Here is a 57,097-nt window from a genome sequence, read left to right on the forward strand (position 1 = left end):
TTTTTTTTTTTTTTCCCCCCGCCTCCGCCCGGGGGGGGCCCCCCGGCCGCGCCCCGCCCCGCCGCCGGGGGGCCGGGCCGCCCGGGGGGGGGCGGAGGGGTGCGGTGACGGGCGCGCGGGCCCGCGGCGGGTGCGGTCAGACCCGCACGCCGAACATGTACGGCATGTTGCTCATCGGCTCGTAGCGCACGACGGTGCCGCTGCGCGGGGCGTGCAGCACCTGGCCGTTGCCGGCGTAGAAACCGACGTGGTGCAGGTCGGAGTAGAAGAACACCAGGTCGCCGACCTGGAGGTCGCTCTGCGAGTTGATCCGGGTGCCGATCTGCGTCTGGGCCTGCGAGGTGCGCGGGATGGTCTGGTTCGCCTGGGCGTAGGCCCAGGAGGTGAGACCGGAGCAGTCGAAGGAGTTGGGGCCGTTCGTCCCGTAGATGTACGGCTTGCCGAGCTTGCTCTGCGCCGCGGCGTACGCGGAGGCGGTGCGACCCGAGGTCGGCTTGCCCGAGCCGGGGGTGCCGGTGTCCGTGTTGGTCGCGGTGCTGCCGGACTTGCCGCTGCTGGAGGACTTCCCGGAGTCCTTCTTCGCCTCGTCCTGCTGGGCCTTGAGGGCGGTGCGCTCGCTGTTGCGGCTGGCGCGCTGCTCCGCCTCCTCCAGGGCCTTCTTCTCGGCTGCGGTCAGGGAGTTGAGGAGCTTCTGGGCCTCGTTGAGCTTGGCCTGCACCTCGCTCTTCTTGTCCCCGAGTTCGGTACGGGTGTCGGCGAGGTCCTTGAGCTTGTCGCCGGCTTCCTGCCGCTGCTGGGACAGGGAGCGCTGCTTCTCCTGGATGGTGCGCAGCGCTTCGACCTGCTGACCGCTGAGCTGGTCCAGCGTGGACGCCTTGTCGAGGTAGCTGTCCGGGTCGGCGGAGAGGAGGAGTTGCAACGAGGGGTCTATGCCGCCGCTGCGGTACTGGGCGCTGGCGAGCGAGCCGAGGTCGGAACGGAGTTCGTTGACCTCGTCCTGACCGCGGGCCACCTTGTCCTGGAGGGTGCCGATCTCCCCCTCCAGCTTCTCCTGCTTCTCCTTGGCCCCGTTGTACTTCTCGGTGGCCTGGGCCGCCTCTTCGTAGAGCTTGTCGACCTTGGACTTGACCTCGTCCTTGGTGGGCTTCTCGCTCGGCGCGGCCTGGGCGGACTGGGCGGTGAGCGCGACGGCCGCGGCGGCGGTCACGGTGAGCACGGTCACACGGGCGCGGCTCGGCTGCTTCGGTCGACGGTGGGACGCCACGGAGGCGAGCTCCTTCTTCCCTCAGCCGCCTACCGAGAACGCCGGCGGGCGGTGCTCCTCCACCGTCGCTCCCATTGAGCGATCACCCGAGCGGAGGTTCGACGCCCGACCTTAGTGACCCTCTTGTGATCAGTTCAAATCCTCACCGGAAAAATCTCGATCGTGACCGGCAATCTTTACCAACAACTCACCCGTAGTGATGTCGGATTGACACCATGTCGCACACAAGTCGCCGCAATGCGATCATCTGCCGCGGACGACACAAAGAGCACAGAGCCCGTAGAGGGGACAGAGGGGACGGGTGAGGTGGCGGGAACGGGTGACATGCCGGACCTCGGGGGTTTCAGCCCCGTGACAACCGCTTCAGGAGCATCACGGAGGCCACCGGACGCGCCCCCGCCTTGGCGACCCCGTCGGCCACCTCCCGGTCCGTGGAGGCCACGATCACCGGTCGGCCGGGCGGTTCGGCGCGCACGAGCTGGCGGATGAGTTCGTCGGCGGTCACCCCGGGCTTGGAGAACAGCACCCGCACCCCGCGCGGCGGGGCGAGCAGCACCGGTGCGACGAGTTCGGCGCCGTCGAACACGCAGGTGATCTCGGCGCCGGTCTGGGCGGCGAGCACCGAGAGTTGGCCGAGCAGCCGCAACCGCTGCTTCTCCAAGGGCATCTGCGGATAGCCGGTCTTGGTGACGTTGTAACCGTCGACCACGAGATGGGCCTGCGGGAGGTCCAACAGCTGGTCGAGGATCGCGGGATCGTGTTCGGACAGGGCGCGCGCCGCGATGTCCTTGGGGGTCATCCGACCCGGCTCGACGGCGTCGACGGTCTCGGCGGGGCGCACCGACACGGGCGGCAGGGCGAGTTCGCGGCGCAGCCCCCGGGCGGAGTCGAGGAGGGTGTCGAGGAGCAGGCGCAGCCGCATGTCCTCGACGCTGCGGCCCTCCCGGGCGGCCCGGCGGCTGGCCTCCAGGGCCGCCTCGGCCTCGCCCAGCCGGGACTTCAGGCGCCGGGTCTCGCTCTCCGCGGCGGACAGCTGGACCTGCCCTTCGGAACGGACCGCCTCCAGTTCCCCGTGCACCTTGCGCAGCTCGGCCTGGCCCCGTTTGACGTCGCTCAGGGCGCCGCGCAGCTTGCGTTGCACGGCGTCGGCCTCCCGGCGGGCGGTGTCCAGTTCGGTGCGCAACCGCTCGGTCTCGGCCCGCGTCTGCTGCCGTGCCTCGGCGAGCTCCGTGCGCAGCCGGTCGAGTTCGGCGCGGGCCTCCTCGTCGGCCCGCTCGGCGTCGGCGCGCTGGGCCTCCTCACCGGCGGCGGCGACCAGCTTGACCCATCCGGTGGGGCGCAGCACGTACGCGGCGGCGGCCACGTCCAGCGGGTCGGCGGCGGGTGGCGGGGCCCCCGAGTCGAGGGCCCCGGCCAACTCGGGCTGGGCCTGCCGCAGGGACTCCGCGATGCGCTGCCGGAACAGGGCGTCGCCCTCCACGGCCGCCGCCATCGCGTTGCCCGCGAACTTGGCGCGGCGGCTGGGGGTGAAGCGGGCGTACTGGCGCAGCGCGCTCGGCAGCTCGGACGGAGTGAGCCCCCCGAAGCCGTCCGAGACGATCTGGACGACCCGGCGGCGCACCCCCTCGGGCAGCGGGTGGTCGAGCACCTCGGCGGTGCCGTCGTCCGGCACCCCGCCTCCGCTCTCCGTCATCCGTCCACCCCACTAGCTGTGCGGGGCCGGCTCCGTCAGGAGTCGGCGCCCGGCCTGTCCACGAGTTCCACGTTGTCCAGTGCGTTGCACCATCGGCAGCGCACCGACTCGATGGTCTCACTGACGACCTCGCGCTCCTCCACCTTCGACTCACCGGCCAGGTCGAGGTGGACGTACTCGACCACCTTGGACGAGCGGGTCACGTCGAAGCGGGTGAGGTTGCCGCAGAGCGTGCAGCGCCACCGCGTGGTGTCGGTCGGCAGGGGAACCGTCATCGTGAGCGTCACTTTCCGTCGGGTGCCGGCGCCCGCGGCGGCGCGCCCCGTCCAGCTCCGTGGTGCGCCCGTCGCCGGGGCGTGTGTCGCCGTAACCCTACGACCTGGAGCGCCGCCCCCGCTCGGCCCCCGGCCACGGCGGGGCAACCGTACGGTTTCGGTCCCGTTCCGTCATGATCTGCTCATGATCGGCTCCCGGGGTGACAGGCGGGTCGCGCCGGGGCGGCGGTGGGCGCGTGCGACGGCGACGCCGGTGACGTACGCACTGATCGCGGCCTGTGCGGTGGCCTTCGTCTGTTCCCCGGCGGCCGGACTCACCGCGGGCCACGGCACCGGGGACGCCCTGGTCGCCGCCCAGCGGGCCCTGTACGCCCGCTGGGGGGTGATCCCCGCCGATCTGCTCGCCGGGGAGCCCGGGGCCCTGCTGACGCCCGTCACGGCCCTGTTCGTGCACGGCGGCTGGCTGCACCTGCTCGGCAACATGCTGTTCCTCCAGGTCTTCGGAGTGATGGCCGAAAAGCGCCTGGGTCCGTTGCGGTACCTCGCGCTGTACGTGGGGTGCGGCGCCCTCGCGCTGTGCGGGTACGCGGTGGCGCACGCCGACTCGGCTCAGACCCTGGTCGGGGCGTCGGGGGCGATCTCGGCGGTCCTCGGGGCCTTCCTCTGTCTCTTCCCCGGGGCGCGGGTCACCAGTCTGTTCCCGTTCCTGTTCTTCCTGCCGCTGCGCTTTCCGGCCTGGGTGGTGCTGCCGTTCTGGGTGAGCCTCCAGTGGCTGGCGGCGAGCCAGCGGGGCGAGGGCCCCGGGGTGGCGTACCTGGCGCACCTGATCGGCTTCGCGCTCGGTCTGCTGGCCGGCTGGGTGGCCCGCGGTCGGCCCGCCCCGCGCCCCTGCGACGACCAGGGGAGGCCCGGTCGGGCGCGGGCTACAGTGAAGCCACCAGCCGCGGCCACCGAGGGAGACAGCAAGCCGTGATCACCGCGATCGTGCTCATCAAGACCAGCGTGGACCGCATCCCCGAGATCGCCGAGGCCATCGCCGCCCTGGACAGCGTCAGCGAGGTGTTCTCGGTGACCGGGACGTACGACCTGATCGCGATGGTCCGGGTCCGGGCGCACGAGGAACTGGCCGAGATCATCCCCGGCCGGATCAGCAAGATCCCCGGGGTCGAGGGCACCGACACCCACGTGGCGTTCCGCACCTACTCGCAGCACGACCTCGAAGCCGCGTTCGCCATCGGACTGGACTCCTGACACCGGCCCCGCCCGCGTCGCACCGCCTCCCCCGCCCGGCACCCCTTTACTCCTGTGGGGGCCCGTGCGCCCCGAAGATGAAGAAGTCCTCATCTCCGGCTCATCCAGCGGTTCGGTTCGGTTCGTCACGATCTCCTCATGGTTTTCACTCACCGCATAGCGGCCCTCGCCGCGGTCGTCGCGATCCCGCTGGGCATCGCGGTGACGAGCTATGCCCTCACCGACACCCCGGACGACCGGAAGGTGCCGACCAAGGTGGAGCTGGAGAGCAGCTCCCCCAGCGGGTCGCCGGGCGCCCCGCAGACCCCGGGTTCCCCTCGTCCCGAGCCCAGCGACGAGACCGTCTCACCGCCGCCCGTGGGCGAGGCCCCCACCGGCACCAAGCCCAGCACCGGCCCGAGCGCCGTTCCGAGCACCAGCGCCTCGACGAGCCCCTCGGCGAGCGCATCGACCAGTTCCTCCCCGAGCGGTGACGACGATGACGGCCCCGGACAGGACGACGACGGCCCGGGCGGCGACGACAACGGTGACGACGGCTGACCCGGTGCGCCGCTGGGTGTCCGCCCGACTGCGCATCATGCTCTGGCTGCTGCTGGTGATGGCGGTGGCGCTCGGCGCCGTCGCCTTCGCGACCCGTTCGGTCCTGCTGCGGGACGCCGACCACCGCATCCACGGACTGCTCGTCCAGGAGACCGAGGAGTTCGCGAACCTGGCCCAACAGGGCGTCGACCCCCGTACGGGCAAGCGCTTCGCCGATCCGGAAGCGCTGCTGCGGCTGTTCCTGGAGCGGCAGTACGCCGACCCCGACGAGGAGCTGCTGGGGCTGGTCGGGCGCACCGGAAAGCCTCCCGTCGCCAAGTTCCAGCCCCGGGAGATCCGGGTCAAGAACCCCCTGGCCCAGGACCGCGAGGCGCGGACCATGATCTTCGAGTCGAAGGACTCCATGGGGACCCTGCGCCGCTCGGGGGGCGAACTGCGCTGGGCGAAGGTGACCATCGAGTCGCACCCCGGACACCCCCCGGCGGCGTTCGTCGTCGCGTTCCACCCCGCGGGCGAGCAGGCCAAGGCCAATGACGTGTTCACCATGCTCATCGCCATCTCCGGGGTGGCGCTGATGATGACCACGGGCATCGGTTGGGCGGTCGCCGGACGCATCCTGCGACCGGTGCGGCTGGTCCGCACGACCGCCGCCCAGCTCACCGAGCAGGACCTGACCCGACGCATCCCGGTGCAGGGCCGCGACGACGTCGCCGCGCTCGCCGAGACGTTCAACGCCATGCTCGACCGCTTGGAACGGGCGTTCGCCGCACAGCGCGAATTCGTCGACGACGCCGGTCACGAACTGCGGACCCCGATCACCATCGTCCGGGGCCATCTGGAGCTGATGGGCGACGATCCCGTCGAGCGGGAGGAGACCGTCCGCATCGTCCTGGAGGAGTTGGAGCGGATGAGCAGGATCGTGGAGGACCTGCTCCTGCTCGCCAAGGCCGAGCGGCCCGACTTCGTCGCACCCGGACCGGTCCAGCTCGGCGAACTGACCGCCGACGTGTTCGTGAAGGCCCGCGCCCTCGGGGAGCGGGAGTGGACCCTCGGTTCGGTCGCCGACGCCGAGGTCCGCCTCGACGCCCAGCGGATCACCCAGGCCATGGTCCAACTCGCCCAGAACGCCGTGCAGCACACCGTCGCCGGGCAGCGGGTCACCCTCGGGTCCCGCATCGAGGGCGACCGGGTGGAGCTGTACGTCGCGGACACCGGTCCCGGGGTCCAGCCGCAGGACGCACAGGTGATCTTCGAGCGGTTCCGGCGGGGCACCGCCCGGCGCGGCGCCCGGGGCACCGGCGCCGGACTCGGCCTCTCCATCGTCAAGGCCATCGCCGAGGGGCACGGCGGACGGGTCGAACTGCGGCCCACCGAAGGCGGCGGCGCCACCTTCGCCCTGGTCTTCGGGGACCCCGGCGTCCCCGACGGCGACACGATCCTCCTGCCCACACTGGACGAGCCCACCGAGGAAGCGGCACCGTGAACCGAATACTCATCGTGGAGGACGAGGAGCGCATCGCCTCCTTCGTGGAGAAGGGCCTGCGCGCCAACGGCTTCACCACCACCGCCGTCACCGACGGCGAGTCGGCCTACGACTACGCCGTCACCGGCGGTTTCGACCTGATCGTCCTCGACATCGGACTGCCCGGCAAGGACGGCTTCACCGTCCTGCGGCAGCTGCGCGAGGCCCGCGTCTCGGTCCCGGTGATCGTGCTCACCGCACGGGACTCGGTGCGGGACACCGTCGCCGGACTCGAAGGCGGCGCCGACGACTGGATGACCAAGCCGTTCCGCTTCGAGGAACTGCTCGCCCGGGTGCGGCTGCGGCTGCGCACCGCGGCCCGGGCGCCCGAGGTCACCGTGCTGCGCAACGGGGAACTGACGCTCGACCTGCGCACCCGCCGGGCCCGCTCCGGTGACCGCACGGTCGACCTGACCGCCCGTGAGTTCGTCCTGCTCGAACTGTTCCTGCGCCACCCCGGCCAGGTGCTGTCGCGCGAGCAGATCCTGTCCCACGTCTGGGGCTACGACTTCGACCCGGGTTCGAACATCGTCGACGTGTACGTCCGCGCCCTGCGCAAGAAGCTGGGCGCGGACCGGGTGGAGACCGTACGGGGCATGGGGTACCGACTGCCCGAGTGAGCCACCGGCCCGCGCCGGAACACCAGCGCGCGGGGTCACCGACCACGCGCCCGCGTGCCCCGGTGGCCCCGCGCGGGCGTGTCCGCGGCCACCGCTCCGGCGGACCCGGGCCGCGTGAAGTTCCTTTCATCAACGGCTCATGGAGCGCTCACCGCCGGAGTGAAAGCTCTTTCATGTGACTGTGAACCTCCGGCAAATGGCGACCCTGTGCGTGGCCCTGAGCATCTGTGCGCTGCTCGCGGTCCCCGGCAACTTCCCGGGGCTGAGCGGCGACGCGCGGATCACCCTCGCCATCTTCGCCCTGGCCACCTGCGCCTGGATCGGCACCCCGATCGACGACACGTACATCGCCCTGGGTGCCGGGCTCGCCCTCACCGCGACCGGCGTGATCAGCAGCGACACCCTGTTCGGCACCCTCGGCGACGACACCGTGTGGCTGCTGATCTGCGCGTTCGTGCTCGCCGCCGCCGTCGCCAGGACCGGGCTCGCCGGACGGGCCGCGGCCTTCCTGGTGAGCGGCGCGCGCACGGTCCGCCAGTTGGTGCACCTGACGACGGCCGCACTGGTGGTGACCGCGTTCGCGGTGCCCGCGACCTCCGGGCGGGCCGCCCTGGCGATGCCGGTGTTCCTCGCCCTGGCGAAGGTCCTCGCGGACCGCACCCGACTGGTCGTGATGCTGGCGCTGCTGTTCCCGACGGTGATCCTGCTGTCGGCGGTGGCCACCCTGATCGGTGCGGGCGCCCACCTGATCACCGTGTCCGTGCTGTGGGACGCGGTGGGCGAGCGGATCGGCTTCACCGAGTGGCTGCTGATCGGGCTGCCGCTGGCCGTGGTGTCCTCCCATCTTGCGGCGGAGGTGGTGCTGTTCACCACCACCAAGCGGGAGGACCGCAAGGGCCCCGTCCACATCACCGTCGAACAGATCCAGGAGCACAGCGACCACCCGGTCACCGGCCCCTGGGAGGCCGCCGAGACCCGCTGCGCCCTGCTGCTGGCCACGGTGATCGCCCTCTGGTGCAGCGAGCCGCTGCACCGGGTGCCGCCCGCGGTGGTCGCCCTGATCGGTGCGGTGGTCGCCGCCTCCCCCGCGCTCGGCACGGTACGGCTCAAGGACGCCCTGAAGACGGTGCCCTGGTCCATGTTGCTGTTCATGGCGGCGACGATGGCGATGGGCCTCGCCCTGTCCGACTCGGGGGCGGCGCAGTGGCTGGTCGGCGGAATACCGCTGGACCTGCCGCCGTGGCTGTTCCTCGGGGTCGTCGTGGCGGTGTCCACGGCCGCGCACCTGCTCCTCCAGTCCCGTTCGGCCCGCTCCTCGGTCCTGGTGCCGCTGGTCGTCGCGGCGGCGGCCGGCGCCGGAGTGAACCCGGTGGCCGCCGCGCTCGCCTCCACCGCCGCGGCGGGCTTCTGCCACACGCTCCCCGCGTCGGCGAAGCCGGTCACCCTCTACGCCGAGATACCCGGCATCCCGACCTACACCCCGGGCCATCTGCTCCGGATGTCCGCCGTCCTCGCCCCGCTGACCGCCGTGCTGGTGCTGCTGTTCGCCGTGCTCGTCTGGCCGCTGCTGGGCATCCCCCTGACCTGACGCACCGTCAACCCGAGGTGACCGGCACGGTCGTGACCCTCGGTCCGGCCGCGCCACCACCCCGCGGGCCCGTTCGCCCGCCCACCCTCATCCGTCACAGGAGTCCACCATGCTGACCCGATTCGCCATCGCCCCCAGTGGCTTCAAGGAGTCCCTGTCCGCCGAGTCCGCCGCCGAGGCCATCGCGGAGGGCGTGCGCAGGGTCGTCCCCGACGCCGAGATCGACCTGATACCGCTGGTCGACGGCGGCGAGGGCACCGCCCAGGCGCTCGCCGCGGCCTCCGGCGGCCGACTGGTCCCGCTGCGGGCCACCGGGCCCACCGGGGAACGGATCGGCACCCACTTCGCGCTGCTCGGGGACAGCGAGGGCACCGCCGTGGTGGAGATGGCCGCCGTCGCCGGACTCTCCCTCGTCCCCCGCGACCTGCGGGACCCGGGCGCGACCACCACCTACGGCGTCGGGGAGTTGATCCGGGCCGCCCTCGACACCGGGGCCCGCCGCATCCTCGTCGGCTGCGGCGACTCGGGCACCTCGGACGGCGGCGCCGGCGCCCTCCAGGCCCTCGGCGCCCGGCTCCTCGACGCGGACGGCCGGGAACTCCCGTACGGCGGCAGCGCCCTGACCCGGCTGGACCGCATCGACACCGGCGGACTCGACCCGCGCCTCGCCGAGGTGGAGATGCGCGTCGCCTGCAACCCCTACAACGTGCTGTGCGGGGAGCGCGGGGTGGCCCGGGTCTTCGGACCGCAGAAGGGCGCCACCCCCGAGCAGGTCGAACACCTGGCCGCCGCCCTGGAGCACTGGGCCGCCGTCCTCACCCGTGACCTCAAGGTGCGCACCGACCTGTGCCACGGCGTCGGCACCGGCGCCTCCGGCGGGTTGGGCGCCGGACTCGCCGCGCTCGGCGCCCGGTTGCTGCCCCGCTTCGACGTGCTGCTGGACCGCCTCGGGCTGGACGAGCGCCTGGCCCGGGCCGATCTGGTGGTCACCGCCGAGGGCGCCCTGGACCACCAGACCCCGCGCGGCAAGGTGCCCGCCGAGGTCGCCCGACGGGCCAAGCTGCACGGCCGCCCGGTGCTCGCGCTGGCCGGCACCCTCGGTGAGGGCGCCCACCAGGTGCGCTCCATCGGGGTGGACGCCTACGGGTCGATCCTGCCCGCGCCGGTCTCCCTGACCGAAGCGCTGGGCCGCGGCGGCGAGTTCCTGACCGACGCGACCGAGCGCGCGCTACGGATGATCCAGCTCGGCACCCGGATGACCGAGCACCCGCGTCAGGCGGCGGTGGTGGGGTCCGGCACGCAGCGGCCGTCCTCGGTGCGGTAGCGCCAGCGCGCACCGTCGGTGACCAACTCCCGTACGGCCCGCACGAACCGCTCCACGTGCTCGTCGGGGGTGCCCGCCCCGAAGCTGACCCGGACGGCGTTCAGCGAACGCTCGCCGGGCGCGGCCTCGGGGGCACCGCACTCCCCCGGGTCCTGCGGGTCGGTGCCGAGCAGGGTGCGCACCAGCGGGTGGGCGCAGAACAGCCCGTCGCGCACCCCGATGCCGTACTCGGCGGACAGCGCGGCGGCGAAGTGGGAACTGTTCCACCCGTCCACCACGAACGAGATCACCCCGACCCTGGGCGCGTCGTCCCCGAACAGGGACAGCACCCGTACCGCGGGCACCTCGGCGAGCCCGGCGCGCACCAGGTCGATCAACCGCTCCTCACGGGCGACCAGTCGGTCGAAGCCCGCCTCGGTGAGCGCCTTGCAGGCGGAGGCGATGGCGTAGGCGCCGATCACGTTGGGCGAGCCGGCCTCGTGCCGGGCCGCGCTGTCGTGCCACTCGACGTCCACTCCCCCGTCGGCGCGCCGCGACACCTTCCGCGAGGCACCGCCGCCGGCGAGGTACGGCTCGGCCACCCGCAGCCAGTCGGCGCGCCCGGCGAGCACGCCGGCGCCGAAGGGCGCGTACAGCTTGTGCCCGGAGAAGGCGACCCAGTCGACGTCGAGGTCGGCGACGTCCACCGGGTGGTGCGGGGCGAGCTGGGCCGCGTCGAGGACGATCCGGGCGCCGTGGGCGTGGGCGGCGGCGGCGAGTTCGCGCACCGGCCACAGCTCGCCCGTGACGTTGGACGCACCGGTCACGCACACCAGGGCGGGACCGTACGGGTCGCGGTCGGCGAGGGCCCGCTCCAGCGTGTCGACGGCCTCGCCGGGGGTGCGGGGCGCGTCGAGGTAGGTGACCCGTGCGTCGCGCCAGGGCAGCAGGGACGCGTGGTGCTCGGTCTCGAAGACGAAGACCTCGCAGTCGGCGGGCAGCGCGGCGGCCAGCAGGTTGAGGGAGTCGGTGGTGGAGCGGGTGAACACCACCTCGTCGCCGTCCCGGCAGCCGAGGAACTCGGCGACGGTGCGGCGGGCGTTCTCGAAGAGGTCGGTGGAGAGCTGGGAGAGGTAGCCGGCGCCGCGGTGGACGCTGCCGTAGTAGGGCGCGTAGGCGGCCACGTCGTCCCACACCCGCTGGAGCGCGGGGGCACTCGCGGCGTAGTCGAGCGCGGCGTAGTCCACCTCCCCGCCGGTGACCAGGGGCACGGTCACGTCACGGCCGAGGACGGGCAGCGGGCTCTCGGCGAGGGAGCCGGCGGCGCCCGGAACACAGGCGGGGTCGGCGTCGGCGTGAGTGGTCGTGGTGGTGCGTGCGGACATGACGAACTCCCGGATGAGGCAGATGCGGTGGACCACGCATGAGCACCGCGGAAGGCGCGGCGGGGCACGGCTCGGCACCGGTGCGACGCTTCGAGGCGACGACGGGGACCAGCCGGAAACACGGCGTGGGTGAAGGAAAGGAACACACCGGACAGGGCGTGCGCGGAGGTGGGGCGCTGCGCCCTATCGCATTCGCTTGCTCACGAGACCGCTCCCTCGACGACCAGGACCCCTGGAGACGCGAGGGGTCCGCGCTTGCCGTAGACCTCGCTGCCTACGACCTGGTCTTCACCCGGGGCACCCCGCCACGGACGGAGGGTTGCCGGACAGCAGGCCGGGGCCGATGCGCTGTCACTCATGACCTGCGCAGAATCATGCCAGACGACCGGCGGAACGCACCAGCCCGTTCCGCATCCCGGACGCCACGGAACGCGACCGGCCGCCCCGCGGCGAGCGGAGCGGCCGGAGCGCGCAGGGCGGAACGCACAGGGCGGAACGGGTCAGGCGTTGCTGGCGGCGACCCAGCGGTCCAGGACCCGGTGGGCCGCTCCCGAGTCGATCGACTCGGCGGCCCGCGCCATCCCCGCGCGCAGCTGGTCGGCCAACGGGGCGTCGCCCGGCGCCAGCGCCACCAGCGCCGCCGCCGAGTTCAGCAGGACCGCGTCCCGGACCGGACCGGTCTCCCCGGCCAGCAGCCGGCGGGCGACATCGGCGTTGTAGGAGGAGTCGGCGCCGCGCAGCGCTTCCACCGGGACGAGGTCGATGCCCACGTCACGGGGGTCGAAGGGCTGCTCGGCGACGGCTCCGCCGCGCACCACCCACACCCGTGAAGTGGCAGTGGTGGTGAGTTCGTCGAGGCCGTCGTCCCCGCGGAACACCAGGGCGGACGAGCCCCGCTCGGCGAGCACCCCGGCGACCACCGGGGCCATCCGCGCGTCCGCGACCCCGGTGGCCTGCGCCGCGACCCGGGCCGGGTTGGTGAGCGGGCCGAGGAAGTTGAAGACGGTGCGGATGCCGAGTTCCTTGCGGGCGGCGCCCACGTGCCGCAGCGCGGGGTGGAACTTCACCGCGAAGCAGAAGGTGATGCCGGCCTCCTCGGCGACCTCGGCCACCCGCTGCGGCGTCAGCTCCAGATTGACGCCCAGCTTCTCCAGCACGTCGGAGGCACCGCTCGCGGAGGACGCGGCGCGGTTGCCGTGCTTGACGACCTTCGCGCCGGTCCCGGCGACGACGATCGCGGACATGGTGGAGATGTTGACGGTGCGCGCCCCGTCCCCGCCGGTGCCGACGATGTCGACGCTCGGCCCGGGCACCTCGATGGTCCTGGCGTGCTCGTACATGGCGCGGACCAGGCCGGTGATCTCCTCGACGGTCTCGCCCTTGGCGCGCAGGGCGACGGCGAAGCCCGCGATCTGCGCGTCGGTGGCCTCCCCGCGCATGATCCGGTCCATCGCCCAGGCCGTGGCGTCGGCTCCCTGGTCCTCGCCCGACAGCAACGCGTTCAGGACCTGCGGCCAGGAACGGACCGCCGTGGTGTCGCCTCCAGCGGGGGTCACAGCGCTCATGGGTCGCTCCTGGGTTGCGGGCCGTACGGAATCGGGCCCGTACGGCTGACGGTGGCGGACGCGCTGCCGCGCCCGTGGACGGGACCGGCCGGACCGGCGCCCTTCGCGCTCCACCCTATCCAGCTCCGGGGAGCGCGAAGAGCCCCGTCCGGGCAGTGGACGGGGCTCTTCGGGTGGCGACCGCCGGGACCCCCGCGCGGGGTCCCGGCCGGGGGATCAGTGGTGGCCGTGGCCGTCCGTGATCTCCTTGTACTCCTCGGCGGTGGGCTTGGCGATCTGGCCCTGGTCGCCGTAGTAGCCCTTCGAGAGACGGGCGCGCGCCTTCTCGAGGCGGGACACCTTGCGCTCGACGCCGTTCTCGTCGACCAGCGGGCCGATCTCCACCGGCTGGTACTGCTCGTGCTGGGTGAGCGTGTGCAGCGCCTCCTGGTTGAGCGGCTCGTGGATCTCGATGAACTCGCCGTGCGGCAGGCGCTTGATGATGCCGGACTCGCGTCCGTGCAGCACCTTGTCCCGGTCCCGGCGCTGGAGGCCGAGGCAGATCCGCTTGGTGATGATGAAGGCGAGGACCGGGGCCACGAAGAACCCGATGCGCACGAACCAGGTGATCGCGTTGATCGACAGGTGGAAGTGCGTGGCGACGAGGTCGTTGCCACCGCCGATCAGCATGATCACGTACCAGGTGATCCAGGCGACACCCACACCCGTACGCGTGGGGGCGTTGCGCGGACGGTCCAGCAGGTGGTGTTCGCGCTTGTCCCCGGTGATCCAGGACTCGATGAACGGGTACACCGCGATCGAGACCAGCACCAACGGGAAGACGATCATCAGCGGGATGAACACGCCCAGCACGAGGGTGTGTCCGGCGAAGTTGATCTCCCAGCCAGGCATCACCCGGATCAGGCCCTCGGAGAAGCCCATGTACCAGTCGGGCTGCGCGCCGGTGGACACCATGTCCGGCCGGTAGGGGCCGATCGACCAGATGGGGTTCAGGGTGACCATCGCGGAGATGACCGCGATGACGCCGAAGACCAGGAAGAAGAAGCCTCCCGCCTTGGCCATGTAGACCGGCATCAGCGGCATGCCGACGACGTTCTTCTGGGTGCGGCCGGGGCCGGGGAACTGGGTGTGCTTGTGGTACACGACGAGGATCAGGTGGGCCACGATCAGACCCACCATGATGCCGGGGATCAGCAGGACGTGGGCCGAGTAGAAGCGCGCCACGAAGTCGTGCCCTGGGAACTCCCCGCCGAACAGGAAGAACGCGAGGTACGTGCCGACGATCGGCACGGACAGGACCGCGCCCTGCATGAAGCGGACACCGGTGCCGGACAGCAGGTCGTCCGGGAGCGAGTAGCCGGTGAAGCCGGCGAACATCCCGAGGACGAACAGCGAGAAGCCGAAGACCCAGTTGACCTCACGCGGCTTGCGGAACGCGCCGGTGAAGAACACGCGCATCATGTGCGCGAACATGCCGGCCAGGAAGATCAGCGCGGCCCAGTGGTGGATCTGCCGGATCAGCAGACCACCGCGGACCTCGAACGAGATCTTCATGGTCGAGTTGAACGCCTCGGAGACCAGCTGGCCCTGGAGCGGCACGTACGGGCCGTGGTACTCCACCTCGTTCATCGACGGGTGGAAGAACAGCGTCAGGTAGACACCCGTGACGATGATGATGACGAAGGCGTAGAGGCAGACCTCCCCCAGCATGAAGGACCAGTGGTCCGGGAAGATCTTGCGCATGTTGGCCTTGGCCAGGGAGTAGATCCCCAGCCGGCCGTCCGCCCAGTCGGCGACCCGCTCACCCGCGGGCGCTTTGTCCCGGCGGGTGGTCTCGCGGTCGTTGGTCGTCGTGGTACTCATCCGCGCTCCCAGAAGGCCGGACCGACAGGCTCGTCGAAGTCGCCGAGCGCCTCAAGGTAACCCTCCGAGTTCACGCCGATCCGCAGCTGCGGAAGCGCGTGGCCGGCCGGGCCGAAGATGACCCGGGCACCGTCGGAGAGGTCGAAGGTGGACTGGTGGCACGGGCAGAGCGCGTGGTGCGTCTGCTGCTCGTACAGGCTGATCGGGCAGCCGACGTGGGTGCAGACCTTGGAGTAGGCGACGATCCCGTCGTGGGACCAGGCCAGCTCCTGCTTGTCCTTGATGTCACCGGGCTGGAGCCGGACGATCATCACGGCGGCCTTGGTGATCTCGGTGAGGAAGCCGTGGTCGTGCTCTTCGAGGCCCTCGGGCTTGACGAACGTCAGCGAACCGACGATGACGTCCTCGGGACGCAGCGGCTCGTTGGTGTTCATGTTGACGAGGAGCTTGCCCTTGGCCCACAGGGTGTGCCGCAGCTTGGTGCCGGGCGCGGGGCCGAGGCCGCCGAGCAGGACGACGCCCGAGAGCGGGAACAGCGCCAGGGCACCGAACATCGTGTTGCGGATCAGCTTGCGGCGACCGAGCGCGGACTCCTCCGCCCCCTGTCGGAAGTCCGCCATCACCTTCGCCTTGACCTCGGGCGAGGCGGCGATGGGGTGACGCTCGTCGACGTGCTCCACGTCGGACATCAGGGTGCGGGCCCAGTGGACCGCGCCCGCGCCGATCAGGAACAGCGAGACGCCGAGGGTCCACCCGAGGGTGAAGTTCAGCGCGTTGATGTGCCCGATCGGCCAGACGTAGATCGACTTGTCGACCGGGATCATCACGTAGGCGACGATGAACGCGACCGTGCCGAGCATCGACAGCACGAACATCAGGGCGACGGTGCGCTCGGACCGCTTGGCGGCCCGCTCGTCGATGTCCTGGATGCGGTGCTCGTGCGGGGGCAGACCCGGGTCCGCGAACGGATTCTCCGTGTCGGCCAGGGCTACGGCGCCGTGGGCGTGGTCCTGCGCTGCGGGCAGGTTCTCTTCTGGAATGTCTTGGCTACTCATGACTTCTTGGCCTTTGCGGTCCGAGCGGCGACCCAGATGGCAGTGACGATCAGCGCGCCGAGACCGAAGATCCAGGCGAACAGACCCTCACTGACCGGCCCGAGGCCGCCGAGGTTCAGACCACCGTTGTGGACGGTCTTGTCACCGTTGACCGCGTTGACGTACGCGATGATGTCCCGCTTGTCCTTCTCCGGCATCGTCGTGTCGGGGAAGGAGGGCATGTTCTGCGGACCGGTCTGCATCGCCTCGTAGAGGTGCTTCGGGCTGACGCCGTCCAGGCCGGGCGCGTACTTGCCCTTGGTCAGGGCACCGCCCTGGCCGGTGAAGTTGTGGCACTGCGCGCAGTTGTTGCGGAACAGCTCGCCACCGTTGGCGATGTCCGCGCCCTCGGGGCTGTACTGCTTCTTGGTCGGGATGCTGGGACCGGCACCCATCGCGCCGATGTAGGCCGCGAGCTGGTCGATCTCGGCCTGCGTGTAGACCTTCTTCTTCTTCGGGGCCTGGGCACCCTGGGCCATCATGGGCATCCGGCCGGTACCGACCTGGAAGTCGACGGCGGCTGCGCCGACGCCCACCAGCGGCGGGCCGTCGGAACCGCCCTGACCGCCGGTGCCGTGGCAGCTCGCGCAGCCGACGGCGTACAGCTTCTTGCCCTCTTCGATGGCGAGGGACTGGGCGGTCTCGGCCTGCGCCTTGTCCGCCGGCGCGAACACGGCGTACAGCCCCCCGGTGGCCGCCAGCGCGAGGAGTAGGACGACGACAGCCGCCAGCGGGTGGCGTCGTCGTGCGGAGAGCTTTTTCACGGATTACCCCGGTGTCAGGATCTTCTGCGTCGATGCTTCGGGTGGTCGGGATGCGGCCCCGGTGGGGCGCCGCCCGATTACTTGATCAAGTAGATCGTGGCGAAGAGGCCGATCCACACGACATCGACGAAGTGCCAGTAGTAGGACACGACGATCGCGGCGGTCGCCTGCTCGTGAGTGAACCTTCTGGCCGCGTAGGTGCGCCCCAGGACCAGGAGGAAGGCGATCAGTCCGCCCGCCACGTGCAGTCCGTGGAAGCCGGTCGTCAGGTAGAACACCGAGCCGTACGGGTCGGAGGACAGCGAGAGGCCGTACTCCTTCACCAGCTCCACGTACTCGAAGACCTGACCACCGATGAAGATCGCACCCATGATGAAGGTCACGATGAACCACATCCGGAGCTTCTTCACGTCACCCCGCTCGGCGGCGAAGACGCCGAGCTGGCAGGTGAAGGAGGAGAGCACCAGGATCGTGGTGTTCGTCGCCGAGAACGGCAGGTTCAGGGCTGCTGCCTGTTCCTTCCAGAACTCGGGGCCGGTCACCGATCGCAGGGTGAAGTACATCGCGAAGAGGGCCGCGAAGAACATCAGCTCGGAACTCAACCAAATGATGGTTCCGACGCTGGTGAGGTTCGGTCGATTGACCGACGGGTGCGCGGGCCCGGTTTCTACTGTCGTTGCTGTCGCCACGACCGACATTATGTCGGTCGCTTATCTCGCCCTCACTCCGGGGGGTGCCGTTCGGTGTGTCCGCACGCCGTGCGCTGCCCGGATGGCCCATCGCGACGGTGTCCGAACCGGTGTTGACGAGGTGTCCGAGGGAGTAGCATCCGCCCCAACGGTTCCCGTCCCAGGCATCCCACAGCCCCGGGCCAGGCAGGCTCCGGAGCCCCCAAGCACTCGGAGGAACAATGCAGCCGACCGCCACGGTGCTGGTCTACAGCGACGACGCGAACACACGGGAGCAGGTGCGGCTGGCTACGGGGCGCCGGCCGGCCACGGACGTGCCGCCGGTCGAGTTCGTCGAGTGCGCCACGTTGCCCGCGTTGCTCAAGGAACTGGACCGGGGCGGGATCGACGCGTGCGTCCTGGACGGCGAGGCGGTTCCCGCGGGCGGCATGGGCGTGTGCCGCCAGATCAAGGACGAGGTCTTCCGCTGCCCGCCGGTGCTGTTGCTGATCGGGCGCCCCCAGGACGCCTGGCTGGCCACCTGGAGCCGGGCCGAGGCCGCGGTGACCCACCCGGTGGAACCGGTGGAGTTCGCGCGGGCACTGGCGGAACTGCTGCGCAGTCGGCTGGCCGTGCAGGCCTGACGCGTACGGGTGGGGGTTGACCCCGATCTTTCGGGTGCCGGACGCCCGGTGGTGTGCGCACCGCCCGGGCGTGTCGTGCGGGCCCGGGCGGCAACAGGGGCCGGCCGGGCCGGTCAGGTCCCCGGGCGCAGTCGGGCCTGTTGGGCGGCCGGCGGGGTGCGGGGGGCTCCGGTGCCGTGGACGGCACTGCCCTCCTGCCACTCCTTCCAGTCCAGGTTCCAGTCCCCGTACCCGTTGCCGAAGGGGTCCATCTCCTCGCCGTAGCTGTTGATGACCTTGACGAGGTCGCCCGGCCGGACGGTCTCGTAGAACCAGGCGGCGTTGCCGGTGCTCATCCCCGTGCAGCCGTGACTGACGTTGGCGGCCCCGTGCGAGCCCAGAGACCAGGGCGCCGCGTGCACGTACTCGCCGCTCCAGGTGACCCGAGTGGCGTAGTACACGGGCAGGTCGTACGACTCCGAGGTGCCCGCGGCGATGCCGATGCTGGTGCCCCGCATCCGGACGAAGTACTCCTTGCCGAGCACCACCTTGATGCCGTTGCGGGTCGAGAAGCCGGGCTTGCCGGTGGTGACGGGGATCGAGTTGATCTCCTCGCCGTTGCGGTAGACCGTCATGTAGTGCGAGGAGGCGTCGGTGACCGCGACGATCCTGTCGCCCGTGGTGAGCTTCAACGGGGCGCTCTCGCCGCCCCAGAGGCGCTCGCCGACCTTGATGCCGTCCAGGGTGCTGCGCGCCGTGATCGTGGCGTTGACGGGCCAGTACTCCTTGGGCCGGTAGTGCAGGACCTCGTCGTTGAGCCAGTGCCAGGCGCCCTCGACCGCGGGCTGCGACTCGACCCTGAGGCCCCGTTCGACGGCGGCCCGGGCCTTCTTGTCCTCGATCGGCTCGCTCAGCTCGGCGATGATGGGTTGGCCGACCCCGTACTTGCCCTCGTCGGGGCCGAACGTCACCTTCAGTTCGCGTTTCTTGGCGGGGACGCCCGTGTCGAAGGTGACGACCTTCCGGCCCGGCGAGCCGTCCGCCTTCTCGGTGCTGACCCGGGCCGTGTAGTGGGCGCCTGCGGCCAGCGGGACGGTGGTGTGCCAACGAGTGCCGTCGGCGGAGAGTTTGCCCGCCACGTAGCGCCCCGCGGCGTCGGTGGCCGTCACATCGGTGATGCGGCCCCCCGCGCCCTGCTTGGCCGTGATCTCCAGGGGGCGGTCGGGGTCGAGCTTGGCGCGGCCCGACGCGGTGCCCAGGACCACCTGGCTCGCCGCGTCGTACGGCGCGGCTGACAGCGGATGGTCGGTGGTACCACCACAGGCGGTGGCACCCGCGACGAGGGTGACCACCAGCATCGTGCAGCTCAAGACCGTGCGCGTTCGCGGTGAGTGGCTCATGGCCCGAGCCTAAGAACGTCCGGCGCGCCGGGCACGGCGAGTGGGCCGTACGGGGGGTGCGGGGGTGCGGGCCGGGGTGTCGGGCGCCAACGCAAGGGCCCGGACCTCCGAGGGGAGTGTCCGGGCCCGTACGGGTGCTCAGCGGGTGCTACTGGTTCTGGTTCTCTCCGTGGTAGTACTCGAAGACCCAGCCCCACAGACCGATCAGGATGATCGGCAGCGAGAAGTACAGCAGCCACCAGCCGAAGATGACGCCGCAGAAGGCGAACGCGCCACCGACGGCGAGGGCGAGCGGCTGCCAGCTGTGCGGGCTGAAGAAGCCCACCTCACCGGCGTCGTCCGCGACGTCCGCGTCCTTGTTGTCCTGCGCGCCCACGTCGACCCGCTTGGCCGTGAAGGCCAAGTAGTAGCCGACCATGATGCACAGGCCGAAGGCGAGGAAGAGCGCCGTGGTGCCGGCCGGCTCCTTCGACCACACGCCGTAGACGATCGCCATGACGAGTACGAAGACGCTCAACCAGATGAACATCTTGCCCTGGATCTTCACTTGCCGGCCTCCTTGCTGCCAGCCAGCGCCTCACCGGAACCGGGGCCGAGGTGCCCGCCCGCGTTCTCCAGCTGGTCGAGCGCGGCGATCTCCGGGTAGTGCAGGTCGAACGCCGGCGATTCGGAGCGAATGCGCGGCAGGGTGACGAAGTTGTGCCGGGGCGGCGGGCAGGACGTGGCCCACTCCAGGGAGCGGCCGTAGCCCCACGGGTCGTCCACCTCGACCTTCTTGCCGTACTTGGCGGTCTTCCAGACGTTGTAGAAGAACGGCAGGACCGACAGGCCGAGCACGAAGGAGCTGATCGTGGAGATGGTGTTCAGCGCGGTGAAGCCGTCGGCCGCCAGGTAGTCGGCGTACCGGCGCGGCATGCCCTCGGCACCCAGCCAGTGCTGGACCAGGAACGTGCCGTGGAAGCCGATGAACAGCGTCCAGAAGGTGATCTTGCCGAGGCGCTCGTCCAGCATCTTGCCGGTGAACTTCGGCCACCAGAAGTGGAAGCCGGCGAACATCGCGAAGACCACGGTGCCGAAGATGACGTAGTGGAAGTGCGCCACCACGAAGTACGAGTCGGAGACGTGGAAGTCGAGCGGCGGCGAGGCCAGGATGACACCGGTCAGACCACCGAAGGTGAAGGTGATCAGGAAGCCGATCGCCCAGAGCATCGGTGTCTCGAAGGACAGCGAGCCCTTCCACATCGTTCCGATCCAGTTGAAGAACTTCACGCCGGTCGGAACGGCGATGAGGAACGTCATGAAGGAGAAGAACGGGAGGAGCACGCCACCGGTGACGTACATGTGGTGCGCCCACACCGTGACCGAAAGGCCCGCGATGGCGATCGTCGCGCCGATCAGACCGGAGTAACCGAACATCGGCTTGCGGCTGAACACCGGCAGGATCTCGGAAATGATGCCGAAGAACGGCAGGGCGATGATGTACACCTCTGGGTGGCCGAAGAACCAGAAGAGGTGCTGCCAGAGCAACGCTCCGCCGTTGGCCGGATCGAAGATCATCGAGCCGAACTTCCGGTCGGCCTCCAGCGCGAAGAGCGCGGCGGCCAGCACCGGGAAGGCGAGCAGGACCAGCACACCGGTCAGCAGCACGTTCCAGGTGAAGATCGGCATGCGGAACATCGTCATGCCGGGTGCGCGCATGCAGATGATGGTGGTGATGAAGTTGACCGAGCCGAGGATCGTACCGAAGCCGGAGAACGCCAGACCCATGATCCACATGTCCGCGCCGACGCCCGGCGAGCGGACCGCGTCGGACAGCGGCGAGTAGGCGAACCAACCGAAGTCGGCGGCGCCGTTCGGGGTCAGGAAGCCCGCGACCGCGATGAGCGAGCCGAACAGGTAGAGCCAGTAGGCGAACATGTTCAGCCGCGGGAACGCGACGTCGGGGGCACCGATCTGGAGCGGCATGATCCAGTTCGCGAAGCCCGCGAACAGCGGCGTCGCGAACATCAGCAGCATGATCGTGCCGTGCATCGTGAACGCCTGGTTGAACTGCTCGTTCGACATGATCTGCGTGCCCGGGCGAGCCAGCTCGGCACGCATGAACAGCGCCATGACGCCGCCGACGCAGAAGAAGACGAACGAGGTGATCAGGTACAACGTACCGATCGTCTTGTGGTCGGTGGTGGTGAGCCACTTGACCACGACGTTGCCGGGCTGCTTCCGACGGACCGGCAGCTCGTTCTCGTACGAGTCGTCAGCCGCCTCTGCGCCCTGAGGAGGATCGTTGAGGATGCTCACAGCTGGTTCGTCTCCCGGTTCTTCTCATGGCTCGTCTGCTCAATGCCGGCCGGGACGTAACCGGTCTGCCCCTTGTCCGCCAGCTCCTTCAAGTGCTGCTGGTAGCGCTCGGGGGAGACGACCTTGACGTTGAAGAGCATGCGGGAGTGGTCCGTACCGCACAGCTCGGCGCACTTGCCCAGGAAGGTCCCCTCCTTGCTCGGGGTCACCTCGAAGGCGTTGGTGTGGCCCGGGATGACGTCCTGCTTCATCAGGAACGGCACCACCCAGAAGGAGTGGATGACGTCACGCGAGGTGAGGACGAAGCGGACCTTCTCGCCCTTGGGTAGGACGAGCGTGGGACCGGGGTTGCCGGTCTGGGGGTTACGGGTGCCGGGAACGCCGACGTCGTACACGCCGCCCGCGTTGTCCGGGAAGTCTTCACTGAAGCGGTTCGGAATCCCCGCCAGGTTCTTGTCCGTCTTCGCGTCGCCCGTGGAGCCGGGCACCTTCTCGACGTAGTTGAAGGCCCAGCTCCACTGGAAGCCGACCACGTTCACGACGTGGGCGGGCTTGTCCTCCAGTGCCAGGAGCTTCGACTCGTCGCGCGCGGTGAAGTAGAAGAACACCGAGACGATGAGGATCGGAACCACGGTGTACAGCGCCTCTAGCGGCATGTTGTACCGGGTCTGGGGGGGAACTTCGACCTTGGTGCGGCTGCGCCGGTGGAAGAAGACACTCCACAGGATCAAGCCCCACACCAGCACGCCGACGGTGAGCGCGGCGGCCCACGAACCCTGCCACAAGGAGAGGATGCGGGGCGCCTCCTCGGTGGTCGGGGTGGGCATACCCAGGCGGGGGAAGTCCTTGTATGTGCAACCGGTGGCGGTCGCCAGGACCAGGCCCGCAGTCAGTGCCTGCAGCAGCTTCCGCCGCATCGGGCGCCGCGGCGAGCGGTCGGAGCCGTTGGGACTCACGTAGCGCCTTCCCGAGAGTCTCGCCCGCGCGGTTGGCTGCGGCCTTCTCGCTGGTCGGTCGCCGCCCTGCGTCGGGCAGGGGTTTGGATGTTTATGCGGACCAAACCCTACTGGACGCTATTTGGGGTCGCGCGGGGAGGGTGCCCAACGCGCCGTCCGACTCCCCGAAGGGGTGGTTCACCGCTGGTCGGAGGCCCGACCGCGACACGGAGCGGGACGTTCCGCGGGGGCGGAGGGGCGGCCGATCGGCGCCGGGGGCACTGCTCCTGACGGCCCCTCCGACCCCGGCCCCCGGCCCGCGTGCGCCCCCCGTCCGGCGGGGGCGGCCGACCGGACGGCCGGGGGCGGGCCGGGGTTACGGTACGGGCGTGTCCTACTTCGACGCGGCTTCCTCCGCACCGCTGCACCCCGTGGCCCGGCAGGCGCTCCAGGCGTCCCTGGACGAGGGGTGGGCCGACCCCGCCCGGCTCTACCGCGAGGGCCGTCGGGCCCGCATGCTGCTGGACGCGGCGCGGGAGGCCGCGGCCGAGGCCCTGGGGTGCCGCCCCGACGAGCTGGTCTTCACCTCCTCCGGCACCCGGGCCGTGCACGACGGGGTGGCCGGCGCCCTGGCCGGCCGGCGCCGGGCGGGCGACCACCTGCTGGTGTCGGCGGTCGAGCACTCCTCCGTGCTGCACGCGGCCGAGGTGCACGAGGCGGCCGGCGGGAGCGTCACCCGGGCCCCGGTGACCCGGACCGGGGCGGTGGACGCCGAGGTCTTCGCGGGCCTGCTGCGGCCGGACTCCGCACTGGCGTGCCTCCAGTCGGCCAATCACGAAGTGGGCACGGAGCAGCCGGTCGCCGAGGTGGCCGAGCGGTGCCGGGCGGCCGGGGTGCCGCTCCTGGTGGACGCGGCGCAGTCGCTCGCCTGGGGACCGGTGCCCGGTGGCTGGTCCCTGTTGACGGGCAGCGCCCACAAGTGGGGCGGGCCGGCCGGAGTGGGGCTGCTCGTGGTGCGCAAGGGGGTGCGGTTCGCCCCGCGGGGGCCGGTGGACGAGCGGGAGTCGGGTCGGGCGCCCGGCTTCGAGAACGTTCCGGCGGTCGTCGCGGCGGTCGCCTCGCTGCGGGCGGTGCGGGCGGAGGCCGACGCGGAGGGGGCGCGGCTGCGGGCGCTGACCGCACGGGTGCGGGAGCGGGTGACGGTACTGGTCCCGGACACGACGGTCGTGGGCGACCCCGAGCGGCGGCTGCCGCACCTCGTCACCTTCTCCTGTCTGTACGTGGACGGCGAGAGCGTGTTGTCCGAACTGGACCGGGCCGGGTTCTCCGTGTCCTCCGGGTCCTCGTGCACCAGCAGCACGCTGACGCCCAGCCATGTGCTGCGGGCGATGGGGGTGCTCAGCGAGGGGAACGTGCGGGTGTCGCTACCGGTCGGGACCCCGGCCGAGGAGGTCGAGCGGTTCCTCGGGGTGCTGCCGGCGGTGGTGGACTCCGTGCGCGGGAAGTTGGGTGGCGGCACCCACGGGGAGCGGTCCGGCGCATCGGCCGCGCCGGACCCGTCGGAGCCGGTGGACCCGGCCCGGGTCGAGCGGGGCGAGCTGGTGGTGGACGCGCTGGGCAAGCGGTGCCCGTTGCCCGTGATCGAGCTGGCGAAGGTGATCGGGCGGGTGCCGGTGGGCGGGACGGTGGTCGTGCTCGCCGACGATGAGGCTGCCCGGTGGGACATTCCTGCGTGGTGCGAGATGCGGGGTCAGCGGTTTGCCGGCGTGTCGCCGGGGGGGCGGGGGGTGGCTTACCGGGTGGTTCGGGTGGTGTGAGGTCCCGTCCCGTCGTCGGGTGCGTCCACCTGGCGGTGCGCTGTCCGGTGCGGGTGCGCTGTGGTTTTGCGCAGTTCCCCGCGCCCCTGATCGAGTGCGTTCATCTGGCGGTGCGCTGTCCCGTGGGGGTGCGTCCCGCTGTTGCGCAGTTCCCCGCGCCCCTGGATCTCGGGCGCTCCTCGCCGCAGCCGGGCCCCGGCAAAGTGGCAGGCGGGCCCCGATAGGGGCGCGGGGAACTGCGCGAATCGCACCGCGCGCCCAAGCAGGACAGCGCACCGCCAGGTGGACGCACCAAGGGGGCGCGGGGAACTGCGCGGGTGACCGCAGCGCACCCAGCAGGGCAGCGCACGCGCAGGTGGCCGTACCTCAGGGGCGCGGGGAACTGCCGAAACGCGTCAGGGGCAGGTCAGGTGGGACTGGACCTCTTGCGCGGCCTCGTCGCCGTACGCCTTGGTGAAGCGGTCCATGAAGTGGACCCGGCGGAGCTGGTACTCCTGGGTACCGAGGGTCTCGATGACCAGCGTCGCGACCATGCAGCCGACCTGAGCGGCCCGCTCCAGGCCGACGCCCCACGCGAGACCGGACAGGAACCCTGCACGGAACGCGTCACCGACACCGGTGGGGTCGACCTTCGCGTCCTCCGCGGGGACCCCGACCTCGATGGGGTCGTGTCCGACCCGCTCGATCCGTACGCCCCGTGCGCCGAGAGTGGTGACCCGGTGCCCGACGCGGCCGAGGATCTCCTCGTCGCTCCACCCGGTCTTGGCCTCGATGAGGCCCTTCTCGTACTCGTTGGAGAAGAGGAACGCCGCGCCGTCCAGCAGTATCCGGATCTCGTCGCCGTTCATCCGGGCGATCTGCTGGGAGAAGTCCGCGGCGAAGGGGATGCCCCGGCTGCGGCACTCCTCGGTGTGGCGGAGCATGCCTTCCGGGTCGTCGGCGCCGATCAGGACGAGGTCGAGCCCGCCGACCCGGTCCGCGACCGCCTTCAGCTCGATGAGCCGGGCCTCGCTCATGGCACCCGTGTAGAAGGAGCCGATCTGGTTGTGGTCGGCGTCGGTGGTGACGACGAACCGGGCCGTGTGCAGGACCTCGGAGATGCGGACGGATTCGGTGTCCACGCCGTGCCGGTCGAGCCAGGCGCGGTACTCGTCGAAGTCGGCGCCGGCGGCCCCGACCAGGATCGGGTTCGCCCCCAGCTGTCCCATGCCGAAGGCGATGTTGGCGCCGACCCCGCCGCGGCGCACGTCGAGGGTGTCCACGAGGAAGGAAAGGGAGACCGTGTGCAGTTGATCAGCAACGAGTTGCTCGGCGAACCGTCCGGGGAAGGTCATCAGATGGTCGGTGGCGATGGAGCCGGTGACTGCGATACGCACGGCGAGGCGCTCCTGGGGGAAATCGGGGCGGCTGGACGGGCCCTCGGCGGTCGACCGGGACCCGGAGAGTGAACACTTCACGCTACCCGTTCACCGCAACGGTCCGAACCTGGCGAAAGCGCGAAACTACCCGATAGTAGGGCTTTTTTCGCATGCTCCCTGACGCCTACCGTTGCCCTATGACGAACCTCCCGTACGACCTCGACGGCGGCCTGGCCGCACTGCGGGGGGACTGCGCCCGGATGGTCCCGCACTGGACCCCGGACCCGCGGCGCACCGCCGCACCCCGGCCCGCCCCGCTCCACGGGGTCGTCGTCCCCGCCTCCTCCGCCCGTCTGTTGGACCCGATGTTCGAGCGGTCGACGTACGGGGGGTGAGCCGTTCGGGTGAGCTCCGGTGCGCGGCGGAACCGTGCACCCGCCCACCGCGTCCCATCGCTGTCCGCCGCTCCGGCGGACCAGTTCTACGACCCGCCGCGGGAGCACGAGGCGACCGCGGCGCAGGCGAAGGAGCGATGCGGTGAGCAGCAACCCGGTCGACCCGGACGGTCCCGGTGGCGTCGAGGGTGCGGACGCCGCGGGCGAGCCGCGGCCCCGCGGCGGAGCCCGGTGGCGGGGTCTGCGCCGCTCCCCCGTGACGGTCGCCGCCGTCGCGGCGGTGGTGCTGGTCGGGGGCGGTGGAACGTATCTGGCCATGGCCGCCTCGGGCAACGGACCGGCGGACGGAGCCGCGTCCCCGGGCAAGGGCGGTGACACTCCCCCGCCGCTGGCCCTCGACGGTCAGCAGGGGGCCGGCGGCGACGGCCCGGGAATCGCACCCGGGGAGCCCGACCCCGGCGGCCCGCGCTACGAGGCACGGGGGAAGCTGCCGAAGGGCCCGGTCCGCGCGGCCGTGTACCGACCGGGCTCACCGGTGGCGCGATCCGCGGTCAGGGAACTGGCCGAGGCGTTGGGCGTCCCGGGCGAACCGGTGCTGAACGGCAGCACCTGGCGGGTCGGCGCGGCCGACGGCAGCCCGTCGCTCCAGGTCGCCCGGGACGAGGTGGGGACCTGGACGTTCACGCGTCACGCGGGGGGTTCGGACTCCTGCGCCTCGGTGACCCGCTGCACCCCCGACGAGGAGCGCCGGCCGGCCCGCGTCCCCGGCGGGTCCCGGGGCACCGCGCCGATCGGCGAGGCCGCCGCGAAGGCCGCCGCCGCGCCGGTGCTCAAGGCCCTCGGACAGGACTCCGCGAAGGTCGACGCACGCCAGGTCCTGGGGTCGGCCCGGGTGGTGAACGCGGCACCGGTGGTGGCCGGTTCGCCCACCTTCGGCTGGTCGACCGGGCTGCACATCGGCCCCGGTGGCGAGGTCACCGGGGGGAGCGGCCGGTTGGCCGAGCTGGTCGAGGGGGACACCTATCCGACGATCAGTGCGGCGAAGGCGCTCGCACTGTTGAACGGGGCGGGCGACGGGACGGTGGGCATCGGCGGCTGCGCGACCGCCGTCCCGCACGAGGACCGGATCTCCGGGCCCTGCGGTGAGGGGTCGGCGGAGGCCGCGCCGGAGAAGGACCCGCTGTGGATCACGGGGGCCGAGTTCGGGCTGGCCGCCCAGCTCTCCGGGGGCCGTTCGGTCCTGGTCCCGTCCTGGCTGTTCGAGGTGACCCCGGACGGCTCCGGCACCCCGTACACGGTGACCCAGCCGGCGGTCTCCCCCGCGCACCTGACCGCGCCGGGCGGCTCGCCCTCGCCGCGGCCCGAGGAGAGCGAGGGCACCGAGACCTCGGACGTCGACATCGCGTGGTACTCGGTCAGGAAGGTCGAGGGCGGCACCGTCGACGAGCTGGTGCTGCACTTCGTCGGCGGGCTCTGCCCCACCTATGCGGCGAGCGCGCGGGAGCAGCAGGACGAGGTGACCGTACGGGTCACGCAGACCACCGAGCCGGGACGGGCGTGCGCGGCGGTCGCGGTGCACGAGGAGCGGACCGTGCGCCTCGACGGGCTGCTCGGGGACCGGGAGGTCGTGGACGCGAAGGGCGCGCCGGTGCCGGACCGCGCTCCGCGGGGGTGGCCGGGCACGGATCGCGGCGGCGCGCGGTAGCCGGCGCGGAACGCACGTCAGGCGGTACCCCGTCACGGGGTACCGCCTGATGCGGTGCGGGGACGCTGCGGTCCGTCGCGGGGACGGCCGACCGGTCGGGCCGCGTCAGCTGAAGGAGTCGCCGCAGGCGCAGGAGCCCGTGGCGTTCGGGTTGTCGATCGTGAAGCCCTGCTTCTCGATGGTGTCGACGAAGTCGATGGAGGCGCCGCCCAGGTAGGGGGCGCTCATGCGGTCGGTGACGACCTTGACGCCGTCGAAGTCCTTCACGACGTCCCCGTCGAGGGAGCGCTCGTCGAAGAAGAGCTGGTAGCGCAGGCCCGAGCAGCCGCCGGGCTGTACGGCGACCCGCAGGGCCAGGTCCTCGCGGCCTTCCTGGTCGAGCAGAGCCTTGACCTTGGACGCGGCGGCGTCGGACAGGATGATGCCGTCGGTGTCGGTGGCGGTCGTGGTCTCGTCCGATACGGACATCTACATCTCTCCCGGGTTGTACGGAGACTGCTTGCCGACGTAACAACCGGCGGTGCGGCGGATTCATTCCGGGCCCGCGTGCGTGTTCGGCGTCTTGTCTTGCGCTTCCCATGCTCGCACACGGGGCGCGGGGGCGACCACGTTCGTTCCCGGGGGTCCCACGCCCGGGAACACGCCTGGTCCGGGGCGCGCCGGTGACCCCGGGGGGAATGCGTCACATCGACATGATGGCCATCGTCAAACTGACGTGAAGCAGTTATGATAGATAACGTCAGAACGACGAAAAGGGGCCTCCGGGCCGGGCCACCCCCGGTCCGGAGGCCGCCTGTGAGCCGCCGGGGTCAGACCCCGCAGAGAAAGGGTGCGTGATCGTGACCACCGCCCAGCCCCTGGACGTCCAACCGACCCCGTTGGCCCTGCTGCTGCTCGGCCGGGAGGCCGACCCGCGCAGCGAGCGCGGCGTGGAGTGTCCCGGTGACCTGCCCTCGCCCTCCGACCCCCACCTCGTGGAACGGGCCCGGGCGGCCAAGGAGAAGCTCGGCAACAAGGTCTTCGTCCTGGGGCACCACTACCAGCGCGACGAGGTCATCCAGTTCGCGGACGTCACGGGCGACTCGTTCAAGCTGGCGCGCGATGCCGCGGCGCGCCCCGAGGCCGAGTACATCGTCTTCTGTGGTGTGCACTTCATGGCCGAGTCGGCCGACATCCTGACCTCGGACGCCCAGAAGGTCGTCCTGCCGGACCTCGCCGCCGGGTGCTCCATGGCCGACATGGCCACCGCCGAGCAGGTCGCCGAGTGCTGGGACGTGCTGACCGAGGCCGGCATAGCCGAGCGGGTCGTGCCCGTCTCGTACATGAACTCGTCCGCGGACATCAAGGCGTTCACCGGACGGCACGGAGGGACGATCTGCACCTCGTCCAACGCCCGGAAGGCGCTCGACTGGGCGTTCGCCCAGGGCGAGCAGGTGCTGTTCCTGCCCGACCAGCACCTCGGGCGCAACACCGCGGTGCGGGACATGGGCATGTCCCTGGAGGACTGCGTCGTCTACAACCCGCACAAGCCGGGCGGCGGGGTGACCCCCGAGCAGCTGCGGGCCGCGAAGATGATCCTGTGGCGGGGGCACTGCTCGGTGCACGGGCGCTTCTCGCTGGAGTCCGTGGAGGACGTGCGGGCCCGCATCCCCGGGGTCAACGTGCTCGTCCACCCCGAGTGCCGGAACGAGGTCGTCGCGGCGGCGGACTACGTGGGGTCGACCGAGTACATCATCAAGGCGCTGGAGGCCGCGCCCGCCGGGTCCAGTTGGGCGATCGGCACGGAGCTGAATCTGGTGCGGCGGTTGGCGAACCGTTTCGCCCCCGAGGGCAAGGAGATCGTCTTCCTCGACAAGACGGTGTGCTTCTGCTCGACCATGAACCGGATCGACCTGCCGCACCTGGTGTGGACGCTGGAGTCGTTGGCCGACGGCAAGGTGGTCAATCGGATCAGTGTCGATCCGGAGACCGAGCGGTTCGCCAAGCTTGCGCTCGAGCGCATGCTTGCTCTCCCGTAGGGGTCTTTTGCGGTGGGGTGCGCTGTGGTTGTCCGCGCCGTTCCCCGCGCCCCCTTCGGGTGCGTCCACGCTGGGGTGCGCTGCTCCCGTGCGGGTGCGCTGGTGCTTCGCGCAGTTCCCCGCGCCCCTGATCAGGGGCGCCTCGCTCGGGGTGCGCTGCCCTGCGGGGTGCGCTGCGGTCGTCCGCGCCGTTCCTCGCGCCCCTGATCGGGTGCGCCCGGCTCGGGGTGCGCCGTCCCGTGCGGCACGCCCCGGCCTGCAGAGCACCCCGGCCCGCAGGGCACCCCGGCCCATAGGGCGCCCCGATAGGGGCGCGGGGAACGGCGCGGGTGAGCACAGCGCACCCCGCTGGACAGCGCACGCGCAGGTGGACGTACCTCAAAGGGGCGCGGGGAACGGCGCAAGACGACCAGCGCACCGCCGGGTGGACGTACCCGAGGGGCGCGGGGAACTGCGCGGGTGAGCACCGCGCAGCTTGCGGAAACGGGTGGGCCCCCCGACCCGTACAGGGGTCGGGGGGCCCACCCGGAGGGATTACGTGCGGGCCGGCTCGGGGGAGTCGGACTGCTGGGGCGAAGCCGCCCCAGACCTCTTCGCCTCGCGCTTCGCGCGCCTGCGTTCCTTGCGGAGCTCGACCATCGCGTACAGCGTCGGCACGAGCAACAGCGTCAACAGCGTCGAGCTGATCAGCCCGCCGATCACCACCACCGCGAGCGGCTTCGCGATGAACCCGCCCTCACCGGTGACCCCGAGGGCCATCGGCAGCAACGCGAAGATCGTGGCCAGCGCGGTCATGAGGATCGGACGCAACCGGTGCCGGCCGCCCTCGACGACCGCCTCCACCACCCCGTACCCCTGAGCGCGGTACTGGTTGATGAGGTCGATGAGGACGATCGCGTTGGTGACCACGATGCCGATGAGCATCAGCATGCCGATCATCGCGGGAACGCCCAGCGGCGTACCGGTCACGATGAGCAGGCCGAGCGCGCCGGTCGCCGCGAACGGGATGGACACCAGCAGGATCAGCGGCTGGACGAGCGACTTGAAGGCCGCCACCAGCAGCATGAACACGATGGCGATGGCCGCGAGCATCGCGAGGCCGAGGGAGGCGAACGCGTCCTCCTGATCCTCGGACACCCCGCCGATGGACGCGGTGGCCCCCTCGGGCAACTTCAGCGCGTTGATCTTCGTCTGGAGTTCCGAGCTGACCGCCCCGGTGTTCTCACCGGTCGGCCGGGCCGTGACGGTGGCCGAGCGCTGGCCGTCGATGCGGGTCATCGAGACGGGACCGTCGACGAGTTCGACCACGGCGAGGTCACCGAGCCGGGCCTGACCGATGGGCAGGTCCTTCAGTTCCTCCAGGGTGGCGGCGGACTGCGCAGAGCGGATCACGATGTCGCGCTCGGCGTCGTCCAGGACCGCCTTGCCGGTGGTGGTGCCGCGCACCGCCTGGGCGACGGCCGCGCCGAGAGTGGCGTCGGTGAGCCCCGCCCGAGCGGCCTTGTCCTTGGCCTTGACGGAGATCCGCGGGACGGACTGCGAGAGGTTGCTCTGGACGTCGGTGACGTCGTCGAGCTTCGCGATCTCGTCGCGGACCTCGTCGGACGCCTTACGCAGCACCGCGGGGTCGGCGGCCTTGACGACCACGCTGAGGTCCTGGGCGCCGAAGCCGTCGCCGACGGAGAGGGTGGTCTCGCCGATGCCGGAGAGCTTCCCGAGGCCGGCCTCGATGCGGTCCTGGGTGTCCTCGTAGGACGCGTCGTCCTCCAGGGTGACCTGGTAGGTCGCCTGGTTGGTGTCGGTGCTGCCGCCGAACGCCGCCATGAAGCCGGAGGAACCGACGGTGACCTGGTAGTTCTCGATGCCCTCGACCCCGTCGAGCATCTTCTCGACCTTGCGGGCCGCCGCGTCGGAAGCGGCCAGCCCGGTGCCGGGCTTCAACTCCTGGCGGATGGTGAGCACTTCCTGCTCGCCCGGGTCGAAGAAGTTGGTCTTGAGCAGCGGCGCCATGCCGAAGGTGGCGAGCAGGACGACGACGGCTATGCCGAGGCTGACCAGACGGCGTCGGGTGGCGAACCGCAGCACGGGCACGTACGTGCGCTGGAGGCGGTTGCGGGCCTCCTTCTCCTCGGCCTGGCGGCGGGCCTCCTCCGCGTCGACCCCGCGCACGGACTTCGGGGGCCGCAGGAACCAGTACGAGAGCACCGGGACGACGGTCAGCGACACCAGCAGCGAGGCGAGCAGCGCGGCCGTCACGGTGAGGCTGAAGGAGCCGAACAGCGCGCCGACCATGCCGCCGACGAGGCCGATGGGCAGGAACACGGCGACGGTGGTGAGCGTCGAGGAGGTGACCGCGCCCGCGACCTCCTTGACCGCGGTGAGGATGGCCTCCTTGCGCTCCTCGCCGTAGCCGAGGTGCCGCTTGATGTTCTCCAGGACGACGATCGAGTCGTCGACCACCCGGCCGATGGCGATGGTCAGGGCGCCCAGGGTCAGCATGTTGAGCGAGAGGTCCCGGCTCCACAGCACGATCAGCGCGAGGACGATGGACAGCGGGATGGAGACCGCGGTGACCAGCGTCGAGCGGATCGAGGCGAGGAAGACCAGGATGACGATGACGGCGAAGAGCAAGCCGAGGGCGCCCTCGGTGGTGAGGCCGTCGATCGCCTTGGAGACCGCGGGTCCCTGGTCGGTGACGACGGCGAGCGAGGCACCGGCGCCCAGGTCGGCGCGCAGGTCCGCCAGGGCGTCCTCGACGGCCTCGGAGATCGCGACCGAGCTGCCGTCCTGGTCCATGGTGACCACGATCGCGAGGCTGCGTTCGCCGTTGGTGCGGGTGAGGGAGTCGGCCTTCGCCGGCTCCTGCTTCACGGTGGCGATGTCGGCGAGCCGCACGGGCTTCTTGACGCCCTCGCCGGTGACCATCAGGTCCTGGATCTGCTGGACGGAGGTGAAGCCGCCGCCGACCTGGACCGTGCGGTTGTTTCCGTCCTCCTCGAAGGAGCCCGCGGGGACGGTGGCGCCGCCGGCCTGGATGGCCTGGCCGAGGACCGGGGCGCTCACCCCGGCCCGCGCCATCTTCTTGTCGTCGGGGGTGACGGTGACCTGGAGGTCGCGGACACCGTCGATGGTGACCTGACCGACGCCGTCGATCTCCTTGAGCTTGGGCACGACGGTGCGTTCGAGCTGGTCCTTGAGCGCCTGCTGGTCCTTGTCGGAGGAGGCGGCGAGGACGACGGTCGGCATGTCGTCGGTGGACCCGGCGATGACCTGGGGGTCGACCTCGGCCGGCAGCTGGGAGCGGACCCGGTTCACGGCCTGCTGGACGTCGGCGATGATCTGCTTCGAGCCGTCGCCGTAGTCGAACTGCGCCATGAGGACGGCGTTGCCCTCGCTGGCGGTGGCCGTGACGCCGGTGATGCCGTCGACCGTTTCGATGCTGTCTTCCAGCGGCTCGACGACCTGCTTCTCGACCACGTCGGGCGAGGCGCCCTGGTACGGGGCGAGCACGGACACCATCGGCAGTTCGATGGAGGGCAGGAGCTGCTGCTTGAGTTGCGGAATCGCTATGGCGCCGAAGACGATCGCGATGATCGACATCAGCCCGATCAGGGCCCGTTGAGCGAGGCTGAACTTCGACAGCCAGGACATGGGTGACGGTCTCTCTTCTGTGGCTGGGCACGGAGGGAGGCGCGTCTTCTCAGCCCCCCTCCCCTACCCTGTGCCATCGCGGAAGGCCGATCCCTCGCTCCCAGGTCGCTTTCCTTTATGCCGCGCATACTGCGGGTGTAGTAGGCGATCTACACCTTGAGGGGTAGTGCGGAGCGCTCTAGCCGCGTGGGCGCACGAGTCCCGACTCGTAGGCGATGACGACGAGTTGGGCGCGGTCCCGGGCGCCGAGCTTGGCCATCGCCCGGTTGACGTGGGTCTTCACGGTGAGCGGGGAGACCTGGAGGCGTTCGGCGATGTCGTCGTTGGAGAGGCCGCCGGCGACCTGCACGAGGACTTCCCGTTCCCGGCCGGTGAGCGCGTCGAGCCGCTCGGAGTCGGCGCGGCCGGCGGGGTCGAAGTCGTCGCCCTGGGCGAGGAACCGGGCGATCAGGCCCTTGGTCGCGGCGGGGGACAGCAGGGCCTCGCCCACTGCGGCGAGCCGGATCGCGCCGAGCAGTTCCTCCGGCTCGGAGCCCTTGCCCAGGAAGCCGGAGGCACCGGCGCGCAGCGACTGCACGACGTACTCGTCGACCTCGAACGTCGTCAGCATCACCACCCGCACCGTGGACAGGGCGGGGTCCTGGCAGATCAGCCGGGTGGCGCTGAGCCCGTCGGTGCCGGGCATCCGGATGTCCATCAGGACCACGTCGGGCACCGTCTCGGCGGCGATCCGGACGGCTTCGGCGCCGTCGGATGCCTCGCCGACCACTTGCATGTCGGGTTCGGACTCGACGAGGACCCGGAAGGCGCTGCGCAGCAGGGCTTGGTCGTCGGCGAGCAGCACCCGGATGGTCACGGCGGTTCCTCCGTCTCCCCCGCACCGTGCCCGGTGCGGGTCTTGACCGGCAGGATCGCATGGACCCGGAACCCGCCCCCGTACCGGGGACCGGCCGTGAGGACGCCACCCAGCGCGGTGGCGCGTTCCCGCATGCCCAGCAGGCCGTGGCCGCCGCCCGGCTGGTCCTGGTGGCCCGACGGGTCGGGACGTGTCCGCTGGTCCGACCGGTCCGGGCCGGCCTGGGACGGCAGGGCCGGGTCGGGCGGGGCGGCGGGGTCGGCGGCGGCCTCGGCGCGGGCGGCCCGGGAGCCGTCGTCCAGCACGGTGACCTCGATGTGGGGGCCCACCCGTACGACGCTCACCTCGGCGCGGGCGCGGCCCCCGGCGTGCTTGCGGACATTGGTCAGTGCCTCCTGGATGATCCGGTACGCGGCCAGGTCGACCGCAGCGGGCGGGCGGCTGCCCTGGTCGCCGCGAGCCACCTCGACGCGCAGTCCGGCGTGCCGGAAGGTGTCGGCGAGTTCTTCGAGCCGGTCGAGGCCGGAGGTGGGTTCGACGGGGGCCTCCGGATCGCCGCTCTGCCGGAGCAGCCCGACCGTGGCGCGCAGCTCGCCGAGGGCCGACCGGCTCGCCTCGCGCACGTGGGCCAGCGCCTCCTTGGCCTGGTCGGGGCGTCGGTCCATCAGGTGTGCCGCGACGCCCGCCTGGACGTTGACCAGGGCGATGTGGTGGGCGACCACGTCGTGCAGGTCGCGGGCGATGCGCAGGCGCTCCTCCGCGACCCGGCGCCGTGCCTCCTCCTCGCGGGTGCGTTCGGCGCGTTCGGCGCGTTCGCGGATGGCGTCGACGAAGGCCCGGCGGCTGCGGACCGCGTCGCCGGCGGCTGCGGCCATGCCGGTCCAGGCGAATATGCCGAGGTTCTCCTGGGTGTACCAGGGCATCGGGCCGGCGAGCATCGCCGCGCCGGTCAGGGCGGTCATCGTCAGCAGGCCGACCCGCCAGGCCGTGGGGCGGTCGGTGCGCGCGGCGACCGTGTAGAGCGCGCAGACGGCTGCCATCGCGACCGGTGCCCGGGGTTCGCTGAACAGCAGTTCCACGAAGGAGAGGAGGCCCGTGGCCCACAGGACGGGCAGGGGGGCGCGGCGGCGGAACGCCAGGGTCGCGGCGGCCAGGGGCATCAGGACCAGGCTGAGGGCACCCGGGGTGCGGGTGCTCCACACCATGGGGCCGTGCTGCGCCGCCGGCCCGTAGGGGTTCATCATCGCGACGCAGAGCATGACGGTGAAGACGCCCAGAGCGAGGGCGCCGTCGGCGACGGTGGGGTGGGCGCGCAGCCAGCCCCAGCTGTTCCTGGCCCGGTCCAAGGGGGTCACCTCGGGAACGTTAGCCGGGTCGGGGTGCGGCGCGGGCGGCGCCAGACGCCAGCGGGGGGACGGGCGGGCGGGGATCAGTTGGGGATCAGGCCCTCGTCCGTCAGCAGGGCCCTGATCTGGTCGAGGCTGGCGTCCGGGGACGGGAGGATCAGCTCCGACGGCTCCAGGGAGTCGTCGGGCAGGGGGCTCCCCAGCTCCCGCACCCGGTCGAGGAGGGCGGAGAGGGTCCGCCGGAATCCGGGAGTGTCCCCGCTCTCCAGCTCGGCGAGCAGTTCGTCGTCCAAGGTGTTCAGCTCGGCGACGTGGCTGTCCGCGAGCCGTACCTGGCCCTCCCCCATGATCCGTACGATCATGACGCCCTCCTAGGCGTGTGTGCGGCCCGGGCCTACTGCTTGTCGAAGCGCGGGGTGTCCCGCTGCTGCTGGTTCCCGGGGGCTTGCTGACCGCCCTCGATGGCCTGCTGCGAGGTGGAGCCCCCGGCCAGCTCGGCCTTCATGCGCTGGAGTTCCAACTCCACGTCGGTGCCGCCGGAGATGCGGTCCAGCTCCGCGGCGATGTCGTCCTTCGCCATGCCCGTGGGGTCGTCGAGGGCGCCCGAGGCGAGCAGTTCGTCGATCGCGCCGGCTCGTGCCTGGAGCTGCGCGGTCTTGTCCTCGGCGCGCTGGATCGCGAGGCCGACGTCGCCCATCTCCTCGGAGATGCCGGTGAACGCCTCGCCGATCCGGGTCTGGGCCTGGGCGGCGGTGTAGGTGGCCTTGATGGTCTCCTTCTTGGTGCGGAAGGCGTCGACCTTGGCCTGGAGCCGCTGCGCCGCGAGGGTCAGCTTCTCCTCCTCGCCCTGGAGGGTCTGGTGCTGCGTCTCCAGATCGCTGACCTGCTGCTGGAGCGCGGCCCTGCGGGACAGCGCCTCACGGGCGAGGTCCTCGCGGCCGAGCGCCAGCGCCTTGCGGCCCTGGTCCTCCAGCTTGCCGGACTGGTTCTGGAGCTGGTTGAGCTGGAGCTCCAGGCGCTTGCGGGAGGTCGCCACGTCGGCGACCCCGCGGCGGACCTTCTGGAGCAGCTCCAGCTGCTTCTGGTACGAGTAGTCGAGGGTCTCGCGCGGGTCCTCGGCCCGGTCAAGGGCCTTGTTCGCCTTCGCGCGGAAGATCATCCCCATACGCTTCATGACACCGCTCATGGGCTTCGCGCGCCCCCTTCTGACGGACTCCGGCTCGAACTCTCCAACAGGTCCCACAGTAAGGGGCCCGCCTCTATTACCGCACTGTTCGGAGTCGGATGCGCTCATCCCCAAGGACGAGTGCGTGCGACTTCGATCCAGCGTAAGGAGTAGGTGTTACCCGGGGGTCCGGGCCGGTGACGGTCCGTGGTGGAACTCCGGGTAGCGGTCTGGATGTCTCCTCTGTCCCTCTAGGGACGACCGGTGTTGCCGGATCGTTCCCCGCCTGGCTGGGGTCCATGCGCCCCCACCCCGTACCCTTGGGTTTTGTGTTCCGTAGCCGTGCCAAGACAGACAAGACCGCCGCCGAGCAGGCGCCGGTGACCACCACCAAGCAGGCCCGCGACCCGCAGGCGCCGAAGGGGCGTGCCACGCCCAAGCGCAGCGAGGCCCAGTCGCAGCGCCGCAGCGTGGCGAATACGCCCATGACGCGCAAGGACGCCGCCAAGCGCAACCGCGACGAGCGGCGTGCCGCGCTGGAGCGGCAGCGACAGGCGTTGGCGAGCGGGGACGAGCGGTACCTGCCCGTGCGCGACAAGGGCCCCGTACGGCGCTTCGTCCGGAATTACGTGGACTCCCGTTTCCACATCGCGGAGTTCTTCCTGCCCATGGCCGTGGTCATCCTGGTCCTGAGCATGGTGCGGGTGCCGCAGCTGCAGAACGTCGCGCTGCTGTTGTGGCTGTTCGTGATCGCGCTGATCCTGCTCGACTCCTCGCTGCTGTTCATCCGGCTGAAGAAGGAGCTGCGCACCCGCTTCCCGGACGAGCCCAAGCGCGGCGCCGTCGCCTACGGCCTGATGCGGACGCTCCAGATGCGCCGCCTCCGGCTGCCGAAGCCGCAGGTCAAGCGCGGGGAGCGGCCCTGACACCGGCCGCACCTGCGGGGGACGGACCGACGGACCCCTACGGGCTGCGGGACGTGGTGCGGCGGGAACTCGTGGCCCGCCAGTTGGACGAGCAGATAACCGCCCGCTTCCGGGTCGGCAAGCGCCTGCGGGTCCTCGACGTGGGCGCGGGGCGCGGTACGCAGGCGTTGCGGCTCGCGCGGGCCGGGCACGAGGTGACCGGACTCGAACGGGACCTCGGGCGGTTGGCGGTCGCGCGTGCGGCGCTGGCCGCCGAGCCGGAGGGCGTCCGCGACCGGGTGCGCTTCTTCGAGGGCGACGGCCGGGACACCGGGGTCCACTTCCTGCCGGGCAGCTTCGACGTGGTGTTGTGCCACGGGCTGCTGATGTACGTGGCGGAGACCGACCCGGTGGTCGCCGGGCTGGCCCGGATGCTGGCCGGTGGCGGGCTGATGTCGCTGCTGGTGCGCAACGCCGACGCGATGGCGATGCGGCCGGGACTCTCCGGGGACTGGGCCGGTGCGCTCGACGCGTTCGACTCCGTCGTGTGCGAGGACCGGGGCGGGGTGGAGGTCCGGGCGGACCGGCTGGCCGCGGTGACCGCGACCCTCGCCGGGATCGGGGCGCCGCTGCGCGCCTGGTACGGGGTGCGGGTCTTCACGGACACCGTGCCCGAGGCGACCGCCCTGCCGGGGAAGGGCGATCTGGGGCTCCTGCTGGACGCCGAGGACCGGGCCGGGCGGACCGACCCCTACCGGGGCGTCGCCTCGCTGTTGCACCTGTGCGGGGCGCGGGGCTGACCGGACGGCCCACCCGGCGCGCACGTCGCCCCCACCACGCGCATCCCCCGTCACGTTCACCCGATGGGTGACCCGCGGTTTCCCGGGGTGACCCGTTTGGGTGGGTAATTCAGGGTTCGACGCCGTGCGCGGCCACAGACTTTCGGACATGAACTCATCCCGCAGGACGGGGCCCGGGGCCCGGGCGGCGATCGCGCTCGGGTGCCTGTGCGTCGGGGCGCTGCTCGCCGGGTGCTCCGGCGGGCCCGGGTCCGCGAGGACCGCGGCGGCCACCCCCGTCACCGAACGCGCCGCGCCGGCCCAACGGTCCGCGGAGGACCTCCAGGGCGACTACGAGGAGACCATCGCCGACGTCCTGCCGTCCGTCGTGCAGATCCGCGGGCGCGATGACCTCGGCTCCGGGGTGGTGTACGACGACCGGGGTCACATCGTCACCAATGCGCACGTCATCGGCAACGAGCGGTCCTTCCGGGTGACGACGGCGGGCAGCGAGCAGCCGCTGACCGCGGAGCTGGTGTTCAGCTATCCGGAGCAGGACCTCGCGGTGGTGCGGCTCGACAGCGTGCCGAAGGGGCTGCGTCCGGCCGCCTTCGGGGACAGCGGCAAGGTGCGGGTGGGCCAGATCGTCCTGGCGATGGGCTCCCCGCTGGGGCTGTCCTCCAGCGTGACCGAGGGCATCGTGTCGGCGACCGGACGGACCGTCAGCGAGAGCGAGGACAACGGCGGCACCGGCGCGACCATCGCGAACATGATCCAGACCTCGGCCTCGATCAACCCGGGCAACAGCGGGGGCGCCCTGGTGGACCTGGACAGCAAGGTGATCGGCATCCCCACCCTGGCCGCGACCGATCCGAACTTCGGGAACGGTGCGGCGCCGGGCATCGGCTTCGCGATCCCCGCCTCGATGGTGACCACCGTGGCGGATCAGATCATCAAGGACGGCAAGGTCACCGACTCGGGCCGGGCCGCGCTCGGCATCACCGGGCGGACGGTCGTGGACGAGCAGCAGCGGCCCGCCGGGGTCGCGGTGGTGTCGGTGACGAACGGCGGCGGCGCGGACGACGCGGGCATCCGCCCCGGCGACGTCATCACCCGGGTGGGTGACCAGTCGGTCACGACGATCACGTCCCTGTCGGAGGTCCTCGCGGAGGACGCGCCGGGCGACCGGGTGAAGGTGACGTACCTGCGGGACGGGACGGAGTCCACCGTGGAGGTCACGCTCGGCGAGATCTGATGCCGCCCCGGCCCGGTGCGCGACCGGGGCGGACGGGGTTCAGGACTCCGCGGGTGCCTCGGCGGTCTCCGGGCCGCCGATGGTGCCGGTCCCGGTGGCCTCGGCGGTCCCGGCGGTCTCGGCGTGCAGGCTCATCGGCCCGTAGATCCGCGTTCCGTCCTCGGACAGGAACACCTGGTCCGCGCCGCCGGCGAGGAGTTCCTTCCAGTACTCCCCGATCCAGGTCTCGGCGTCCCCCTGAGTGGTGAACTCCTCGGGTTCCACCGCCGGGGAGACCTCCGTACCGTCGGCCTTCTCGAACCGCCACGTCCACGTCGTCATGCCAGCCTCCCGAGCTAGATCACGGTTGTGCGTGCAGCCGGAAGCCTAGCCGGGCGGGCGTCCGGCCCGGGGTCGCGGGAGGATCTTCTCGTGGAACTCACTCTGCTCGGTACCGGCGGGCTGGACGGCCTGCCCCGCCCCGGCTGCCCCTGCGCGGTCTGCGCCCTCGCCGTCGGGGAGGCCGCGCGCGGGCCCGCGGCGGCGCTCGTCGACGGGACGCTGCTGCTCGACCTGACGCCGGGCGCCGCGTTCGCCGCGGCACGGGCCGGACGGTCGCTGACGGGCGTGCGGCAGGTGCTGCTGTCGCATCCGCACGACGGTCCGGCGGTCGAGGTGCCGGCGGGGCTGCCGCAGCCGGGTCGGGTGCCGGACGGACGTGAGCTGGCGCTGCTGACCGGGCACCGGGTGCGGGCGGTCCCGATGGACTCCCCCGGCACCGGGTACGCGGTGACCGGCCCGGACGGACAACGGCTGCTGTACCTGCCGCCGGGCGCCGCGCCCGCCGGGCTCACCGACCCGGCCGGGCCGGACGGCCGGTACGACCTGGTGCTCGCCGACGTGGTGGGCCGCCCGGACGCGCTGGCCCGGCTGCGGGCCTCGGGGGCGGTGGGCCCGACCACGGACGTGGTGGCGGTCCACCTCGACCACGACGTGCCGCAGGGGCACGAGTTGACGCGCAGGCTGGCGGCGGCGGGGGCGCGGGCGGTGCCGGACGGGACGACGCTGACCGTGGGCGCCTACGAGGAGGTCCCGGACGTACCGCGCCGGACGCTGGTGCTGGGCGGGGCCAGGTCGGGCAAGTCGGTGGAGGCCGAGCGGCGGTTGGAGGGCTTCCCCGGCGTGGTGTACGTGGCCACGGGCGGCAACTACCACGGGGCGCCCGCCGACGACGAGTGGGCGGCCCGGGTGGGCGCGCACCGGGAGCGGCGGCCCGGGTCGTGGCGGACGGTGGAGACCTGTGACCTGGTGCCGCTGCTGGCGGAACCGGGGCCACCGCTGTTGATCGACTGTCTGTCGCTGTGGCTGACGGACGCCATGGACGCGGTGGACGCGTGGGACGACGCCCAGTGGGCGGACGGCGGGGAGCGGGAGTTGCGGCGGCGGGTGCGGGAGTTGACCGGTGCGGTGCGGGCCACGCGCCGCCCGGTGGTGGCCGTGTCCAACGAGGTCGGTTCCGGGATCGTCCCCGCGACGGCGTCCGGCCGGCGGTACCGGGACGAGTTGGGGAGGCTGAACGCGGCGTTCGCGACGGAGTGCGAACAGGTGGTGCTGGTGGTGGCGGGGCAGGCGCTGGTGCTGCGCGGCTGACCTACCCGGGGGCGGCGTCCCGGCGGGCGATCACCCGGTAGGAGTTGGTGTACCGGGTGCGGGCGGCGACCGGGGCGAGCACCCGGTCGAGGGCCCGGCCGAGGGCGAGCAGGGTGCGCGCGGCACCGGACGGGGCGCCGGCGGCGGGCCGCCGTCGGCTTAGCAGCAGGGTGACGGCGGCTCCGGGGCCGGCGCTCTGGTGCGCGGCGCGGCGGTCGACGAGGACCACGGTGTAGCCGAGGGCGCGCAGCTCCCGGCGGAGGTTGGCCTCCGGGATCAGGTGCCGGGTGCCGGGCCGGTGGTAGGGGGCCCACCAGCGGCCGAGGAGGACGGCGGACCGGCTCAGCGGGTCGGAGCCCTCGACCAGGAGGTGGCCGCCGGGGCGCAGGGCCCGGTGGCCGGCCCGGAGTTCGGCGCGCGGATCGGGAACGCGTTCGAGGTGGCGGAACATGCTCAGGACGTCGTACCGGCCCGCGAGGTGCGGGGCGAGGTCGACGAGGGTGCCGCGGTGGACCTCGTCGAGCAGGCCGTCGGCGAGGGCGCGCGCACCGTCGGTGCTGGCGCCGACACCGTAGCCGCCGTCGACGCCGTCGAACGCGGTGTACGGGTGGACGCTCCGGGCGGCGGCGGGGAAGCGGGCCGTGCCGGTACCGACGTCCAGCCAGCTCTCCGGTTCGCCGAACGGGAGCAGGGCGCGGGCGGCGGCGCGGTGCGCCCGGTCACTGCGCGCGGCGGGGCGGGCGCAGTGTTCGTCCGCGGGGGTCGCGTCCGGGGTCGGGTTCGGGCCGCGGAAGACGTGGGCGCAGTCGCGGCACTGCTCCACGGGGGAGCCCGGTACGAGGGTGGCGCGGACCTTGGTGCGCAGGGACGTGGCGCCGCACCAGGGGCACGCGGGCCGGGTGGCGGTACCGGGGGCGGCGGGCGGTAGGGGGCGCGGGCCGATCGCGGCGGGTTCGGCGGCGCTCGCTTGCTGGGGAGGCACAAAGCGGAACGTAGGGGATGAAGGGGGCCGGTTCAACGACAGGGCGGGGCCGGTGCGTCACGTGGCGCCACGGAGGGGGGACCCAGGCGCCGGGCACGACGGCCGGGGGCCGGACGCCGTCCACGGAGCGTGCCGGAACCGGCCGTCGGGGCGGGGTGAGGGCACCGGCCGGAGGACCGCTGACGGTACTGTTCCGCGAATGAGCTCCCTGAATCTCGACGACTTCACCGACCTGATCGAGCGCCCCGACGGCGGGTTGCGCAACGCCGCCGAGGAGCGCCGGGAGCGGCAGGACCTGCCGCCCGGGGCGCTGGGCCGGCTGGACGAGTTGGGCACCTGGTTGTCGTCGGCTCAGGCGTCCGTACCGGTCCGCCCGGTGGAGCGGCCGAAGGTGGTGTTGTTCGCGGCCGATCACGGGGTCGCCGAGCTCGACGTGTCCTCCCGGGAGGCGGGCACCGCGCACGCGTTGGTGCGCGGCGTCCTCGACGGGGCCAGCCCGGTGGCGATCCTCGCCCGCCGCTCGGGGGTGCCGGTGCGCGTGGTGGACGTGGGGCTGGACTGCGAGCCGGACGTGCTGCCCGAGGACGTGGTGCGGTTCCGGGTGCGGCGCGGGTCGGGGCGGATCGACGTGGAGGACGCGCTGACGGCTCAGGAGGCCGAGGCCGCTTTCCGGGCGGGGATGGCCCTCGCCGACGAGGAGGTCGACTCGGGCACCGATCTGGTGGTGCTCGGGGACATGAGCGTGGGCGGGACCACGGCGGCGGCGACGCTGATCGCGGCGCTGTGCGGGGTGGACGCCTCGGTGGTGACCGGGCGGGGCGAGGTGCCGATCGACGATCTGGCGTGGATGCGCAAGTGCGCCGCCGTGCGGGACGCCCTGCGGCGGGCCCGGCCGGCCCTCGGCGACCAGTTGAAGCTGCTCGCCACGGCGGGCGGAGCGGACTTCGCGGCCATCACGGGATTCCTGTTGCAGTGCGCGGTGCGCAAGACGCCGGTCATCCTGGACGGGGTGGTGTCCGCGGCCTGCGCACTGGTCGCGCAGCGGGTCGCGTTCCGGGCGCCGGACTGGTGGATCGCCGGGCACGACTCCGGGGAGCCGGCGCAGGCCAAAGCGCTGGACCGGATGGCGATCGAGCCGCTGCTGACCCAGGGCGTCCGGATCGGTCAGGGCACCGGGGCGCTGTTGGCGTTGCCGCTGGTGCAGGCCGCGGCGGCCCTCTCGGCGGACCTGGCGCTGACGCCCGAGCCGGAGCCCGAACAGAAGCCGGAGCAGGAGCAGGAGACCGATCAGGAGGCGGAGCAGGAGACGGGGACGGACGGATCGGCCGACCGGGGCGAGTCGTCCGAGCGGGACGCGGCGGCCGGGCAGAGCGCGGCGGGCTGACCGGATAGCGTGCCCGACATGGCAGCGTCGGACGAGGAACGACACCCCCCAGACGGCGCGGACGGCGCGGACGCCCCCGCCCCGGGCGGGCCCGGCGGGCGGGGGTGGGCGGGGGCCAGGTTCGCCTTCGGCACGCTCACCGTGCTGCCGGTGCGGGTGACCCGTTGGGACCGGGAGGCGGCCCGCTCCGGAATGGTGTGGGCACCGGTCACCGGGCTCGTCGTCGGAGGGTGCGCGGCGGCCCTGGCGGGACTGTTGTGGCTCGGCGGTGCGGGGCCGGCCCTCGCCGCCGTCGCGAGCGTCGCCGTGGGCGCCGTGCTCACCCGCGGGCTGCACCTGGACGGACTGGCGGACGTGGCCGACGGACTCGGCAGCGGCAAGCCCGCGGCGGACGCGCTGCGGATCATGAAGCAGTCGGACATCGGCCCGTTCGGGGTCGTCACCCTGGTGCTGGTGGTGCTCGCGCAGATCGCGGCCCTCGCCCAGCTGTACGCCGGTTCCTGGGCCGCCGGGGCGGTCGGGGCGGTCGTCGCGGGGGTCACCGCACGACTCGCGCTGACCCTCACCGCACGGCGCGGCGTACCGGCGGCGCGCCCCGGTGGGCTGGGCGCCGCCGTCGCCGGGACCGTGCCCCTGCGCCAGGCGGCGCTGCCCGCGCTGGTGCTCGTCACCGCGGTCGCGGCCGTGGCGGCCGGTGCGCTGTGGGGGCCGTCCGGGGCGGTGCGCGGCGCCGCTGCGGTCCTGGTGGGGTGCGGGGTCGCCGAGCTGCTGCTGCGGCGCTGCGTGCGGCGCTTCGGCGGGGTCACCGGAGACGTGTTCGGAGGAGTGGCCGAAACCGCCGCCACCGCCGCCCTGGTCGTGCTGACGCTGGGCGGGTGACACCCGGCGCACCCCGGTGCCTGCCGGGCGACGGGTCCGGGCGCCACGGCGTCCCCACCGGTGGACGGCACCGGTGTCACGGAGCGTAGGCTCCTCACTGGCACTCTGCCGGCCCGATCCACAAGCGTCGGGTACGGAGCCGGTCGAGCCACCCACTCCCTGCGGCTCAGGCCATGGAACTCCCAGGAAGCGAGATCCCACCACCGTGACTGCTCTCACTCTCAGCACCGCCGCGGCGTCCGGCCTGCGTGCCGACGCGATCGTCGTCGGCGTCGCCAAGGGCACCAAGGGCCCCGTGCTCGCCCCGGGCGCCGAGGCCGTCGACCAGGCGTTCGACGGCAAGCTCGCCGCCCTCCTGGAGACGCTCGGCGCCTCGGGCGGCGAGGGCGAGGTGAGCAAGCTGCCGTCCCCCACCGGGCTCAAGGCGCCGCTGGTGCTGGCGGTCGGACTCGGCGCGGTGCCCGGCGCCCCGGCCGACGGCGACGACACCACCACCGCCGCCGACTACACCGACGAGGTGCTGCGGACCGCCGCCGGAACCGCCGCCCGTGCCCTGACCGGGGCCAAGAAGGCCGCCTTCGCGCTGCCGATCGCCGACGCGGAGGCCGTCGGGGCCATCGCCGAGGGTGCGCTGCTGGGCGCCTACGCCTTCGACGCGTACAAGGAGACCGGGCGCGGCAACAAGAACGCGAGCAAGGGCAAGGCCCCGCTCGCCGAGATCGCCGTCCTCGGGGCCAAGCCCCGCGACAAGGCGCACAAGGCCGCCGTCGCCCGCGCCCTCGCCGTCACCGAGGAGCTGAACCGCGCCCGCGACCTGGTGAACACGCCGCCCAACGACCTCGACCCGGAGGCGTTCGCGGCGGTCGCCACGGCTGCCGCCAAGGAGCACGGGATCAAGGTCCAGGTGCTGGACGAGAAGGCGCTGACCAAGGGCGGCTACGGCGGCATCCTCGGCGTCGGCGCCGGTTCCGCCGCCGGGCCCCGCCTGGTGAAGCTGAGCTACACCCACCCGGACGCCGAGAAGCACCTGGCGTACATCGGCAAGGGCATCACGTACGACTCGGGCGGCATCTCGCTGAAGCCCGCGGGCCACAACGAGACCATGAAGTGCGACATGGCCGGCGCCGCCGCCGTGTTCGCCTCGGTCGTCGCGGTGGCGCGGCTCGGTCTCGCGGTCAACGTGACCGGGTGGCTGGCGCTCGCCGAGAACATGCCGTCCGGCTCCGCGACCCGCCCCGGCGACGTGCTGCGGATGTACTCCGGCAAGACCGTCGAGGTGCTGAACACCGACGCCGAGGGCCGGCTGGTCCTCGCCGACGCGCTCGCCAAGGCCTCCGAGGAGGAGCCCGACGCGATCGTCGACGTGGCCACGCTGACCGGCGCGATGATGGTGGCGCTGGGCAACCGCACCTTCGGGATCAACGCCAACGACGACGCGTTCCGCGCCTCGATCCACGAGACCGCCGAGGAGGCCGGCGAGGCCGCCTGGCCGATGCCGATGCCGGAGCACCTGCGCAAGGGCATGGACTCCCCCACCGCCGACATCGCGAACATGGGCGAGCGGATGGGCGGCGGCCTGGTCGCCGCGCTGTTCCTGCGCGAGTTCGTCGGCGAGGGCATCACCTGGGCCCACCTCGACATCGCGGGCCCGGCCTTCAACGAGGGCGCCCCCTTCGGCTACACCCCCAAGGGCGGCACCGGCTCGGGCGTGCGCACCCTGGTCCGGCTCGCGGAGCGCACCGCCGCCGGTGACCTGGGCTGACGCACCCCGCACCACCCCGCTGCGCGGCCCTTGAGCACCGTGGCCCCGGGCCCCTCGCCCGGGGCCACGGTGATGTGTGAGACATACCACCCGGTGGCCCGGCGTCCCGACACCCCCCGACTAGTGCGAAGATGGGCGTCGGCAGGACAGGGCCCCCACCACAGGGCCGTAGAAAGAGCGGCCACACCAGCCGACCGGCCGGACACCCTCCCGGAAACAGGGTCCGGCACGCGGCGCAAAGCATGGAGGACGTGACGTGGCGAACGACGCCAGCACCGTTTTCGACCTAGTGATCCTCGGCGGCGGTAGCGGCGGTTACGCCGCGGCCCTGCGTGGCGCTCAGCTGGGTCTCGACGTCGCCCTGATCGAGAAGAACAAGCTGGGCGGCACCTGCCTGCACAACGGCTGCATCCCGACGAAGGCCCTGCTCCACGCCGGTGAGATCGCGGACCAGGCCCGGGAGGCCGAGCAGTTCGGTGTCCGGGCCACCTTCGAGGGCATCGACATCAAGGCCGTCCACAAGTACAAGGACGACGTCATCGCGGGCCTCTACAAGGGCCTCCAGGGTCTCGTGGCCTCGCGCAAGGTGACGTACATCGAGGGCGCGGGACGGCTGTCCTCCCCGACCTCGGTGGAGGTGAACGGCCAGAACGTCCAGGGCCGCCACGTCCTGCTGGCGACCGGCTCCGTGCCGAAGTCGCTGCCGGGCCTGGAGATCGACGGCAACCGGATCATCTCCTCGGACCACGCGCTGACCCTGGACCGGGTGCCCGAGTCCGCGATCATCCTCGGCGGCGGGGTCATCGGCGTCGAGTTCGCCTCGGCGTGGAAGTCCTTCGGCACCGACGTGACGGTCGTCGAGGGCCTCAAGCACCTCGTGCCCGTCGAGGACGAGAACAGCTCCAAGCTGCTGGAGCGCGCGTTCCGCAAGCGGGGCATCAAGTTCAACCTCGGCACCTTCTTCGAGAAGGCGGAGTACACCCAGGACGGCGTCCGGGTGACCCTCGCCGACGGCAAGGTCTTCGAGGCCGAGGTCCTGCTCGTCGCGATCGGCCGCGGCCCCGTCTCGCAGGGCCTCGGGTACGAGGAGCAGGGCGTCGCGACGGACCGCGGCTACGTCCTGGTCGACGAGTACATGCAGACCAACGTGCCGACCGTCTCGGCGGTGGGCGACCTGGTCCCGACCCTCCAGCTCGCGCACGTCGGCTTCGCCGAGGGCATCCTGGTGGCGGAGCGGCTGGCCGGTCTGAAGACCGTGCCGATCGACTACGACGGCGTGCCCAAGGTCACCTACTGCCACCCCGAGGTCGCCTCCGTGGGCATCACCGAGGCCAAGGCCAAGGAGATCTACGGCGCGGACAAGGTCGTCGCCCTGAAGTACAACCTGGCGGGCAACGGCAAGAGCAAGATCCTGAAGACCGCGGGCGAGATCAAGCTCGTCCAGGTCAAGGACGGTGCCGTGGTCGGCGTCCACATGGTCGGCGACCGGATGGGCGAGCAGGTCGGCGAAGCCCAGCTGATCTACAACTGGGAGGCGCTGCCGGCCGAGGTCGCCCAGCTCATCCACGCCCACCCGACCCAGAACGAAGCGCTCGGCGAGGCCCACCTCGCGCTGGCGGGCAAGCCCCTCCACTCCCACGACTGATTTCCGGTCACCGGGCGCGACGACCACAGACTTCCGCACTTTCGTAAGGAGCAACCGAAACCATGGCGGTTTCCGTATCCCTTCCGGCGCTCGGTGAGAGCGTCACCGAGGGCACTGTCACCCGCTGGCTGAAGGCCGAGGGCGAGCGCGTCGAACTCGACGAGCCGCTGCTGGAGGTGTCCACCGACAAGGTCGACACCGAGATCCCCTCCCCCGCCGCCGGCATTCTGGCCTCCATCAAGGTCGCCGAGGACGAGACGGTCGAGGTCGGCGCCGAGCTCGCCGTCATCGACGACGGCAGCGGTGCCCCCGCTGCCGCTCCCGCCCCGGCCGCCGCCGAGGCCCCCGCACCGGCCCCGGCGCCCGAGCAGCCCGCCGCCCCCGTCGCGGCACCCGTCGCCGAGGCTCCCGCGGCTCCGGCCGCGCCCGCGGCTCCGGCGGGCGCGGCCGAGGGCACCGACGTGGTGCTCCCGGCGCTCGGCGAGTCCGTCACCGAAGGCACCGTCACCCGCTGGCTGAAGGCCGTCGGTGACAGCGTCGACGCCGACGAGCCGCTGCTGGAGGTGTCCACCGACAAGGTCGACACCGAGATCCCGGCGCCCGTCTCCGGCGTGCTGCTGGAGATCACGGTCGGCGAGGACGAGACCGCTGAGGTCGGCGCCAAGCTGGCCGTGATCGGTGCCGCCGGTGCCGCTCCGGCCGCCGCGCCCGCTCCGGCGGCTCCCGCCCCGGCGCCCGCCGCCCCCGCGCCCGCCCCGGTGGCGCCGGCCGCTCCGGCCCCGGCTCCCGCCCCGGCTGCGGCTGCCCCGGCCCCGGCTCCGGTAGCCCCCGCGGCTCCGGCACCGCAGGCCCCGGCCGCTGCTCCGGCGCCCGCCGCCGCGCAGCCCGTGGACGACGGTGCCTACGTCACGCCGCTGGTGCGCAAGCTCGCCTCCGAGAACGGCGTCGACCTGTCGGCCGTCAAGGGCACCGGCGTCGGCGGACGCATCCGCAAGCAGGACGTCCTCGCCGCCGCCGAGGCCGCGAAGGCCGCCGCGCAGGCAGCGGCGCCCGTCGCCGCCGCCCCCGCGGCTGCTCCGGCCGCTCCGGCCGCTCCGGCCGCCGCCAAGAAGGCTCCGGCCCTTGAGGTGTCCCCGCTGCGCGGACAGACGGTCAAGATGACCCGGATGCGCAAGCTCATCGGCGACAACATGATGAAGGCGCTCCAGACGCAGGCGCAGCTGACCTCGGTCGTCGAGGTCGACGTGACCCGTCTGATGCGGCTGCGCGCCCAGGCCAAGGACGCCTTCGCCGCCCGTGAGGGCGTCAAGCTGTCCCCGATGCCCTTCTACGTGAAGGCGGCGGCCCAGGCGCTCAAGGCGCACCCGATCATCAACGCCCGGATCAACGAGGACGAGGGGACCATCACCTACTTCGACACGGAGAACATCGGCATCGCCGTGGACTCCGAGAAGGGGCTGATGACCCCGGTCATCAAGGGCGCCGGCGACCTCAACATCGCCGGGATCTCCAAGAAGACCGCGGAGCTGGCGGGTGCCGTGCGCACCAACAAGATCCGTCCCGACGACCTCGCGGGCGCGACCTTCACGATCAGCAACACCGGTTCGCGCGGTGCGCTGTTCGACACCGTGATCGTGCCGCCCACCCAGGCCGCCATCCTGGGCATCGGCGCCACGGTCAAGCGCCCGGCGGTCATCGAGACCGCCGAGGGCACCGTGATCGGCGTCCGGGACATGACGTACCTGTCGCTGTCCTACGACCACCGCCTGGTCGACGGCGCCGACGCCGCCCGGTACCTGACCGCCGTCAAGGCGATCCTGGAAGCCGGCGAGTTCGAGGTCGAACTCGGTCTGTGACCGATGCGGCGCCGCCCGTACAGGGGTTCTTTCCTTCCCCCGTACGGGCGGCGCCGGCTTTTCGGGGCGGGTCCGCACCCGCGCCCGGGGCTGTAAGGCTCACCACACCTGCGGGAACGCCCCCGTCCGAGACGCGTCAGGACGGGGGCGCGGCCGTATTGTCTATGGGTCAATGCCTTTGGGGGTCCCCACGACGCCCGGCAGCTAGGAGCCCCGCATGACCGCGCCCGTCGTCCACTCGCTGCGCGAACAGATCCGCGAGCACATCGTGGAGGGGATCGTCAGCGGGCGCTGGAAGCCGGGTGAGCGGATCGTCGAGCGGCGGATCGCCACCGAGCTGGCGGTCAGCCAGACCCCGGTACGGGAGGCGCTGCGGGAGCTGGAATCGCTGCGGCTCATCGAGTCGGCGCCCAACAAGGGCGTCCGGGTGCGCAATCTGACCGCCGCCGACCTGGAGGAGAGCTATCCGGTCCGGGCGGGCCTGGAGGCGATCGCCGCGGAGCTGGCGGCGGAGCGGCTCGCCGACGACTGCTCGGCGTTGGAACCGCACGTCGCGGCGCTGTACGAGGCGGACCGGCACGCCGACGGGACCGGGCAGGTGCGGCACACCGTGGCGTTCCACCGGGAGCTGGTGCGGGCGGCCCGCAACGCGGTGCTGCTGCACACCTGGGAGGGGCTGGGCATCGAGGTGTTCACCTCGCTGTCCATCCGGTGGTTGGGCACCGTGCAGCAGTCCTACGCGGAGGAGCACGAGACGCTGGTGGCCGCCTTCAAGCGGCGTGACCCGGCGATCGCCGAGTTGGTCAAGGCCCACGTCCTCGGCTGCGCGCCCCGGCCCGACGCGGGGCTGCACCGACCGTGAGCACCGGTTCCGCCCAGCACCGGCCGTACTGGCTCAGTCTGCGGCAAGGCTCGCTCATCCGTGCGAAGCCCCCGCATTCACCTGCGAAAACCAGGCACCGCATGCCTGAGGCGGAGGCACTGGGTGCCGACTTTCCCCCGCTGGAGAGGTTTTACCGATCCGCCCTTTGATCGATCATCGATCAGCGGGTTACAGTCCCCGTTGGGCTTCCAACCGAGAGCCCTCCCGCCCTGTCCTGCCAAGACCTAGGGCAACCCGAACCCCTACCGATGAGGGAACCCCTTCGACTCCGGAAGGCGGCGACATGACCGACCCCACCGTGATCCAGCCGAGCGAGCTGGACCAGCTCCATGACCGCGACCCCGAGGAGACCGCCGAGTGGCAGTCCTCCCTGGACGCCGTGACCAAGGCAGCCGGTCCGCACCGCGCCGCCTACCTGATGCGGCGCACGCTGGAGCGGGCCGAGGGAGCCGGTCTCGCGCTGCCGAAGCTCCTGGAAACCGACTACCTCAACACCATCCCCACCTCCGCGGAGCCCGAGCACGACGGCGACCAGGAGCTGGAGAACCGGATCACCGCGTGGAACCGCTGGAACGCGGCGGCCATGGTGACCCGCGGCAGCAAACTCGGCGTCGGCGGCCACATCGCGACCTTCGCGTCGGCCGCCTGGCTCTACGAGACGGGCTTCAACCACTTCTTCCGGGGCAAGGAGTCCGCGGACGCGCCCGGCTCCGGTGACCAGCTCTACATCCAGGGCCACGCCTCCCCCGGCATCTACGCCCGTGCGTTCCTCGACGGACGCCTCTCCGAGGACCACCTCGACCACTTCCGCCAGGAGGCCGGCGGCAAGGGCCTGCCCTCCTATCCGCACCCGCGGCGGCTGCCCTGGCTCTGGGAGTTCCCGACCGTCTCCATGGGCCTCGGCCCGCTCTCCGCGATCTACCAGGCCCGGTTCAACCGGTACCTGACCAACCGCGGCATCAAGGACCTCTCCGCCTCGCACGTGTGGGCGTTCCTCGGTGACGGCGAGATGGACGAGCCCGAGTCGACGGCCGCCCTCGCGCTGGCCGCCCGTGAGGGACTGGACAACCTCACCTTCGTCATCAACTGCAACCTCCAGCGCCTCGACGGCCCCGTCCGCGCGAACTTCAAGATCGTGCAGGAGCTGGAGGCCCAGTTCCGCGGGGCGGGCTGGAACGTCGTCAAGTCGCTGTGGGGCACCGCCTGGGACGAGCTGTTCCAGCTCGACACCACGGGCGCCCTCGTACGGCGGCTGCGCGAGGTACCGGATGCCCAGGTGCAGACGTACCAGACGCGTGACGCGGCCTACATCCGCCAGGACTTCTTCGGCAAGGACCCGGCGCTGGCGGAGCTGTCCAAGCTGGTCAGCGACGACAAGATCCTTGAGTGTTTCCACCTCTCGCGCGGCGGCCACGAGCCCCGCAAGGTCTACGCCGCGTACCGGGCCGCCCTCTCCCACACGGACGGGCCGACGGTGATCCTCGCGCAGACCGTGAAGGGCTTCACGCTCGGTGAGGGATTCGCGTCCAAGAACGCGAACCACCAGATGAAGAAGCTGTCCACGGACGAGTTCAAGAACATGCGGGACCTGCTGGGCCTGCCCATCTCGGACGGCGACTTCGTCGACGGCGTGGTGCCCTACGGCCACCCGGGCGCCGACTCCCCCGAGGTCCGCTACCTCCAGGAGCGCCGCGCGGCGCTCGGCGGTCCCGCCCCGGCCCGCCGGGTGCACCCGCTGGCCCCGCTGCCCGCGCCCGCCGAGAAGACGTTCGCCTCCTTCGACAAGGGCTCCGGCACCCAGTCGGTCGCCACCACCATGGCGTTCGTCCGGCTGGTCAAGGACCTCATCCGGGACAAGGAGACCGGCCGCCGCTGGGTGCCGATCGTCCCCGACGAGGCCCGCACCTTCGGCATGGAGTCGCTGTTCCCCTCGCTCGGCATCTACTCCCCCAAGGGGCAGACGTACGAGCCGGTCGACCGCGACCAGCTGATGTACTACCGCGAGGCCAAGGACGGCCAGATCCTCAACGAGGGGATCACCGAGGCCGGGTCGATGGCGGACTTCATCGCCGCGAGCACGTCGTACGCGACGCACGGCGAGCCGATGATCCCGTTCTACATCTTCTACTCGATGTTCGGTTGGCAGCGCACCGCCGACCAGATGTGGCAGCTCGGCGACCAGCTGGGCCGCGGCTTCCTGGTGGGAGCGACCGCCGGGCGGACCACGCTGACCGGTGAGGGCCTCCAGCACGCCGACGGCCACTCGCCCGTGATCGCCGCGACCAACCCGGCCGCCCTCTCCTACGACCCGGCGTTCGCGTACGAGGTCGCCGCGGTGGTCAAGGAGGGGCTGCGCCGGATGTACGGCGAGGCCGCCGAGGGCGAGGACCAGGACGTCTTCTACTACCTCACGGTCTACAACGAGCCGATGCCGCAGCCCGCGAAGCCCGCCGGGGTGGACGAGGGCATCGTCAAGGGGCTGTACCGCTTCAACACCGCGGAGTCGGCGGGGCTGACCCTGCCGGCGAACGCGTCGCGCATCCAGCTGCTCGGCTCCGGCACGGCCATCCACTGGGCGCTCAAGGCGCAGCGGGTGCTCGCCGAGGAGTGGGGCATCGGCGCCGACGTGTGGTCCGCCACCTCCTGGACGGAGCTGCGCCGGGACGCGCTGGAGGCGGACGCCGCGGTGCTGCGCGGGGAGGAGCGGGTGCCGTACCTGCGCAAGGCGCTCGCCGGTGCGCAGGGGCCCGTCCTCGCGGTCAGCGACTACATGCGGCAGGTGCCGGACCAGATCGCCCAGTGGGTCGAGCAGGACTGGTCCTCGCTGGGGGCCGACGGGTTCGGGCTCTCCGACACGCGGGACGCGGCGCGGCGCCACTTCGGGGTCGACGCGGAGTCGATCGTCGTGGCGGCGTTGGCGCAGTTGGCGCGGCGCGGTGAGGTTTCTGCGACCTCCGTCAAGGAGGCGCGCGAGCGGTACGGGCTGTGAGCCCGTGGGTGGGGTGGCGGTGACGCCGCCCCACCCATGCCCTCGGGTGTTCGCCCCGGTTCCTGCCTTCGGGTGGGGCCCGGGGCGTTTTGCGTTCGGGTGCGGGTCGTCGTGGGTTGCTCGTGCGGTTCCCCGCGCCCCTGACGGGGCCCGTCCCTGGCTTCGGGGCGCGGGTGGGTTGGGGATGATGGGGGGATGCGGGCTGCTCGGCTGATCAGGATGGTGTTGCTGTTGCAGGCTCGGGTGTCGATGACGGCGGCCGAGCTGGCACGGGAGTTGGGGGTGTCGGAGCGCACCGTGACCCGGGACGCCCAGGCGTTGTCCGAGGCGGGGGTGCCGGTGTACGCGGACCGCGGGCGGTCCGGCGGGTACCGGCTCGTCGGCGGCTACCGGACGGGGCTGACCGGGCTGGCCCGGGGCGAAGCGGAGGCGCTGTTCCTGTCCGGGGTGCCGGGCGCCCTGCGCGACATGGGTCTGGAGGACACCGCGTCGGCGGCCCGGCTGAAGGTCTCGGCGGCGCTGACGCCCTCGCTGCGCGGGGCGTCCCGGACCGCGGCCCAGCGGTTCCACCTGGACGCCCCGAACTGGTTCCACGAACCGTCGACCCCGGCCCTGCTGGCCCCGGTGGCGGACGCGGTGTGGGACGACCGCAGGATCACCGCCCGCTACCGGCGGGGCGCCGGGCACGGCAGCGGGTCCGGTGAGGTGGAGCGGCTGTTGGAGCCGTACGGCCTGGTCCTCAAGGCCGGGGTCTGGTACTTGTGCGCCCGGGCGGACACCGGTGCGTACCGGGTGTACCGCATCGACCGGTTCAGCGCGGTGGACGCGCGGGAGGAGCGGTTCGCCCGGGACGCGGAGTTCGACCTGCCGGGGTTCTGGGCGGAGCGGGCCGCGCAGTTCACCCGGGCGCTGCTGCACGCCTCGGCGGTGGTGCGGCTCTCGGCGGACGGCGTGCGGCGGTTGCGGCACGCGGTGGGGCCCGCCGCCGCCGAGGAGGCCCTGACGGAGACGGGCGAGCCGGACGCGGAGGGCTGGGTGACGGTCACGGTGCCCGTGGAGTCGGAGGAGGTGGCGTACTCCCAGATCCTCGCGCTGGGCCCGGAGGCGGAGGTCCTGGGGCCGCCACGGCTACGGGAGCGGTTCGCCGAGGCGACGCGACGGGCCGCCCGCCACTACCGGTAGTCCACGGGGTCCGGGGTCCGCCCGGCGCGTTCGGCGAGCAGGAAGCCCCAGACGTCCGGGCGGGACCCGTCCGCGTCGGTGAGGCCGTACTCCCGGGCGAGCTGTCCGCTGTCGAGGGAGCGGCCGTTCCACCGGTGGCGCCCAGGGTCGGCGGCGAGGGCGGCGACCCCGCGCCCGAGGTAGGTCGGGGACTCGGACAGCGCCCAGTGGGGCTGTCCGTCGACGCCCTCGCGCCAGGTGGCCTCGGTCAGGCCGAAGTGGTCGAGCATCTCCTCGGAGCGGAGGAAGCCGGGAGTGACGGCGACGGCGGTGCCGCCGACGTGCTCCAGCTCCACGCCCAGGGTGTACGCCATGCGCAGGGGGGCGTTCTTGGCGAGGTCGTAGTAGAAGTTCTCCCGGAACTCGCCGTTGGTCCGGGCGGTGCCGTCGGTGACCTCGACGAGCAGTCCGCCCGGGTTCCGGACGAGCAGCGGCAGGGCGACGCTGCTGGTGATGATGTGGCTGCGGACCCCGAGGTCCAGCATCCGCAGCCCCCGGTCGAGGTCGACGTCCCACATCCGGGTGTCGAAGTCGAGCAGCGGGTTGCCGCCCCACAGGTCGTTGACCAGGACGTCGAGCCGTCCGTGCGCGCGTTCCACCCGGGCGAGCAGGGCCCGTACCCGGTCGACCTCCAGGTGGTCGGTGGGCACGGCGATGCCGGTGCCGCCGGAGCCCGCGGCGCCGGCCGCCGCGTCCACGAGCTCCGCGGTGCCCTCGATGGTCTCCCCGGGGCGTCCCAGTTCGCTGACCCGTTCACGGGTGGTGCGGCCGGTCACGTACACGGTGGCGCCGGCGCGGCCGAGTTCCACCGCGATGGCCCGTCCGGCGCCCCGGGTGGCTCCGGCGACCAGGGCGACCCGGCCGTGCAGGGGCGCCGGGCCGGACGGGGTCCGGGCCGGGGAGGAGGTGGGGGCGGGGGTGCTGGTGGCGTCGTGCGCCGTCACATCGGTCATGCCCCGATGCTGACGAGGAATCCGGACAACCCCTGTCGGTCTTTCCGGACGCGCCGGGACGCGGCCGGAACGGGGGTACGGACCCCGACTCGGCGTGCGGCGGGCGGGCCCAGGGCAGATGCTGGTCCCGTGATGGACGAGACGGAGTTCTGGGAGCTGATCGACGGCTCGCGCGAGGCCGCCGGGGACGACCCCGACGAGCAGGCGGACGTGCTGGTCGAACGGCTGCTCCAGCGCGACCCGGAGTCCGTACTCGACTTCTCCCGGCACTTCGAGGCCCGTTTCCACCGGGCCTACCGCTGGGACCTGTGGGGGGCCGCTTGGGTGCTGCTGGACGGGGTCAGCGACGACGCCTTCGACTTCTTCCGCTGCTGGCTGATCGGCCAGGGCCGGGAGGTGTTCGAGGGCGCCCTGCACGACCCCGACGACCTGGCGGGGCTGCTCGACGACTTCGACCCGGAGGTGGACGGGGACGCGGAGGAGCTGGGGTACGCGGCGGACGAGGCGTACGAGCGGCTGACCGGCATCGCCCCGCCCGAGCTGGGGCTGCCGGCGCCTCCCCCGGAGCCCGAGGGCACGCCCATGGACTTCGAGGACGATGCGGTGCTCGCCCGCTACTACCCCCGGCTGTGGGACCGCTTCGGCCAGTCCGAGGTGTGATCGTCCGGCCGGCGCCCGGGGCGGCTCAGAGGAAGCGGCCCATGAAGACGTCGTCGACGTACTCGCCCCCGACGAAGAACTCCTGCGGCTGCACGCCGTCGACGGTGAAGCCCTCGGACTCGTACAGCGCACGGGCGGGCGCGTTGTGGGCGAGGACCCGCAGGGTGAGCCGACGGGCGCCGCGCCGCCCGGCCTCCTCGACCGCGGCGCGGACCAGGGCGCGCCCCGCTCCCGTGCCCCGGGCGGACCCGGCGACGGCCAGGCCCTGGATCTGCCGCACATGGGCGTTGGTGGGCAGCGGCGTCGGGAAGCCGAGTCGGACGTAGCCCACCACCTCGCCCGCCCGCACGGCC

Annotated in this window: 48 protein-coding genes, 1 pseudogene and 1 riboswitch (1 of these 50 cut by a window edge); of the genes and pseudogenes, 25 read left to right on the forward strand and 24 right to left on the reverse strand. The window is 72.1% G+C overall.

From position 1 onward, the window contains the following. Window positions 1–136: 136 nt before the first annotated feature. The 3 genes from ACFWIA_RS04165 to ACFWIA_RS04175 all read right to left on the reverse strand — a co-directional run bounded on the left by ACFWIA_RS04165 (window position 137) and on the right by ACFWIA_RS04175 (window position 3,232). Window positions 137–1,264, reverse strand: a complete 1,128-nt coding sequence (locus ACFWIA_RS04165) for an NlpC/P60 family protein (RefSeq protein WP_387000188.1) — start codon at window positions 1,262–1,264, stop codon at window positions 137–139. A gap of 343 nt (window positions 1,265–1,607) precedes the next feature. Continuing rightward, window positions 1,608–2,957, reverse strand: coding sequence for an NYN domain-containing protein (locus ACFWIA_RS04170; protein ID WP_387000190.1), 1,350 nt, complete (start codon window positions 2,955–2,957; stop codon window positions 1,608–1,610). A gap of 35 nt (window positions 2,958–2,992) precedes the next feature. Further along, complete coding sequence (locus ACFWIA_RS04175; RefSeq protein WP_385485699.1) at window positions 2,993–3,232, reverse strand: hypothetical protein; 240 nt, start codon at window positions 3,230–3,232, stop codon at window positions 2,993–2,995. A 184-nt stretch (window positions 3,233–3,416) separates the two neighbouring features. On the opposite strand from ACFWIA_RS04175, the gene ACFWIA_RS04180 reads away from it, so the two are divergent. The 7 genes from ACFWIA_RS04180 to ACFWIA_RS04210 all read left to right on the forward strand — a co-directional run bounded on the left by ACFWIA_RS04180 (window position 3,417) and on the right by ACFWIA_RS04210 (window position 10,077). Beyond that, window positions 3,417–4,205: a rhomboid family intramembrane serine protease gene (locus ACFWIA_RS04180; RefSeq protein WP_387000192.1), complete on the forward strand. Its 789-nt coding sequence runs from the start codon at window positions 3,417–3,419 to the stop codon at window positions 4,203–4,205. After that, on the forward strand, window positions 4,202–4,483 hold the full coding sequence (locus ACFWIA_RS04185; RefSeq protein ID WP_385485703.1) for an Lrp/AsnC family transcriptional regulator: 282 nt from the start codon (window positions 4,202–4,204) through the stop codon (window positions 4,481–4,483). Before ACFWIA_RS04180 ends, ACFWIA_RS04185 begins: the two co-directional genes overlap by 4 nt. A 138-nt stretch (window positions 4,484–4,621) precedes the next feature. Then, window positions 4,622–5,023, forward strand: coding sequence for a hypothetical protein (locus ACFWIA_RS04190; RefSeq protein ID WP_387000194.1), 402 nt, complete (start codon window positions 4,622–4,624; stop codon window positions 5,021–5,023). Then, the gene (locus ACFWIA_RS04195; protein WP_387000196.1) at window positions 4,962–6,506 is read left to right on the forward strand and encodes an ATP-binding protein; all 1,545 of its coding nucleotides are present in this window, start codon (window positions 4,962–4,964) and stop codon (window positions 6,504–6,506) included. The genes ACFWIA_RS04190 and ACFWIA_RS04195 overlap by 62 nt, the downstream gene beginning before the upstream one ends. Next, window positions 6,503–7,165, forward strand: a complete 663-nt coding sequence (locus ACFWIA_RS04200; RefSeq protein ID WP_385485709.1) for a response regulator transcription factor — start codon at window positions 6,503–6,505, stop codon at window positions 7,163–7,165. Before ACFWIA_RS04195 ends, ACFWIA_RS04200 begins: the two co-directional genes overlap by 4 nt. Before the next feature lie 175 nt (window positions 7,166–7,340). After that, window positions 7,341–8,753 carry an SLC13 family permease gene (locus tag ACFWIA_RS04205; RefSeq protein WP_387000198.1) on the forward strand — a complete coding sequence of 471 codons (1,413 nt, stop codon included), beginning with the start codon at window positions 7,341–7,343 and terminating at the stop codon, window positions 8,751–8,753. 109 nt (window positions 8,754–8,862) lie between these two features. Continuing rightward, window positions 8,863–10,077, forward strand: a complete 1,215-nt coding sequence (locus tag ACFWIA_RS04210) for a glycerate kinase (protein WP_387000200.1) — start codon at window positions 8,863–8,865, stop codon at window positions 10,075–10,077. Here ACFWIA_RS04210 and ACFWIA_RS04215 read toward each other — a convergent pair. The 6 genes from ACFWIA_RS04215 to ACFWIA_RS04240 form a co-directional block, all read right to left on the reverse strand. Next, window positions 10,026–11,441, reverse strand: coding sequence for an aminotransferase class V-fold PLP-dependent enzyme (locus tag ACFWIA_RS04215; RefSeq protein WP_387000203.1), 1,416 nt, complete (start codon window positions 11,439–11,441; stop codon window positions 10,026–10,028). The two genes, ACFWIA_RS04210 and ACFWIA_RS04215, sit on opposite strands and share 52 nt — an antisense overlap. Before the next feature lie 246 nt (window positions 11,442–11,687). Then, window positions 11,688–11,804: riboswitch (SAM riboswitch) on the reverse strand. 137 nt (window positions 11,805–11,941) lie between these two features. Continuing rightward, a complete protein-coding gene (gene trpD / locus ACFWIA_RS04220) occupies window positions 11,942–13,006 on the reverse strand; it encodes an anthranilate phosphoribosyltransferase (RefSeq protein WP_387000206.1) in 1,065 nt (354 codons plus the stop codon). A 216-nt stretch (window positions 13,007–13,222) separates the two neighbouring features. Next, on the reverse strand, window positions 13,223–14,869 hold the full coding sequence (locus ACFWIA_RS04225; protein WP_387000208.1) for a cytochrome bc complex cytochrome b subunit: 1,647 nt from the start codon (window positions 14,867–14,869) through the stop codon (window positions 13,223–13,225). Further along, entirely contained in the window at window positions 14,866–15,924 is a 1,059-nt protein-coding gene (locus ACFWIA_RS04230; RefSeq protein WP_387000209.1) for a Rieske 2Fe-2S domain-containing protein, read from the reverse strand. The genes ACFWIA_RS04225 and ACFWIA_RS04230 overlap by 4 nt, the downstream gene beginning before the upstream one ends. Then, the gene (locus ACFWIA_RS04235; protein ID WP_387000212.1) at window positions 15,921–16,727 is read right to left on the reverse strand and encodes a c-type cytochrome; all 807 of its coding nucleotides are present in this window, start codon (window positions 16,725–16,727) and stop codon (window positions 15,921–15,923) included. Before ACFWIA_RS04235 ends, ACFWIA_RS04230 begins: the two co-directional genes overlap by 4 nt. Before the next feature lie 77 nt (window positions 16,728–16,804). After that, window positions 16,805–17,425: a heme-copper oxidase subunit III gene (locus tag ACFWIA_RS04240; RefSeq protein ID WP_385485724.1), complete on the reverse strand. Its 621-nt coding sequence runs from the start codon at window positions 17,423–17,425 to the stop codon at window positions 16,805–16,807. 212 nt (window positions 17,426–17,637) lie between these two features. Here ACFWIA_RS04240 and ACFWIA_RS04245 point away from each other — a divergent pair, with 212 nt between their 5' ends. Next, on the forward strand, window positions 17,638–18,039 hold the full coding sequence (locus ACFWIA_RS04245) for a hypothetical protein (RefSeq protein ID WP_387000216.1): 402 nt from the start codon (window positions 17,638–17,640) through the stop codon (window positions 18,037–18,039). Window positions 18,040–18,152: 113 nt separating this feature from the next. On the opposite strand, the gene ACFWIA_RS04250 is transcribed toward ACFWIA_RS04245, so the two are convergent. From ACFWIA_RS04250 to coxB, 4 genes are all read right to left on the reverse strand, one after another. Then, a complete protein-coding gene (locus tag ACFWIA_RS04250; protein WP_387000218.1) occupies window positions 18,153–19,418 on the reverse strand; it encodes an Ig-like domain-containing protein in 1,266 nt (421 codons plus the stop codon). A gap of 148 nt (window positions 19,419–19,566) precedes the next feature. Further along, a complete protein-coding gene (locus ACFWIA_RS04255) occupies window positions 19,567–19,965 on the reverse strand; it encodes a cytochrome c oxidase subunit 4 (protein ID WP_385485730.1) in 399 nt (132 codons plus the stop codon). Beyond that, the gene (gene ctaD / locus ACFWIA_RS04260; RefSeq protein ID WP_387000220.1) at window positions 19,962–21,716 is read right to left on the reverse strand and encodes a cytochrome c oxidase subunit I; all 1,755 of its coding nucleotides are present in this window, start codon (window positions 21,714–21,716) and stop codon (window positions 19,962–19,964) included. Before ctaD ends, ACFWIA_RS04255 begins: the two co-directional genes overlap by 4 nt. Continuing rightward, a complete protein-coding gene (coxB, locus tag ACFWIA_RS04265) occupies window positions 21,713–22,672 on the reverse strand; it encodes a cytochrome c oxidase subunit II (protein ID WP_387000222.1) in 960 nt (319 codons plus the stop codon). The genes ctaD and coxB overlap by 4 nt, the downstream gene beginning before the upstream one ends. A 368-nt stretch (window positions 22,673–23,040) precedes the next feature. Between coxB and ACFWIA_RS04270 the strand changes: the two genes are divergently transcribed. Beyond that, entirely contained in the window at window positions 23,041–24,468 is a 1,428-nt protein-coding gene (locus ACFWIA_RS04270) for a cysteine desulfurase/sulfurtransferase TusA family protein (protein ID WP_387000224.1), read from the forward strand. Window positions 24,469–24,863: 395 nt separating this feature from the next. Here ACFWIA_RS04270 and ACFWIA_RS04275 read toward each other — a convergent pair whose 3' ends face one another. Beyond that, window positions 24,864–25,844: a carbohydrate kinase family protein gene (locus ACFWIA_RS04275; protein WP_387000226.1), complete on the reverse strand. Its 981-nt coding sequence runs from the start codon at window positions 25,842–25,844 to the stop codon at window positions 24,864–24,866. A 179-nt stretch (window positions 25,845–26,023) separates the two neighbouring features. Here ACFWIA_RS04275 and ACFWIA_RS04280 point away from each other — a divergent pair, with 179 nt between their 5' ends. Then, window positions 26,024–26,221, forward strand: coding sequence for a hypothetical protein (locus tag ACFWIA_RS04280; protein ID WP_387000228.1), 198 nt, complete (start codon window positions 26,024–26,026; stop codon window positions 26,219–26,221). A gap of 142 nt (window positions 26,222–26,363) precedes the next feature. Next, window positions 26,364–27,926 carry a hypothetical protein gene (locus ACFWIA_RS04285; RefSeq protein ID WP_387000230.1) on the forward strand — a complete coding sequence of 521 codons (1,563 nt, stop codon included), beginning with the start codon at window positions 26,364–26,366 and terminating at the stop codon, window positions 27,924–27,926. Between the two features lie 105 nt (window positions 27,927–28,031). Here the strand turns inward: ACFWIA_RS04285 and ACFWIA_RS04290 are convergent, their stop codons facing one another. After that, on the reverse strand, window positions 28,032–28,394 hold the full coding sequence (locus ACFWIA_RS04290; RefSeq protein WP_385485743.1) for a HesB/IscA family protein: 363 nt from the start codon (window positions 28,392–28,394) through the stop codon (window positions 28,032–28,034). A gap of 371 nt (window positions 28,395–28,765) precedes the next feature. Between ACFWIA_RS04290 and nadA the strand changes: the two genes are divergently transcribed. Continuing rightward, the gene (gene nadA, locus ACFWIA_RS04295) at window positions 28,766–29,944 is read left to right on the forward strand and encodes a quinolinate synthase NadA (protein ID WP_387000231.1); all 1,179 of its coding nucleotides are present in this window, start codon (window positions 28,766–28,768) and stop codon (window positions 29,942–29,944) included. Window positions 29,945–30,478: 534 nt separating this feature from the next. Here the strand turns inward: nadA and ACFWIA_RS04300 are convergent. From ACFWIA_RS04300 to ACFWIA_RS04320, 5 genes are all read right to left on the reverse strand, one after another. After that, complete coding sequence (locus tag ACFWIA_RS04300; RefSeq protein ID WP_387000233.1) at window positions 30,479–33,595, reverse strand: efflux RND transporter permease subunit; 3,117 nt, start codon at window positions 33,593–33,595, stop codon at window positions 30,479–30,481. Window positions 33,596–33,773: 178 nt separating this feature from the next. Next, a complete protein-coding gene (locus ACFWIA_RS04305) occupies window positions 33,774–34,451 on the reverse strand; it encodes a response regulator (protein ID WP_387000235.1) in 678 nt (225 codons plus the stop codon). Beyond that, the gene (locus ACFWIA_RS04310; RefSeq protein WP_387000236.1) at window positions 34,448–35,806 is read right to left on the reverse strand and encodes a sensor histidine kinase; all 1,359 of its coding nucleotides are present in this window, start codon (window positions 35,804–35,806) and stop codon (window positions 34,448–34,450) included. Before ACFWIA_RS04310 ends, ACFWIA_RS04305 begins: the two co-directional genes overlap by 4 nt. 74 nt (window positions 35,807–35,880) lie before the next feature. Next, window positions 35,881–36,159 carry a hypothetical protein gene (locus ACFWIA_RS04315; protein ID WP_385485751.1) on the reverse strand — a complete coding sequence of 93 codons (279 nt, stop codon included), beginning with the start codon at window positions 36,157–36,159 and terminating at the stop codon, window positions 35,881–35,883. A gap of 32 nt (window positions 36,160–36,191) precedes the next feature. Next, window positions 36,192–36,983 carry a PspA/IM30 family protein gene (locus ACFWIA_RS04320; RefSeq protein WP_387000238.1) on the reverse strand — a complete coding sequence of 264 codons (792 nt, stop codon included), beginning with the start codon at window positions 36,981–36,983 and terminating at the stop codon, window positions 36,192–36,194. A gap of 278 nt (window positions 36,984–37,261) precedes the next feature. Between ACFWIA_RS04320 and ACFWIA_RS04325 the strand changes: the two genes are divergently transcribed. The 3 genes from ACFWIA_RS04325 (at window position 37,262) to ACFWIA_RS04335 (ending at window position 39,901) form a co-directional block, all read left to right on the forward strand. After that, window positions 37,262–37,888: a DUF3043 domain-containing protein gene (locus ACFWIA_RS04325; protein WP_387000240.1), complete on the forward strand. Its 627-nt coding sequence runs from the start codon at window positions 37,262–37,264 to the stop codon at window positions 37,886–37,888. Window positions 37,889–37,959: 71 nt separating this feature from the next. After that, a complete protein-coding gene (locus tag ACFWIA_RS04330) occupies window positions 37,960–38,667 on the forward strand; it encodes a class I SAM-dependent methyltransferase (protein ID WP_387000475.1) in 708 nt (235 codons plus the stop codon). Window positions 38,668–38,815: 148 nt separating this feature from the next. Then, entirely contained in the window at window positions 38,816–39,901 is a 1,086-nt protein-coding gene (locus ACFWIA_RS04335) for a S1C family serine protease (RefSeq protein ID WP_387000242.1), read from the forward strand. Between the two features lie 111 nt (window positions 39,902–40,012). On the opposite strand, the pseudogene ACFWIA_RS04340 reads toward ACFWIA_RS04335, so the two are convergent. Then, window positions 40,013–40,222, reverse strand: a pseudogene (locus ACFWIA_RS04340) (hypothetical protein); the annotation flags it as partial. A gap of 90 nt (window positions 40,223–40,312) precedes the next feature. Here ACFWIA_RS04340 and ACFWIA_RS04345 point away from each other — a divergent pair. Then, the gene (locus ACFWIA_RS04345) at window positions 40,313–41,530 is read left to right on the forward strand and encodes a bifunctional adenosylcobinamide kinase/adenosylcobinamide-phosphate guanylyltransferase (RefSeq protein ID WP_387000244.1); all 1,218 of its coding nucleotides are present in this window, start codon (window positions 40,313–40,315) and stop codon (window positions 41,528–41,530) included. A 1-nt stretch (window position 41,531) separates the two neighbouring features. Here ACFWIA_RS04345 and ACFWIA_RS04350 read toward each other — a convergent pair whose 3' ends face one another. Continuing rightward, window positions 41,532–42,512, reverse strand: a complete 981-nt coding sequence (locus ACFWIA_RS04350; RefSeq protein WP_387000246.1) for a class I SAM-dependent methyltransferase — start codon at window positions 42,510–42,512, stop codon at window positions 41,532–41,534. 199 nt (window positions 42,513–42,711) lie between these two features. On the opposite strand from ACFWIA_RS04350, the gene cobT reads away from it, so the two are divergent. From cobT to ACFWIA_RS04390, 8 genes are all read left to right on the forward strand, one after another. Beyond that, window positions 42,712–43,896: a nicotinate-nucleotide--dimethylbenzimidazole phosphoribosyltransferase gene (cobT, locus tag ACFWIA_RS04355; RefSeq protein ID WP_387000248.1), complete on the forward strand. Its 1,185-nt coding sequence runs from the start codon at window positions 42,712–42,714 to the stop codon at window positions 43,894–43,896. An 18-nt stretch (window positions 43,897–43,914) separates the two neighbouring features. Beyond that, window positions 43,915–44,775 carry an adenosylcobinamide-GDP ribazoletransferase gene (locus ACFWIA_RS04360; protein ID WP_387000250.1) on the forward strand — a complete coding sequence of 287 codons (861 nt, stop codon included), beginning with the start codon at window positions 43,915–43,917 and terminating at the stop codon, window positions 44,773–44,775. A gap of 205 nt (window positions 44,776–44,980) precedes the next feature. Next, complete coding sequence (locus ACFWIA_RS04365; RefSeq protein ID WP_387000252.1) at window positions 44,981–46,537, forward strand: leucyl aminopeptidase; 1,557 nt, start codon at window positions 44,981–44,983, stop codon at window positions 46,535–46,537. A gap of 256 nt (window positions 46,538–46,793) precedes the next feature. Next, window positions 46,794–48,182: a dihydrolipoyl dehydrogenase gene (lpdA, locus tag ACFWIA_RS04370; protein WP_385485767.1), complete on the forward strand. Its 1,389-nt coding sequence runs from the start codon at window positions 46,794–46,796 to the stop codon at window positions 48,180–48,182. A 62-nt stretch (window positions 48,183–48,244) separates the two neighbouring features. Then, entirely contained in the window at window positions 48,245–50,038 is a 1,794-nt protein-coding gene (sucB, locus tag ACFWIA_RS04375; RefSeq protein WP_387000254.1) for a 2-oxoglutarate dehydrogenase, E2 component, dihydrolipoamide succinyltransferase, read from the forward strand. A gap of 217 nt (window positions 50,039–50,255) precedes the next feature. Beyond that, window positions 50,256–50,900 carry a GntR family transcriptional regulator gene (locus ACFWIA_RS04380; RefSeq protein ID WP_387000256.1) on the forward strand — a complete coding sequence of 215 codons (645 nt, stop codon included), beginning with the start codon at window positions 50,256–50,258 and terminating at the stop codon, window positions 50,898–50,900. A gap of 304 nt (window positions 50,901–51,204) precedes the next feature. Then, window positions 51,205–53,910, forward strand: coding sequence for a pyruvate dehydrogenase (acetyl-transferring), homodimeric type (gene aceE / locus ACFWIA_RS04385; RefSeq protein WP_387000258.1), 2,706 nt, complete (start codon window positions 51,205–51,207; stop codon window positions 53,908–53,910). A 195-nt stretch (window positions 53,911–54,105) separates the two neighbouring features. Further along, window positions 54,106–55,092 (forward strand): helix-turn-helix transcriptional regulator, encoded by a 987-nt coding sequence (locus tag ACFWIA_RS04390; protein ID WP_387000260.1) that lies wholly within the window; start codon window positions 54,106–54,108, stop codon window positions 55,090–55,092. On the opposite strand, the gene ACFWIA_RS04395 is transcribed toward ACFWIA_RS04390, so the two are convergent. Next, a complete protein-coding gene (locus ACFWIA_RS04395; RefSeq protein WP_387000261.1) occupies window positions 55,083–56,084 on the reverse strand; it encodes an SDR family oxidoreductase in 1,002 nt (333 codons plus the stop codon). The genes ACFWIA_RS04390 and ACFWIA_RS04395 overlap by 10 nt on opposite strands. 132 nt (window positions 56,085–56,216) lie before the next feature. Between ACFWIA_RS04395 and ACFWIA_RS04400 the strand changes: the two genes are divergently transcribed. Next, window positions 56,217–56,744, forward strand: coding sequence for a DUF4240 domain-containing protein (locus tag ACFWIA_RS04400; RefSeq protein ID WP_387000477.1), 528 nt, complete (start codon window positions 56,217–56,219; stop codon window positions 56,742–56,744). A gap of 25 nt (window positions 56,745–56,769) precedes the next feature. On the opposite strand, the gene ACFWIA_RS04405 is transcribed toward ACFWIA_RS04400, so the two are convergent. Beyond that, on the reverse strand, window positions 56,770–57,097 hold the 3' portion of the coding sequence (locus tag ACFWIA_RS04405) for a GNAT family N-acetyltransferase (RefSeq protein WP_387000263.1). 161 nt of this gene lie beyond the right edge of the window; only the last 328 of its 489 coding nucleotides appear in the window; its start codon lies off the right edge, out of view; the stop codon is at window positions 56,770–56,772.

This window comes from Streptomyces sp. NPDC127068, assembly GCF_042724695.1.
Classification (GTDB): Bacteria; Actinomycetota; Actinomycetes; order Streptomycetales; family Streptomycetaceae; genus Streptomyces.

Coding starts and splice junctions, on each gene's coding strand:
- ACFWIA_RS04215 (WP_387000203.1), bottom strand. CDS start 11,441: ATGTCCGCACGCACCACCACGACCACTCACGCCGACGCCGACCCCGCC.
- ACFWIA_RS04380 (WP_387000256.1), top strand. CDS start 50,256: ATGACCGCGCCCGTCGTCCACTCGCTGCGCGAACAGATCCGCGAGCAC.
- ACFWIA_RS04240 (WP_385485724.1), bottom strand. CDS start 17,425: ATGTCGGTCGTGGCGACAGCAACGACAGTAGAAACCGGGCCCGCGCAC.
- ACFWIA_RS04175 (WP_385485699.1), bottom strand. CDS start 3,232: ATGACGGTTCCCCTGCCGACCGACACCACGCGGTGGCGCTGCACGCTC.
- ACFWIA_RS04250 (WP_387000218.1), bottom strand. CDS start 19,418: ATGAGCCACTCACCGCGAACGCGCACGGTCTTGAGCTGCACGATGCTG.
- cobT (WP_387000248.1), top strand. CDS start 42,712: ATGAGCTCCCTGAATCTCGACGACTTCACCGACCTGATCGAGCGCCCC.
- ACFWIA_RS04280 (WP_387000228.1), top strand. CDS start 26,024: ATGACGAACCTCCCGTACGACCTCGACGGCGGCCTGGCCGCACTGCGG.
- ACFWIA_RS04325 (WP_387000240.1), top strand. CDS start 37,262: ATGCGCCCCCACCCCGTACCCTTGGGTTTTGTGTTCCGTAGCCGTGCC.
- ACFWIA_RS04395 (WP_387000261.1), bottom strand. CDS start 56,084: ATGACCGATGTGACGGCGCACGACGCCACCAGCACCCCCGCCCCCACC.
- ACFWIA_RS04230 (WP_387000209.1), bottom strand. CDS start 15,924: ATGAGTAGCCAAGACATTCCAGAAGAGAACCTGCCCGCAGCGCAGGAC.
- ACFWIA_RS04190 (WP_387000194.1), top strand. CDS start 4,622: ATGGTTTTCACTCACCGCATAGCGGCCCTCGCCGCGGTCGTCGCGATC.
- ACFWIA_RS04210 (WP_387000200.1), top strand. CDS start 8,863: ATGCTGACCCGATTCGCCATCGCCCCCAGTGGCTTCAAGGAGTCCCTG.
- ACFWIA_RS04335 (WP_387000242.1), top strand. CDS start 38,816: ATGAACTCATCCCGCAGGACGGGGCCCGGGGCCCGGGCGGCGATCGCG.
- sucB (WP_387000254.1), top strand. CDS start 48,245: ATGGCGGTTTCCGTATCCCTTCCGGCGCTCGGTGAGAGCGTCACCGAG.
- ACFWIA_RS04290 (WP_385485743.1), bottom strand. CDS start 28,394: ATGTCCGTATCGGACGAGACCACGACCGCCACCGACACCGACGGCATC.
- ACFWIA_RS04180 (WP_387000192.1), top strand. CDS start 3,417: ATGATCGGCTCCCGGGGTGACAGGCGGGTCGCGCCGGGGCGGCGGTGG.
- trpD (WP_387000206.1), bottom strand. CDS start 13,006: ATGAGCGCTGTGACCCCCGCTGGAGGCGACACCACGGCGGTCCGTTCC.
- ACFWIA_RS04170 (WP_387000190.1), bottom strand. CDS start 2,957: ATGACGGAGAGCGGAGGCGGGGTGCCGGACGACGGCACCGCCGAGGTG.
- ACFWIA_RS04195 (WP_387000196.1), top strand. CDS start 4,962: ATGACGGCCCCGGACAGGACGACGACGGCCCGGGCGGCGACGACAACG.
- ACFWIA_RS04390 (WP_387000260.1), top strand. CDS start 54,106: ATGCGGGCTGCTCGGCTGATCAGGATGGTGTTGCTGTTGCAGGCTCGG.
- ACFWIA_RS04360 (WP_387000250.1), top strand. CDS start 43,915: ATGGCAGCGTCGGACGAGGAACGACACCCCCCAGACGGCGCGGACGGC.
- ACFWIA_RS04245 (WP_387000216.1), top strand. CDS start 17,638: ATGCAGCCGACCGCCACGGTGCTGGTCTACAGCGACGACGCGAACACA.
- ACFWIA_RS04320 (WP_387000238.1), bottom strand. CDS start 36,983: ATGAGCGGTGTCATGAAGCGTATGGGGATGATCTTCCGCGCGAAGGCG.
- ACFWIA_RS04300 (WP_387000233.1), bottom strand. CDS start 33,595: ATGTCCTGGCTGTCGAAGTTCAGCCTCGCTCAACGGGCCCTGATCGGG.
- ACFWIA_RS04225 (WP_387000208.1), bottom strand. CDS start 14,869: ATGAGTACCACGACGACCAACGACCGCGAGACCACCCGCCGGGACAAA.
- ACFWIA_RS04315 (WP_385485751.1), bottom strand. CDS start 36,159: ATGATCGTACGGATCATGGGGGAGGGCCAGGTACGGCTCGCGGACAGC.
- aceE (WP_387000258.1), top strand. CDS start 51,205: ATGACCGACCCCACCGTGATCCAGCCGAGCGAGCTGGACCAGCTCCAT.
- ACFWIA_RS04400 (WP_387000477.1), top strand. CDS start 56,217: ATGGACGAGACGGAGTTCTGGGAGCTGATCGACGGCTCGCGCGAGGCC.